A 57,671-nucleotide genomic window follows, 5' to 3' on the forward strand; every position below is an offset into this window, starting at 1 on the left:
AGCTTAGTTAAGTTAGATAGTCAGATTGAGGAAATAAAACAACAAAGACAACTAGTGCTTGAAGAGTTAGAAAAGTTAGCGATAGTAAACAAAGTATACTCATCAGATGCAAACTTTTTGCTAGTCAATTTTAACAAGGCAGTTTTTGATGATTTAATCACAAATAACATAGTTGTCCGTTCTATGGCGCACTTTTTTAATGATGAAAAGATGTTAAGAATAAGTATTGGAACATCAGTTGAAAATAAAAAACTAATCGAAGTATTACAAAAATTAAGTGGTGATTATGAAGCAAAATAAATATTTATTTATTGATAGAGATGGAACCTTAATAGTCGAGCCACCTATAGATAAGCAGGTTGATAGTATCGAAAAATTAGAGTTTTTTGAAGGTGTTTTTGAAGCTCTTAAAAAATTACAAAAAGCAGGTTTTAAACTTGTAATGGTATCAAATCAAGATGGCTTAGGCACTGAGTCTTTTCCTCAAGAAGATTTTGATGCGCCACATGACCTAATGATGAAAATATTCAAATCACAAGGTATTGAGTTTAAGAATGTTTTAATTTGTCCACATTTTGCTCATGAGAATTGTAATTGTCGTAAGCCTAAAGTTGGTTTGCTGATGGATTATTTAGTCGAGCAGAAGATCTCTCTAAAAGATAGTTATGTGATTGGTGATAGAGAGACAGATGTTCAGTTAGCTCACAATATAAAGGTTAATCCTATTCAATTTGGTTTCGGAGAATATCAAACTTGGGATAACATAACTACAGCGATATTAAATAAGCCTAGGGTCGCTGAAATCAAGCGTACAACTAATGAGACTGATATCGTTGTAAAAGTTAACTTAGATGCTCATGGAACTCGAGAAATAGAGACAGGTCTAGGCTTCTTTGATCATATGCTCGATCAAATTGTAAAACATGCTGGTATAAGTGCTGTAATTAAGGCAAAGGGTGACTTGCATATAGATGATCATCATTGCGTTGAAGATGTTGCAATAACTCTTTCACAAGCAGTTGCTCAGGCTTTAGGTGATAAATATGGTATTAATCGTTATGGGTTTTTACTACCAATGGATGAGGCTTTAGTTGAGATTGCTCTAGATTTAAGTGGTAGGAATTATTGCTCATTTGAGGCAGATTTTGATCGGGAAATGGTGGGTGATTTATCCGTAGAGTTAGTGAAGCATTTCTTTGTGTCTTTTGCTGAAGGTCTAAAGGCAACACTACATATCAAAGTTACTGGTGAAAATACGCATCATAAGATAGAAGCTTGCTTTAAGGGTTTAGGTAAAGTTCTTAAACAGGCAGTTGCTAAAGATGGTATAGGTGAGATTCCAAGCTCAAAAGGGGTATTATGATAGCAATAATAGATTGTTGTGGTAGTAATTTTGCCTCTGTAAAATATGCCTTTGAGAAACTAGGTCGACAAATAGTTTTAACTCATGATCCTGAAGTAATCCAAAAAGCAGCTTGCGTGATTTTGCCAGGTGTGGGACATGCTAAATCAGCTATGGATAGTTTAAGAAAAAACAATTTAGATAAGCTTATTCCAAAGCTGACACAACCAGTATTAGGAATCTGTTTAGGAATGCAAATTATGTATAGTTTTTCTGAAGAAGGAAATACAGATTGCTTGGGTATTTTTTCTGAAAAAGTAAAAGCTTTTAAGAAAACTCAAAGCTTTAGTATTCCACATATGGGTTGGAATAGTTTACAAAATATAAATAAGGATCATTTTTTATTTAAAGACATTGCAGAGGATGATTATGTATATTTTGTGCATAGTTTTTATGCTGAGCTTAATCAATTTAATATAGCTACGAATGACTATATAAATGATTTCACTGCGATGGTAAATAAAGATAACTTTTATGGTATACAGTTTCATCCTGAAAAATCTGGTAGGGTTGGGATGAAGATTTTAGAGAATTTTATACAAGGAGCTTTGTAGATGAATATATTTCCAGCGATAGATCTAATAAATGGCAAATGTGTTCGTTTAGAAAAAGGTGATTTTAATAAAGCTACGACTTATGAGCTTGAACCTAAAGGTGTTGCAAAAGCATATCAGCAAGCTGGAGCAGAGTTTATCCATGTTGTAGATCTTGATGGTGCTAAAAAAGGTCAAACTTGTCAGTTTGAAACTATCCAGCAGATTAGAAATAACTGTAATATGACTCTACAAGTTGGTGGTGGTGTCAAAGATTTTGAGACTATTGAAAAACTTCTAGAAATTGGAGTTGATAGAGTAGTTGTTGGTAGTTTAGCTGTTAAGGATACAGCATTAACGAAGAAGTTTTTTGAGAAATATGGCGCTGAAAAGATAGTTTTAGCTTTAGATGTTTTTATCAAAGAAGGTATTCCTTATATAGCAACGCATGGCTGGCAAGAGTCTAGTGCAACTACTTTAGATGAGATATTACAAACTTATCTTAGTGATGGGCTTGAATATGTTTTATGTACTGATATTTCTCGAGATGGTATGTTGCAAGGACCAAATTTTGAGCTGTATAGAATCTATTCATCTATTTATCCAGATATTAAGTTTATGGCTTCTGGTGGAGTTGGAGGCTTGCAGGATCTAGAAATATTAAAAGAACAAAAAGTCTATGGTGTAATTATTGGTAAAGCTTTATATGAAAATAAATTTACACTACAAGAGGCATTAGAATGTTAACTAAAAGAATAATCCCATGTCTTGATGTAAAAGATGGTGTCGTTGTTAAAGGTGTAAAGTTTAGAAATCATAGAGTTATTGGTGACATTATTGAGCTTGCACAGAAATACTCAGAAGCTGGTGCTGATGAGTTAGTTTTTTATGATATTGGTGCAAGTCCTGATAACAAACTGCTCTCTATAAAATGGATACAAGAGATAGCTAAAAAGATAAATATACCATTCTGTGTAGCTGGAGGTATCAAGTCTGTGGAGAATGCTCGCGCTATATTAAATGAAGGTGCAGATAAGATATCTGTTAATTCAGCAGCACTTGCTAGACCTGATTTGATAGATGAGTTAGTTTATGAGTTTGGCACTCAATGTGTGGTGGTTGGGTTAGATAGTAAATTTATCGATGGTGAATTTAAAGTTTGTCAATATACAGGAAGTGCAGATAAAACTGTTCAGACATTACTAGATCCCATTAGCTGGGCAAAAGAGGTTGAATCACGTGGAGCAGGCGAGATAGTTCTCAATTGCATGAATCATGATGGTGTCAAGGGTGGTTATGATCTAGAGCATCTTAGAGAAGTTCAATCAAATGTCTCAATACCTATTATTGCCTCTGGTGGAGCTGGTGAGATTCAACATTTTATTGATGTATTTAAATATACCAATATAGATGGTGCTTTGGCAGCTAGTGTATTTCATGATGACATTATTGCTATACCTGAGTTAAAACAAGAGCTTTTTAAAAATAATATACCGACAAGAATAGTAAAATAGGATATAAAATGGATAACAAAATTATAGAATCTATAGCTTGGCAAAAAATGGATAATTTAGTTCCAGCTATTATTCAATCAGCAATTGATAATAGTGTCTTAATGCTAGGTTATATGAGTAAAGAATCTTTAGAAAAAACTTTAGAAATAGGCAAAGTAACTTTCTATAGTCGTAGTAAAAAACGTTTATGGACTAAGGGCGAAGAAAGTGGTAATTTTCTTGAGTTAAAAGATATAGCTATCGATTGTGATAATGATTCTATACTTATCAAAGCTATACCTTATGGCCCAACTTGCCATACTGGAAGTAAATCATGTTTTACTAAAAATGAAGAGAATAGCTCTTTGTATATAATCGATAAATTAGAAAAACTAATAGCTGAAAGAAAAGATTACTTACCTGAGAATAGCTATTTAACTAGTTTATTCAAAGAAGGCTTACCACGAATCGCTCAAAAGGTTGGCGAAGAGGGTGTGGAAGTTGTGATTGCTGCAATGAAACAAGATTCTGATGATGAGTTAATTTCTGAGACAGCGGACTTATTATTTCACTTATTAGTTTTGCTTAGAGAGAAAAAAGTTTCTTTAGAGCAAGTTTGTCAAAAGTTAGTTTCTAGGAATAGTGCTGGTTAGCTTAAATAAGAGGTTGGTTTTACCTTAAATATCATCATACAGCCAAGTAGATAAATATCTCTCACCACATGATGCTAATATTACAACTATCATCTTGTCTTTATTTTCTTCACGAGCAGCTAGTTTAATAGCTGCACATAAAGCAGCACCTGATGAAATTCCTGCTAAAATTCCTTCTTCTTTTGCTAATAGATGTACATATTTTTTTGAATCATCGTCGGATACTTTGATTACTTCATCGATTACACCTATATCTAATGTTTTAGGAATAAATCCTGCTCCAATACCTTGGATTTTATGTGGACCTGACGGTTCTCCTGATAAAACTGCAGAACCTTCAGGTTCTACAGCAACTGCTTTTAGTGACGACTTAACTTTCTTTAGAGTACTAGCAATACCTGTGATAGTACCTCCAGTACCAACAGCAGAAACTAGTAAGTCTACTTGTCCATCTGTATCCTCCCATATTTCTATAGCAGTAGTTTTACGGTGAGCTTCTGGATTCGTTAGGTTATTAAATTGCTGAGGCATATAGTAGTTAGAGCTTGACTCTGTAATTTCAGTAGCTTTTGCAATAGCACCTTTCATGCCATCTGCTCCAGGAGTCAGTATGATTTTAGTTCCTAATGCTTTCATAATTTTTTGTCTTTCTATACTCATTGTATCAGGCATTGTAATAATTAATTCATAACCTTTACTAGCAGCCACAAAAGCTAAGGCTATTCCTGTATTACCACTTGTAGGCTCTATAATCGTCATACCTTTTTTAAGTACACCAGATATTTCAGCACTCTCAATCATCTCAGCACCGACTCTATCTTTAACACTTGACATAGGATTAAAGTACTCAAGTTTTGCGACGATATTTCCTGGTAAATTTTTACTGATTTGCTCTAATGAAACTAGAGGAGTATTTCCTATAAGTTCTATTATGTTTTTAGCAATTTTAGGCTTATGTTTTCTGTTCATGTTAGTTCCTGTGTTTTATATACCCAAACCATCTTCGAAAGTTGTTTGTTTATATTTTTGTTGGTAAACTCGGCTTTTTGGAGCAATATCTTTTGTTATAGATACATTTGCACCTATTATACTTTCTCTACCGATTGTTATATCACCTAAGATTGTAGTATTAGAATATATGGTTACATTATCTTCAATATTTGGATGACGCTTTATACCTCTAATCACTTCATTGTTCTCATCTTTTGGGAAACTTTTTGCACCTAATGTTACACCATGATATAAAGTGACAAAATTCCCAACGATACATGTTTCACCAATCACAACACCAGCTCCATGATCTATAAAAAAACTTTCGCCAATTTTTGCTTTTGGATGTATGTCTATACTTGTTTTTTCATGTGTTTTTTTTGATATCATTCTTGGTAATATTGGGATATTTAAATTATCTAATGCATGTGAGATGCGATGCATCATGATAGCGTCAATTCCTGGGAAGCATAATATGATCTCAACCTTATTGTATGCAGAAGGGTCTCTTTCGTAAGCTGATTGAATATCTTTCTCAATGAGTTGCTCAATAGTTGGCATTACTGTCATAAAATCGTCTGTAGTTTTCTGTATAGCACTAAGTTCTTGTTTCTCACGAATAAACAAGTAGAAGGACTCAAGTAAATTACATAACTGACATCTAAGATCTAGCTTTGATTTATCTAGAGTTATTAAGGGTATTTTAGAGACATTATGAGTAAGAATATTTTTAGCATTGTTTAAAAAAATATCTAAATTTAAATGCAATATATTTGTTTTATCTTTTGGATTGCATGTATCATGATTTTTTATCATATTAGTTACTTATTTGCTTTTCAAAACCTATTATCAAATGATAATGAAGTTTATGCTATATTCAACAGATAATAGTTACTCAGTTAACGTTTACATGGAGTAGCTCAAAAGTTAGTTTCTAGGAGTATTTCAAATTAATAATTGTTTATCAAAACTAATCATTTCCATTTAGCTATAGCAGTTGAATTAGTTTCCATATAATGTAAAACTAGTCTTTAATAATTTGGGATGAATAACGTTAAGTAAGCGTGATATTAAGAGATACATAATATATGGATATAAAAAAAATTCTAGAAGATAGCAATATTTCTAGTGCTTGTTTGAAGCAAGCTAATATTAGTGAAAAAGAATTATTAGAAATTATAAGCGATTATCTGAGTAGAATTGATGATTTTAAAAGTACCGCGAGCTATCTAGCAAACACTTTACAGCAATGTGATAATGTTCATTCTGTTAGGTGGCGTGTGAAAGATGTTACTCATCTTTTAAAAAAAATAGTAAGAAAGAAAAAAGATAGAAATAAGAAGTATATTAATATATCTGTAAATAATTATTTAGAAATAATTACAGATTTAATAGGGATAAGAGCACTACATTTATTTAAAAATGAGTGGGAGGATATATATCACTACATTAATCAAAAGTATGAAACTCATGAGAAGATAGTTTATGTTAGAAAGGGTGATAATGAAGTTTCTGAACATAAAGATTGTGAAGTAAAAGAACATCCAATTGGGTATCGCTCGACTCATTATGTTATTAAAGCCAAACCATTAAAAGAAGAAATATTTTGTGAAATACAGGTAAGAACAATATTTGAAGAGGGTTGGAGTGAGATTGACCATAGAGTAAGGTATCCTGATTTTTCAGACGATAAATCAATACTACATTTTTTAACTGTCTTTAATAGATTTGCCGGTAGTGCTGATGAAATGGCTAGTTTCCTTAATAATTTGGTAGTGACATTAAAAGAAGAAAGAGTTAAGCAAAAAGTTATAAACAATAGCAATGAAGCTAGAATAAGTAATTTAAATGATGAAGTCGAGCATTTAAAAATACAACTTAAAGACATGAGTTCTAACAAGGTAGTGTTATCTGATAAAAAGGCTGTTAATCAAGATTTTGACAATTTATTTTCCAGAATTGCAAATATTCAAAACTCAATAAAAACAATAAGTAATAATGATGCATCTAAAGCTGTTAATGATTTTGGTTTGCCAGTTATAAATGCTGATATTTTGGCAAGTGCTTTACAAGATACTGATGTTTTATTTAATGCTTCTAAAATTCTTGAAGAGTTGTGTCCTGATATAAATATAGATGAAGTAACAAAAAGTATTGAACTTACTGATACAGATGATAAAGATCAGGATAAAGAGTAATATCAGAATTAAAAATGAGTAAATGTTGGTAAATAAAATATTATAATAAATTTTTTTGAAATATTTAATTCTGTAAGGAGTTTAGTAAATCTTTATCCATTAAGTGACTTGGTAATACATTCGATAATGAATTTAAGATATTGCTAGGTACTTTTGGATTATCTAAAGCTAATTCTTTGATTAGGTTTTTAACTTTTTTTCTTTTTAGATTTTCTTGAGTTCCACATAAATTACATGGGATTATTGGGAATTGCTGTTCTTTAGCAAATTCTATCAAGTCTCTTTCTTGAACTAACGCCATTGGCCTAATTACAGTATTTTCACCATCTTGGGTAATAAATTTTGGTGGCATTGATTTTATTTGCCCTTGATAGAGTATCGACATTAGTAATGATTCAATCAAATCATCACGATGATGTCCTAGAATTATTTTATCCATTTTATGTTCTTTTGCATAACGGTAGATATTACCACGACGCATACGAGAGCATAATGAACAGTAAGTTTTACCTTCTGGAATCTTGTCGATAACTACACCATAAGTATTCTTAGTCTCAATCTCATAACTTACGCCTAAATCATCAAGATATGCACGAAGCTTGCTATCATCCCAACCTGGTTGAGATTGGTCTAGTGTATATACATGAAGGTCTATGTCATAGACTTTATCTTTGATTAGGTTTGTAAGTACTTTAAGTAGCCCAAAAGAGTCTTTACCACCAGATAGGCAAAGCATAATCTTATCGCCTTTATTAAAAAGCTTATAGTCAGCCACAGCTTTAGTTATATAGTGGCGAAGTTTTTTCTCAGTTTTTGAAATAGTATGCTTAGACATATTAGCGTTGAGCCTTTTTGAATAATCTATCTTTTTCTCTGGCCCAGTCTTTATCTTTTTGAGCATCGCGTTTATCGTGGAGTTTTTTACCTTGTGCAAGAGCTATTTCAATTTTTACATTAGAACCTTTCCAGTACATCGCAAGTGGTACACAAGTGAAACCTTTTTGTTCAATTTTGCCCATAATTTTATCTATCTCACGGCGGTTCAGTAGAAGTTTTCTTGATGCTGTTGTATTTGGTGTAACATGTGTAGAAGCTGATAGTAGTGGGGTGATTAGGCAGTTAAAAAGCCAAGCTTCACCTTTACGTACATGCACATGAGTATCTACCATTTGCACTTTACCTGCACGAATGCTTTTTACTTCCCAACCTTGTAAAACTATACCAGCCTCAAATTTCTCAAGGATAGTATAATCATGAAATGCTTTTTTATTCCTAGCTATAGTTGCAGGAGAAACCTTTTGTTTACTCATAACTTTATTATTTTTTGTAAAAGATATACAATGTAACGCTATATACTATCAGTAAAAGTGAAAAGAATAAATAAATGAATAAAGTTAATAAATCATCAGTTGTAAACTATACAGCTGAGCAGATGTATGATTTGGTAAACGATATTAGAAGTTATCCTGAGTTTTTACCGATGTGTGAAGATATTGAGATGATCGAAGAGGGCGCAACTGAAAAAAAAGCCTGTTTGAAAATTAAATCTGGATTTGTGAAGTTAGATTTTGCTACCCATAATACGATGATAAAAAACGAGCATATCCATCTTAATCTAGTAAAAGGACCATTTAAGACTCTTACAGGTGATTGGGCCTTTGAACCATTAACTGAGAATACTTCAAAAGTTTCTTTAAATATGGAGTTTACATTTGAAAACAAGTTTGTGGAAATGGCATTAGGACCTGTATTTAAAGGTTTAGCTGAGAAGATGCTAGATGCTTTTTGTAAGCGTGCAAAAGAGGTTCATGGCTAGTGAAAGTAGAAGTTGTATATGCACTTCCTGATGAGCAGGTTATATTTAAAATAGAATCTCAAAATACAACTATGACTGTTGAGGATGTTATCAAGGAATCTGGATTATTAGATAAATACTCTCAGATAGATTTAATGCATTCTAAGATTGGGGTATATGGTCAAATTGTAGAGTTGAATCATTCTGTTACTGATAAAGACAGAATCGAAATATATAGAGAATTAACTATAGATCCTAAACAAGCTAGAATGTTACGAGCTGAGCAAAAGCGTAAAAAAGAAGGTCTTAGAGGATTTGGAGCGTAAAAAAAAAGTAGCAGTTATTGGGGCAGGTTTAGCAGGATGCTCAGTAGCTTATGAGTTGAATAAGTTTGATGAGTTAGATATAACAATCTTTGATAAAAATGATGATGTCGCTCAAGATGCTTCGGGCAATTATGCAGGGATATTAGCTCCAAACCTAACAGCTGATAATAATTATTCAGATCAATTTCATACTTTAGGCTATCAGCTACTCGTTGATTTTATCAATCAATATAAGAGTAAGATTAATACTTGTAGTAAAGGAGTTATACAGCTTCTTACAGATGAAAAAGAGATTTTACGGTATAAAAAGATTTTTACAAAAAGAGATATTGCTGATGATTTAGCACGACTCTTAGACAATAAAGAAACGACAAATCTTCTACAACAAAAAACAACTTATCAATCAGTATATTATCCAAATGCACTATCTCTTGAACCTAGAAGTCTATGTCGACTATGGTTAGAGTTATCACAAGCAAAGCCACAACTTAATACAAGTCTTATAAGTATATGTAAGCTATATGATAAAGAATATAGCTGGAGACTAGATTTTGGTAATACTATACAAGATTTTGATATAGTAGTTTTTGCTGGAGGATGTAAACTTTTTGAAAATACTCCTTATTTAAAAGATATACCTACTTTTGAATCACACGGACAATTAACAGTAATAAATAGGGCTTATGATATATCTCATACAGTTATGGATAAAGGCTATATAATTCCAGGCTACAGAAATAATTTTCAAGTGATTGGTGCGACCTTTAGAGATAACAGTGATATGACTGGAGATATTCGTAAGGTAGATGATGAGTTTAATATAACTCAGATTTCATCAATGCTTGATAAAAGTTGTGATGTGTCTGTAGTTCAATCGCGAGTGGCAGGGCGTTGCGTGACTTCTGATCACCTTCCGATAATTGGTAAACTTGCTGATTATATTAAGTTTAAAGAAGATTTTTATAAACCACTATCAAAAGGCTACCCTAAATCAAAAATACCAAAAGTTGAGTATGAAGATGGCTTATATCTAGCTTCAGGATTTGGGTCTAAGGGGTTATGTTCATCATTATTATCAGCAAAAATAATCTCCGCTCAAATAACTAATACAAAAAATATAGTTTCAGATAAGCTTCTAAATGCTTTATCTCCACAACGATTTTGGCTTAGAAGTTTCAAAAAAGGTGTTAAACACTAGCTAATAGTTATACTTTTTTGGTATATTAGACAGATAAGTAATCTAGAAACACTATCATTTATGAAAAAAACATTTACAACTTTGTTGTGCTCAGCAATGCTTTTTCCGGGTTTATCAATAGCAGCGCCAGTACCAAGTGGTTATGACTTTATTCCAGTTCAAGAGGAAATGCAGATAGCTCAACCAGTTACAGAGAAGCATGGAATGGTTTCATCTCAAGAAGCTTTAGCTAGTAAAGTGGGAGTTAATATTTTAAAGCAAGGTGGTAATGCTGTTGATGCGGCAGCAGCTGTTGGTTTTGCTTTAGCTGTGACTTTACCTAGAGCGGGTAATCTTGGTGGTGGTGGATTCATGATTATTCACCTAAATAAAAATGATAAAAATATAGCAATTAACTACCGTGAGAAAGCTCCTTCAAAAGCATCTCATGATATGTACTTAAATGACAAGGGTGAAGTTGATTATAATAAAGTCTCTGGCTCATATAGTGCTACTGGTGTTCCGGGTACTGTGGCAGGTTTGATTGATGCTCAGCAAAAATACGGTAAATTAAAGCTTGCTCAAGTTATAGAACCAGCTATTAAGTTAGCAGAAGACGGTATTCCTGTAACTTATGATCTACATCAATCATTGGAGACTGCTAAACCTTGGCTAGCAAAATCACCAGAAGCAATGAAAACTTTTTATCATAAAGATGGTTCAGCATATAATGTCGGAGAGATTTTAAAACAGCCTGAACTTGCTCATAGTTTGAAGCTGATTGCTAAAGAAGGTAAGAAAGCTTTTTATGAAGGTGAAATTGCTCATAAGATTGCTGATGCTATGGCAAAACATGACGGTTTGATTACATTAGAAGATTTGAAAAACTATGATGTTCAAGAGATGAAGCCGATAAAAGGAGAGTATCGTGGTTATAGTATTTACTCAATGCCACCTCCAAGCTCTGGAGGTGTTATCTTAATTGAGCTCCTGAATATATTAGAGAATTTCCCATTAGCTGATTATGGTAATAATAGTGCTAAAACTATTAATCTTATGAGTAATGCAATGAGCTATGCTTATAATGACCGAAACTCAGATCTTGGAGATCCAGATTTTGTGAAAATGGATATTAATAAGTTCTTGTCTAAAAAGTATGCAAAACAAGTAGCAGAAAAAATAACGACAGATAAACATATACCGAGTAAGGATATCAGTACTGTTGATCCTGAAGATCGTGAGAAACTGCAAACTACGCAGTTTAGTGTGGTTGATAAGGATGGTAATATGGTATCAAATACCTATACGCTTAATTACTCTTATGGTAATGGCATTATTGCACCAGGTACTGGTATTTTCTTGAATAATGAAATGGATGATTTTGCTGCAAAAGTTGGTGTTGCTAATGTCTTTGGGTTGGTTCAAGGTGAAGCTAATACTGTGGCTCCAAATAAACGACCTCTAAGCTCTATGACTCCGACTATAGTTTTAGATAAAGATGGTAAACCATTCTTAGCTACAGGCTCTCCTGGAGGTAGTCGAATCATTACAACAACTCTGCAAGTTATTTTAAATATGATTGATTACAATATGAACTTACAATCAGCAGTAAATAACCCTCGTATACATAGCCAATTATGGCCAGAAGAGCTAGGTGTAGAGCAAGGTATATCTATAGATACTATTAATTTACTTAATAAGATGGGTAATAATGTCATACCTTATGCAGCTATGGGAGCAGCTGAATCTGTAAGCTCAGATGGCCAATATGTCTATGGTGCAGCTGACCCAAGAAGAGCAGGAGCTTTAGCAGTGGGTTATTAATAACTGCTTAATAAAATTTTGCCATATTTATTATTTTGTTCTATATTATCAACCTCATAAAATGCCTGATTGAAGTTATCTAAATTTATATTCTTATAAGCAGGTAAATATAGTTTATGACGAGTTATGTAGTTAATAAACTGATTCAGTTTAGCATTACGAAATATTGTCCCCACTCTTTTTTCCCATTCTTTCAAAAAAAATCTTTCAGGGGTAATTTTTTTATCATAAAAAAGATTAGATATCTTTTTTGGGTAATTAGTCATGGACAAACAACCATATATTATAAACCTACCATTGTTAGAAATTGTTTCTAGTAATCTAGCACCATCAAGACCCCCTACAGCATCTAATGCTATATTTGGCAAAGGGATATTATTTTTAATAATTTGTTCTTGTAGAGATAGTTCAGAGTTTATTACAAAGTCAGCACCATAGTCATATAGGCTATTTGAGGCTTTACTGCTTGTGACAACTATAATTTTATAATTCAAATACTTTGAAAGCTGAATAAAAAATTTAGCTATTGATGAATTACCAGCATTTATTATAACTATTGCATCTTTAGAAATATTTATTACTTCAGTCAAAATTACCCAAGCGGTTAAGCCATTTATATAGCACTGTACAGCAATATTATCAGGTATTTCCTTAGGTAATTTTATTAGTTGTTGAGGTGTGGTATCTATAAATGTTTGCCAAGTACCTGATGCCATAATTAGAACTCTATCACCAGCTTTATATTCTAGTTTTTTCGAACCCATAACAATACCAACTCCTTCAAAGCCTGGAACTCTAGGAGTAGGATGGTTATAACGGTATTGCCCCTCACCATATAAAGATAAAATATCAGAGGGATTGATTGTTCTAAGAACAACTTTAGTTAATACATTTGTATAATCAACTAATAAAGTTTCTTTTTGTTCTAGAGTATCGTTAGGATTACCGTAGCTTTTTTGTTCAATATATTTATTAAGAAGCATAATGATAGTATTAGCCTTTTACTCTTTTCTATTACTTGGTGCTGCAGAACTCCCTGCAAGTATTCCTCCATCAATATTTAACTCAATCCCTGTAACATATTTTGACTCATCAGATGCTAAATACAATATCGCATAGGCAACATCTAGAGCTTCCCCCATTATTTTTAAAGGAATATCTTGAGAAATCACCTTGATAGCATTTTGTTTTTCAGTCTTATCTTTCGGTAACATTTCATCCCACATTGGCGTTAATATAGCCCCAGGGTGAACAGAGTTACAACGAATATGATAATTCATATCTGCACAATATAAAGCAACTGATTTTGTATGATTACGAACCGAAGCTTTACTTGCTGCATAAGCTACAGCTTGAGGTATGCCGACAAGCCCAGAGCGAGAGGAGATATTAACGATACTACCACCTTTTTCTTTCATGAGCTTAATAGCATATTTGCAGCCAAGAGCGACTCCATTAGAGTTAACAGCATGGATTTTTTCCCAAGACTTCATGTTTAAATCTTCAGGATTGTGTGGGCCTGCACTTTCAATAAACCCAGTGATTCCAGCATTATTAATTAAAATATCAAGCCTACCAAATTCAGATTTAATATATTGTGTGACTTCTAACCAATTATTTTCATTGCTAACATCTAAATGTTTATATATAACATCGTTAGATTTAATATTTTGAACAGTGTCAGCACCTAAAGTATCATTTATATCAGATGCTATAACAATGGCACCTTCTTTAGCGAATAATTCAGCAGTTGCTTTACCGATACCTCTAGCTGCCCCAGTAATTAGAGCAATTTTATTATTTAGTCTTTTCATAGTAGGATAAATTAAGATTATAGAAAGTAAAGAGTGAAAAATTAAGAAAAGTTATTAACCACCACGACCAGCTTTTTTACGACCACTTTCTGTTAGATGTTTTTTACGCAATCTAATATTTTCAGGAGTGATTTCTACAAGCTCGTCATCTTCAATAAACTCTAAAGCATATTCAAGAGTAAGGTTGATAGGTGTAACTAAAGCTACAGCTTCATCTTTACCAGAAGCACGCATATTTGTAAGCTGTTTACCTTTTGTACAGTTTACAGTAAGGTCATTGTCACGATTATGTATACCAATAATCATACCCTCATAAACTTCTGTATTATGAGTTACAAACATCTTACCACGCTCTTGTAAGTTAAATATTGAGAACGCAACAGCTTTACCAGTATTTATAGAGATAAGAGTACCGTTTTGGCGAGTTTCTAATACTTGCTTTTTAACAGGGCCATAATGGTCAAATATCTTGTTCATAATACCAGAACCAGATGTGATAGTTAAAAACTCTGTGTAAAAACCAATCAAACCACGCGATGGAATTATAAACTCAAGTTTTACACGACCTTTACCATCAGGTTCCATATTTTTAAGCTCACCTTGACGCAGACCCATTCTCTCCATCACAACACCTTGGAAAGTGTCATCAACATCAATAATAGCTTGCTCAAATGGTTCGTGCATTACGCCATCAACTTCTTTGAAGATTACATGAGGGCGAGATACTGCGATTTCAAAACCTTCTCTACGCATGTTTTCTAATAAGATAGAAAGATGAAGCTCACCACGACCAGAAACTTTAAATTTATCAGCATCATCAAGTTGTTCAACGCGTAAAGCCACATTAGTAAGAAGCTCTTTATCAAGACGATCTTTAATTTGGCGAGAAGTTACAAATTTACCTTCTTTACCAGCAAATGGAGAATTATTTACTTGGAAAGTCATGCTGATAGTTGGTTCATCAACAGAAAGCTCAGGTAGAGCTTCTACTTTATCAGGGCTACATAGAGTATCTGATATGTTTAAACCTTCCATACCTGTTATACATACAATATCACCAGCTTGAGCTTCAGGTACTTCTACACGGTCTAAGCCCATATATCCAAGTACTTGTAATATTCTACCATTACGAGTCTTACCATCTTTATTTATAAGAGTAATAGGAGTGTTTGTTTTGATCTTACCGCGTTGGATACGACCGATACCGATAGTACCTAAGAAATTTGAATAATCTAAAGATGAAATTTGCATTTGGAAAGCACCATTTTCATCAACATCAGGTGCAGATACATTATCAACAATAGCATGAAATAAGTCATTCATGTCTTCTTTTTGTTCACCTAACTCATTCGTAGCCCAACCATTAATAGCTGAAGCGTAGATAATAGGGAAATCTAATTGTTCATCAGTTGCACCAAGTCTATCAAAAAGGTCAAATACTTGATCAACTACCCAGTCAGGTCTTGCACCATCACGGTCAATCTTGTTGATAACAACTATAGGCTTTAGACCTTGAGCAAAAGCTTTTTCTGTCACAAAACGAGTTTGTGGCATAGGACCATCAACTGCATCTACAAGTAGAAGTACTGAGTCAACCATTGAAAGAACTCGTTCAACTTCACCACCGAAATCAGCATGGCCTGGAGTATCTACGATGTTAATATGGTAGTCATTCCATTTTAAAGCAGTATTCTTAGAAAGAATAGTAATTCCTCTTTCTTTCTCGATGTCGTTAGAGTCCATAACTCTTTCAACTTCTGGGCCACGCGTATTAAGCGTACCAGACTGTTGTAATAATTTGTCTACAAGTGTAGTTTTACCATGGTCTACATGGGCAATAATTGCAATATTTCTTAGATTATCTATCATTTAGTTACCGTTATTTTGATTAAATTTGAATAAATCACAACAATTATAGACTAATAACGATCAAAAGTACCTAAAAACTTACAGACTTTAGTGTGACAATAGTTTTTTGTTTTTCTTGTAGCCGTATAAAAACACATAAAGTGTTAGTATATTAAAAAACATACTGATGAAACCATGTAAGGGGTATACATCAAATTTTAGCATTAGGAAGATATTTATGGTAACAAGTTGAATAGAGTATATAGCATTTATTAGTAAGCCAGAAACATAGCCAAATGCTAGTAGTGCTGCTCCTATATATACAGATATGCCAAAAATAAGTCCAATATAATTATAGATGTTATTATCGAAAAGAACGTCAGTAGGAATTGTTAGATAGTCAAAAGCTAGCATTAAAATTGTTGTGAGAATTATTAAACAACACACTAATAAAATGTTTTTTGTATTTATTTTTTTAGGTTTTACTTTTATATAGTTGTAAATAAGTATCGCAACTAAAGATAGTAGAAGATCATGAGAATACATCGGTAGACTGCTTAAGTATTCTGTGATTTGAAAGTTAGATAAATTTATAAACTGAAAAGATCCAGCTAAAGTAGCTAAAAAGTAGAAAATCCAAGCAGATCTTTTAAAGTTGATGATTTTAATAGCAAAAATTAAACCAAAAGTTAACGAAGCAAATTGTAAAAAATAGAAGCTAGAGTTCATTTTATATAGTAATTATTAAATTATATCTGGATTATATCTACTTAAAGTTAGATATTCTATAGTGTGGAGTAGTAATAAGAAGCTTAAATTCTTTAGTGAGATAAAAGTTTTTTATTTTTATTATAACCATAGATAAAAATAGTAAAGCATAAAATGTTAATAGCTACTGTAACATAAAGTGTTGAGCTATAGAAATTAAAGCTAATACTAAAATAAATATTCATACAAGCCATTTGGATCGATGAAATAGCATTTAATAGCAGCCCTGAAATATATCCAAATGCTAATAATACACTACCGACGTATACAAGTATGCCAAAAAAATCAGATATTAGCATTAGAATGTTGTATGTAGGTGCAATAGCTAGGTTTATATAAGTAAAAAATAACATGAGTATCACCGTAAGAATTATTATGATACTAGCTTGTAATATTGAATCAGATGTTATTTTTTTAGGTGAAATATTTGATTTATTAGCAATAATTATAGCTAATATGGGTAGAGCTAAATCAGGAAAGAAAATCATTAGGTTGTTAAAAATATTGCTAATACTAGGATTATTAAAAACAGAAAAGCTTATAAATCCAATAAAAGTAGCTAGGAAGTAGAAAACCCAAGCAGATCTTCTAAAATCAATAATTTTAATAGCAAAAGTTAAGCTAAAGATTAACCAAGCAAGTTGAAAAAAAGAAAGATAGATACTCACATCTATAGAAGAGTGCAATATAAATTAGTACCTATTATAAACATTCTATATTCATGAATCAATTTTATAGAAGTATTTTAAATATTTTACAAAGTGTATAAACATTACTTACCAATACAAAAACTTGAAAAGATTTCACCAAGTAAATCATCAGATGTAAACTCTCCGGTGATTGAGTTTAGATATTCTTGAACTATTAGAAGTTCTTCAGCAAGAAGCTCACCATTACCAAGGTTTAGCTGATCTTTTGCTAGGTTAATATGCTCATAAGCATTATTTATAGCATCAACATGGCGCTCTCTTGCTGTATAAATACTTTCATTTTGAGCAGTGTAACCAACTTTTTTAAGTATATGTTTCTTTAATTTATCTACACCAATATTGTGTTCAGCAGATATATATATATGATTGTCATCATTTCTAGGTGTTTGTTTCAGTAAATCAATTTTATTATGGACGAAAGTTATGTCTATATCTTTAGGTATTTGATTATAAAACTCAGGGATAATATCTTTGATATCACTGAACTTAACATTGCTATTAGTATAATCATCTGTCACAAACAAAACTTGGTCGGCTTCTTGGATTTTCTTAATAGCTCTTTTTATACCTTCACTTTCAATTAAGTCATCACTATTTCTAAGCCCAGCAGTATCTATAATGTGCATTGGCACACCATCTATTTGAATATGTTCTTTAACTATATCACGAGTAGTTCCTGCAATAGAGGTGACAATAGCAGTATCTTTACCTGCTAAAGCATTCAATAAGCTAGACTTACCAGCGTTTGGTTTACCAACTAATATAAGAGTTATTCCTTCTGTGAGAAGAGCTCCTTGCTTGGTACTATTTTTTACATCAAGTATTTTTGTGTAGATACTATTAAGGCTGTCATGTATTTTTTTATCTTGCAAAAAGTCAATTTCTTCTTCTGGAAAGTCTATAGATGCTTCAACATACATTCTCAAATAAATAAGTTTTTCTAATAAGGAATTTATTTCTTTTGAAAAATCACCCTGTAATGATTTTGCTGCAGACTTTGCAGCTATTTCAGATGAAGCGTTGATAATATCTGCAACTGCTTCAGCCTGAGTTAGGTCTAGTTTATTGTTTAAGAAAGCACGCTCGGTAAATTCACCAGCCTTTGCCATTCTAGCACCAAGTTCTACAGTTGCTTTTATAATTAGGTTAAGTATAAAAGAGTTACCATGTGCTTGGATTTCAACGACATCTTCACCAGTATAAGAAAATGGAGATTCAAAAAATATAGCAATACCATTGTCTATAATCTCATCACCATGAAAAAGATTACTAAAAGTTGCATATCTAGGACTAAGTTTTTTTTGAGTAAGATTGTTAGATATTTCTAAGGCTTTAGGCCCTGAAATTCTAATGATGCCAATTCCACCATTACCTTGAGGAGTTGCGATAGCAACTATAGTGTCTTTACTGTACATTGAGATTAGTGTAACTGTTGGTTGTTTTGATTATCTTGAGTGAATGAGTTTTCATCTTCTTGATCAATTACTCTACCTTTTTTACCTTTGGCATTTTTAAAGAAATCAGGGTTTTGTTTCATAATCTTCCTTTTAACAACAAGAGAGAAAATCATGAAAAATATTATTATAAATACAAAAAATGGTGCAAGTAGAATAAAAGCAAATATTCCTATGGCAATCATAAGAGCAGAGCTTAGAATTTGTTTTACATTTAGGTTCATGGCTTTTAATTGTAGCGTTTAGCTTGTATAATGATTTTACAAGTATATCACTTCGGTGAATATTTTAAATAGGTCGGTTACAAAACTTTAAGCTGACTAAATCTAAAAAAAACATGGAGATTTTATATGAATATACAAATTACTGGAAGACATGTAGAAGTTACAGAAGCGATTAAAAACTTTGTGGATGAGAAAATAGGAAAAGTTAGCCAATATTTTGATAACATAACATCTTCAAAAGTTATATTGTCTGTAGAAAAAGATACTCAAGTTGCAGAGGTTATTATTACAGTTCCAGGATCGGAGTTTGTTGCAAAAGCTGATGATAAGGATTTATATACTGCTATTGACTTAGTGGAAGATAAAATTGCTCGTCAATTAAGAAAGCACAAAAATAAGCTTAGAACAAACCACGGTGAATAGTATCATTCATAATTATTTATTTAATCTTACATTATTTTCAAATGAATCTTCGATCTCTTCTTAATAAAAAAAATATTAGTTTAAATCTTAATATAGAATCTAAGAAGAGGCTTGTAGAGCTTTTTGCTAATAGGTTAGCGACTAATTATGAAAATGTTGAAGAAGATAATGTTTTAAGTAATTTATATAAAAGAGAAAGGATTGGCTCAACATATATAGGCAAGAATATCTATATGCCTCATTGTAAGGTTGATGGATTAATTACTACGAAAATTGTGATTTTCACATTAAAAAATAGTTATTATGATGATTCTGTTGACGATCATATAAAAACGGCTGTAGGTGTGTTTTTCCCACATAAAACTTCGGAAATTCATACTGAGCTTTTAAAGCAATTAGCTCATTTTTTCAAAAAAACAGATATATTAGACAATCTTGAGCAGATAAAAGATATAGATACTCTATTTAAACTAATTATAAAAGATAGTGATAATGACTAATAACTCAAAAAATATACTAAATAATATCCGTATTGTTCTAGTTGAACCATCACATAACGGTAATGTTGGATCAACAGCTAGAGCAATGTTAAATATGGGACTTACTGATTTATACTTAGTAAATCCTCGTAAGCCTATTGATGATGAAGCTATTGCATTATCTTGTCATGCGACAGAGGTTATTAAAAATGCGACAGTTACACAATCATTAGAGCAAGCTTTGGAAGATGTTGATTTTGTTGTCGGAACTAGTGCTAGAGTTAGGAGAGTGTCTTTACCAATCGAGTCAATCTCAACTGTAGCATCTAGTGTTTTAGATAGAATTAATACATCAAATCATAAAATTGCAATTCTATTTGGACGTGAAAGAACAGGACTTTTAAATGAAGAGCTATTGATGAGTAACGTTCATGCTTATATTCCATCTAATGAAGGATATACATCTCTAAATCTCGCTCAAGCTGTGCAACTAGTAGCTTATGAGATTTTTAAGCAAAGTATACTTTGTACAGATTCAAAAGAAGTGCCTGAATATAATCATTTACATAAAACTGCAAGCGTTAATGAAAGACAAGGGCTTTATGATCACTTTGAGAATACAATGGTAGATTCGGGGTTTTTAGATAGTGATAATCCAGGTCATGTGATGGATAAGCTTAAAAGACTATTTCAGCGTACAGATTTAGAGTCGCAAGAAATAAATATTCTAAGAGGCTTTTTAAGCTCCCTAAATACTAAGGAAGACAAGTGATAATCCTAGGTATAGATGAAGCAGGCAGGGGACCTTTATCTGGCCCTGTAGTAGTTGCAGGTGTTATTTTGAACCCAGATGAACCAATAGATGGCCTTGGAGATTCTAAAAAACTAAGTGAAAAGAAACGTCATATTTTGTATCATGAAATAATAGCTAAAGCTAAAGCATATTCGATAGTGGAGATTTCACCAGCAGAAATAGATAAGTTAAACATTCTTCAAGCTACACTAACAGGCATGAAAAGAGTTGCTGATAATCTAAAGGGGCAGTTCGATAAAGTGCTAGTTGATGGTAATAAACTGCCAAAATGGGACTATACTTCTGAGGCTATAGTAAAGGGTGATTCAAAGGTTCAAGAAATATCTGCAGGATCAATATTGGCGAAAGTTTATCGAGATAACATCTGTTTGTTACATGATACAATATATCCTGAATATGGTTTTGCAAGACATAAAGGGTATCCAACTAAAGAGCATCTAGCTAATATTAAAAAATTTGGCATTATAGATATATATAGAAAAAGTTATAAACCCATATTTGAGCTACTAGAAAAAAATAAATTATAATTCTTTACAGGGTGAGTAAGTAATATGTTGTATAAATCTGAAAATATCCAAATAAGAAATGCAAATAGAGATGATATAAAATTCATTCTGGAGTTGGAAGGTGCTCCTAAAAATTCTTTATATATTGGTCAGTGGGACTATAAACAGCACATTCTAGCATTGGAAAGTGAAGATATTAAATATTTTATTATTCAAAATGATTTATCTCAAAAATGTGGTTATGCAATATTAACTGATTTGCAGAATAATAATAACTCTATTCATATTAAAAGAATTGCTATCGATCCTTTAAAGAGTAATAAGGGATATGGAAAAAAAGCTTTTAAACTAATATTAGATTGGATTTTTGAAAACACTCAAGCACACAGAGTATGGTTGGATGTTAAAGACTTTAATGCTAGGGCTATTCATATATATCAATCTAACGGGTTTGTAATAGAAGGTATTTTAAGAGATTGTGAGTTTAGCAATCTCAAAAAAGAATATGAATCATTTTATATAATGTCTATACTCCGAAGAGAATATGAAGAATTAAAATGTGAATGTGCAAAGTCAGTCAAAAAATAAATATAAAAGACAATAGGCTTTCATTATTATGTTAAGTTACTATAGTGGATTTAGTTTAAAACAATAAGTTAGGTTTTAGATGTCTGAAAAAAAATTTGAGCAATATTACACTGCAGGTAAAAATTTAGGCTTATTTACTTTAACAGCTACTCTTGTGATGACAGAGCTTAATACTTCGACCTTGATAGGCTTTTCTAGCTTAGGTTATATTTATGGTTTATCTGCTATTTCTTTGGGCTTAGTTTTTCTTTTTGGCTTGCTATTTTATGCTATTGTTGCTGCAAAGAAATGGAAAAATTTTAATGCAATAAGTGTTACAGAGTTTTTCTCAAAACGCTATAATGCTAAGTATGCTTTATTCGTAGCTGTATGTTTGTGGGTCGCGATGTTAGGCTTTGGAGCTAACTTTATTCACTCTATAACTATTTGTTTGAATGAAGTATTTCCAGAATACAATAAGTGGCTCTTAAGTGGTGTAGCCTGTTTAGTTATGGGATTATTTACTATCAAAGATGGATTAAAAGCTATCGTAAAGATAGATAGAATTAGTTTTGTTTTTTGCTTTTTGTTTTTTCTATATCTATTTTATAGTATGTACAATATGAGTTTTGAAACACTAACTACTCAAAATAATCCAAGTGTTGCTATACCAAAATCCTTTATACTTTCATTAACAATAATTACAGCTTTTACATATATATTGTCACCATGGTATGGGCAAAAAATATTTTCAGCTAAATCACCTAGGGTTGCATTTTATTCTGTTGTTTTAACATCTTTTATAGTTGGCGGTTTATACGCTATAGCAGTATTTGCAACTGCTCAGTACAGAGAAGTTACTTTAGGAATAAATCCAGATTCGGCACTAATAAGCTTGGTTACACAATTGTTTCCTTTTTATGTGCAGTTTATGTTTTATGTGCTTTTGTTTTTTATAGCTTTAACAACAATTGCTGCTTTATGGAATACTATGGCATCAGTATTTTTTGCTCATGTGTCAGGAGTTAGAAGTACAAAGAAAAGTATAATAGTTGTGATTACTATAGCTTTACTGAGCTATGTTATTGCAAATGGTTTTATAGACCAAGTTTTAGATAAAATGCTGCTTTTCAATATCCCAATAGCAGCATTAGCTTTTAGTTTACTGTATGGTTTTTATGGTAGCAAATCAAACTTAGTAGGAGCAATATTAAGTACCGTTGTAGGCATTATAAGCTCATTGATATGTTATTTACTTTTAGATCAAGAAACATTTGTGCTTTATTGGGCTGTATTATGTATACCACTTAGCTTTATATTTGGATATTTACCCACATTTTTTATAAATATAAATACTAAGTAAGTATGAAACTCTTGGATACTTTATTTACTAACTAAAATTATGTACCAGATTTATATTTAGTGCATAAAATGAGTTAGTAAGAAAAGAATAAAGTTATTTTAGAGTATGGATATCAATCAAAAGATAAGACATTAGCTTCTTCAGTTTCTCCTATTTTTTTAGGGTTAACTGATTCATCATCTTCACCTTCATTCACACTGATCCCATAGCCAAATTCACGAGCATATATGCCTTGCTCTGTTTCTCTTGAGAAAACTTCAAGAATAGCTTCTACTGGTATTACAAGAGACATCAGTTCACCATCGAATGTTGCATCAAAAGTGATTTGCGTATCGCTGATGTTTGTATTTAGAATAGCTTGAGGGGATAAATCAAGAAGAATTTTTTTATCCTCATCAATATAGTTTGCAGGGACTATTACACCTTCATATTCGGTATCAACTAAAACATATGGTGTAAAACCATGATCTACTAACCAATTATATGTAGCCTTAACTACATAAGATCTAAGCATAGCCATAATTAAGCTCCTTCTTTGATTGTCTTTATGAAGTTTGGTTCATTAAAAAGATCTTTTATCTCGGCAATGAGATTTTTATCTTTTGTTGGTATAGCTATTTTTAATTTAATAAAATAATAAAAAATAAAAGTTATTATCAGTGTTAAAACATTAACATTTTGAGCATCAGGATTGCTTTCTGCGTTAATTTCTCTTTCACTGACAACAGTCTTATAGGTACTTACAAGATCTTTTTGCATTACTTTTTTTATTTCATTAGCTTCTTCTTCACTTAAATTTTGTTCAGAGAGCTTAACTATATTTTGAAGATATTTTTTGTTCACATATTCAAGAAGTATACGCGCATTAGCTCGTTGTTTCGGAAATACTGGAAACATTGGAGGAAATGGGTATAAGTCTTCTACGGCCTCAATAAGTACTGCAAGTCTATATACTGCAAACTCATCAGTTGTTAGAGTAGGGATGTTGCAATTTGGAGTAATGATATTTAGTTCTTCAAGGTGCTTAGAGTTTTCTTCTTTAGAAACATCAATAAACTCAGCATTAGCTCCTTTGATAAGAAGAATCGTGCGCACTATATCGCTATAGATATCATCCTTTTTTGTGTATAAAACCAAAGGTTTATCCTCCTAGTAAATAATAAAAAGAATAGATATTGAAAAAATAATATAATAGATATATTAACGCTTAGAGAACTGTCTTCTTCTACGAGCTTTTCTAAGACCAGGTTTTTTACGCTCAACTTTACGAGAATCACGAGTTACAAAGCCAGCTTCACGAAGAGAAGGTTTAAGATCTTCATCAAACTCAATAAGAGCTCTAGTTACACCAAGGCGAATTGCACCAGCTTGACCAGTAGTACCACCACCTTTAACTGTTACTTTGAAGTCAAAGTTTTCAGCATTTTCAGTAAGAACTAGAGGTTGCTTAACAATCATGCAATCAGTTTCACGACATAAATACTGCTCTAATGGAAGACCATTAACGATAAATTGACCAGTACCTTTTTTCATAAATACACGAGCTACAGAACTTTTGCGACGACCTGTACCATAATTATAATCTGACATTTTTACCATCCTTTATTTAAATTGTGTGAGCTTTTGGTTGTTGAGCAGTATGTGGGTGATTTTCACCAGCATATACTTTTAACTTTTTGTACATAGCACGACCAAGAGGTGTTCTTGGCAACATACCTTTAACAGCTTTTTCAATAGCTCTTTCTGGATGGCTTGCGATTAGTTTATCAAATGATATAGATTTAATACCACCGATAAAACCAGTATGATGATAATAAGTTTTATCTTTTCTTTTGTTACCAGTTACAGCTACTTTTTCAGCATTTACGATAATAACATAATCACCTGTATCCATATGTGGAGTATATTCAGGTTTGTTTTTACCTCTTAAGACCATAGCAACTTCTGTAGCTAGACGACCTAAAGTTTTATCTGTAGCATCAATCAAAAGCCATTCTCTTTTGATGTCTGATGGTTTTGCAGTAAACGTTTTCATCTTTTTTCCTTTGATTTATTGTTGTCAATTACTCAGTTTTAGCAAAAAATTTATTACTTGCAAGTTTATAAGCTTGCGTCCATTGAATTTTTTAGCACACCATATATTACATTTTTTTAGTCTGACTATCAAGTAATTAGGTGTTTTTGTTGCAGATAAGTTTACTTGCTTGGTAGTTTGATCTTCTGATACAATTTTCAATAGCTAATCTATCAAAGAAATTCCCCGTTATAAAAAGATTTTTATGTTTTGTAAGAGCATCCTCTAAATCTTTTATGAAAATATCATGGTTTTTGTTATAACAAGGGAGTGAATTCTGTTTTGTATGAGAGTGAATTATGTCCTTTGTTGATATGCCCAATACACCTGCAGCTTTATTTCTAATATTTTTCATTTCTAGGTTAGGCTGTGATTTACAGTGAAATACAATAGCTCTTAGATTTGGATGCTTAATTACATCGCGAGATACAGCGGAGTAGAAAAATTGTTCTTTACCTATCAAGCCAGCAATGTTTTTTATGTGCTTCAACTTATCTTTTGATACTACTATGCCAATGCTTGTTAGATGAGACATTTTAGGGGAGTATTGGTGGCTTGCTATGCTTGGTAATATTTCAGAAATTAGATTTTTAGTTATATTCCATGGAGTTGCTAAACAAATATTTTTCGCGTTGTAGGTGGCGTTGTTTGTTGTTATTATCCATTGTTTGTCATCAGTTTGAGATATTTTAAAAACTTCTCCTTTAACTAAGTTGACATTAGAGTTTTTAAATAAGTTAGATAATCCATCTTTAAAGGTAAAGCTTCTTGGGAAAGATGTATCTCGATCATATTTTTTAAATAAATATTTCATAGGGAAATCATCGCTATCTTGTGATAGCACAGCACTAAAACAATATTTAAAAGTATTATCGTAGTTCTTTTTGCCAAAAACTTGGGAAGCATACTGTTTTACAGTTTTGTCATCTTTTGAGATTTTTCTATTAAATATATAGCTTGGAACCAGAGTTAAGTAGTTGAGGTTGCTGAAAATGCTCTGGATTTGGTTTGTGGGCATTACCATTAAAAATGGTAGTTTTTTACGAGTAGCAATATCTTGCTGTATTTTGTTTTTCTTAATAAACTCTATGGTGTCTGAATAGGAGTTATATATTGTGTGGGCACCCATTTCAAACCAAAGGTCGTTGTATTTAGCGCTATAAATACATCCACCTATTTGCTCTTTTTCAATTACTATATTTTCAATGTTTTTTTTGGTAAGTTTTTGAGAAAAGCTTACACCGGATATACCTCCGCCGAGAATAACAGTATTAATTTTTATCATCTTTGCCTATATTTTCTTTGTTTGGGAGTAGAATCCATAATTTGCCTTCATTATTCATATGACCAGCATTGTATTCGGCTTGTTTACCGTGTCCCCAAAAGACATCTCCTCGGACAGCACCTAAAATTGCTCCACCAGTATCTTGGGCTATCATAAGCCTATTTAACGGAGATGTTTCTTCATGATTATTTTTGTAATAGTTTGTTTCGAGCCACATTGGAACTCCATAAGAATGAAATTTATCATCTATGGCTAGTGAGTAACCAGGAGTAAGCTCAACACCTTGAGCGCCAATTGCATTTTTGGCATTTAGATATCTAAAGAATACAAATGAAGGATCATAATTTAAAACTTTGTCAATTTGTCCCTTATTGTTTGATAGCCACTCTTTAATAGATTGCATAGACATATCTTTTCTAGATATATAGTTCTTATCAAGGAGGTATCTACCAATAGGTTCATACTTATGACCATTTTGACTATCATAACCAACCAGTATATCTCCACTATCAGTCTCTATTCTTCCAGAGCCTTGTATTTGCAAGAATGTTCGATCAACTTTTGATTTAACCCAAACGAGTACATCTTTTTTGCTATAAAGGTTTCCCTTGGATATTTCTGCTCTAGTATAATATGGAATAAATTTATCTCCCTTATATCGGCCATATTTAAAATCATCACCATCAGGTATTTTCACTAAATCTTTTGGGGTTCTATATATTGGTACAGTATATTGGAGTGTCTTAACCAAGCTTCCTTTCATAGTTGGCTCATAGTAGCCTGTAAAAGTTCCTGTATCATCAGAATTGTAGATTATCTGAAAAGGGGTGAAGTTTTCTTCAAAAAAAAGTTTTGCTTCTCCTTTGCTCTTTAGCTTTGTTACTATAGCCTTGTTGCAAACACTAATCCAACTTTTATATTTTGGCTTATTTTCTTCTAGTATTTTTTTACATGACTTCTTAAATGCATTAAATGATTTAAGCTGATTAGCATTATCCCAGTTTTTAAAGTCAGCAAATGATTCTGGCTTATACGTTATTTTATGCGAATTTTTTTTAGTAGGTGTCTGTTCAGGTGGTTTTTTTTGTGAGAAAGTAGAGCAACTAGTAAGGCAGCTAGAAACAGTAATCGCAGTAGATACAAGTATACTTATCTTTTTAATAAGTTTCATTAGAACATTACCTTATAAATTTTCAATTTATTACTTGAAAAAACAGATGTTAAACACAATCTAGTAAATTGTAGTATTAACAGAACTAAAATAAAAGGCTAGTTTTATGAGCAATGAAAAAAAAGATAACTTAGAAGAAAAAATTCTTGAAACAGAACAAAAAGTAGAAGAGGTTAATGATGCAGGTTCTGATGTTTTAGTACAAGAACAGCTTGAAAAGGCAAATGAAAAAATTGAAAGTATGCAGGATGAATATATTTCAATGAAAGAAGAGGTTTTAAGAGCTGCTGCTGAAGTTGAGAATATTCGCAAAAGAGCTGAAAGAGATGTTGCTAATGCACGTAAGTTTGGTATTGAAAAGTTTGCAAAAGAGTTGATGCCTGTTACAGATAGTATTGATCAAGCCTTAAAGCATGAAGTAAAGCTTGAAGAAGCTGTTGCTATGAAAGAAGGTGTTGAAATGACGGCTAAGATGTTGATAGATGTTTTAAAGAAAAATGGCTTAGAAGAATTAAATCCTATGGGCGAAAAATTTGACCCAAATTTCCATGAAGCAATGGCAATGGTACCAAATCCAGAGTTTGAAGATAATACTGTTTTTGATGTTTTTCAGAAGGGGTATCTGCTAAATGGTCGTGTGGTTAGGGCAGCAAAAGTAATAGTTGTAAAAAATTAAAAATATTTCTTGAAATATGTCATAACATAGCCATATATATAATAAAGAATTTGAATAAGTAATAAAAAATAAAATAACATAGGAGAATAATAAAATGGGAAAAATAATCGGAATAGATTTAGGAACTACTAACTCTTGCCTTGCAATTATGGATGGTAAGAATGCTAAAGTTATCGAGAATGCAGAAGGTCATAGAACTACTCCTTCAGTAGTAGCATACACTGATGGTGGTGAAATCTTAGTGGGTCAATCAGCTAAAAGACAAGCTGTAACAAATCCTGATGATACTTTCTTTGCTATCAAGAGACTTATTGGTCGTAAATATGATGATAAAGCAGTTCAAGATGATATTAAAAAGAAAGTACCTTATGCGGTAGTAAAAGCAGACAATGGAGATGCTTGGGTTTCTACTAAAGAAGGTAAGAAAATGGCGCCACCTCAAGTTTCAGCTGAAATCTTAAGAAAAATGAAGAAAACAGCAGAAGATTTCTTAGGTGAAACAGTTACAGAAGCTGTAGTTACAGTTCCAGCTTACTTTAATGATAGCCAAAGACAGGCTACTAAAGATGCTGGTAAAATTGCAGGACTTGATATTAAGAGAATTATCAATGAGCCAACAGCAGCAGCATTAGCTTATGGTGTAGACTCTAAAAAAGCAGAGCAAACTGTAGCAGTATATGATTTAGGTGGTGGTACATTTGATATCTCTATTATCGAAATTGCTGATGTAGATGGCGATAACCAAATCGAAGTATTATCTACTAATGGTGATACATTCCTTGGTGGTGAAGATTTTGACTTAGTTCTTATGGATTACTTAATTGATGAGTTCAAAAAAGAGCAAGGTATAGATCTTCATAATGATAAGCTAGCTCTACAAAGAGTAAGAGAAGCAGCTGAAAAAGCTAAAGTAGAATTGTCTTCTGCTCAGCAAACAGATGTAAACTTACCTTATGTAACAGCTGATGCTACAGGACCTAAACATTTAAATGTAAAAATCACTAGAGCTAAATTTGAATCTTTAGTTGGTGATCTTGTTACTAGATCTTTAGAGCCATGTAAAAAAGCTTTAGAAGATGCTGGTCTAAGCAAATCTGATATTACAGAAGTGCTTTTAGTAGGTGGACAAACTCGTATGCCTCTAGTACAAGAAAAAGTAAAAGAGTTCTTTGGTAAAGAGCCGCGTAAAGATGTAAACCCTGATGAAGCTGTGGCAGTTGGTGCAGCTATTCAAGGTGGTGTATTAGCAGGAGATGTTAAAGATGTATTGCTTCTTGATGTAACTCCTCTATCTGTAGGTATTGAGACTATGGGTGGTGTGATGACTAAGCTTATCGAGAGAAATACGACTATACCTACTAAGAAATCACAAGTATTCTCTACAGCTGAAGATAATCAGCCTGCAGTTACAATACATGTAATGCAAGGTGAGCGTGAAATGGCGTCAGCAAATAAATCTTTAGGTAGATTTGACTTAGCTGATATTCCACCAGCACCTCGTGGTATGCCACAAATTGAAGTAACTTTTGATGTTGATGCTAATGGTATTATGAATGTATCAGCTAAAGATAAAGCTACAGGCAAAGAGCAAAATATTGTGATCAAGTCTTGTGGTGGTATATCTGAAGAAGAAATCGAAAAAATGGTACAAGATGCTGAAGCTAATGCTGATTCAGACAAAAAGTTCCAAGAGCTTGTAGCTGTAAGAAATACTGCTGATAATTTAGTTCATAGCTCAAGAAAGGCTGTGAGTGAATTAGGTGAAAAAGTTACAGAAGAAGAAAAAGAAAAGATAGAAGTAGCTTGTAAAGAACTTGAAGAAGTTTTGAAAAGTGATGATAAAGAAGCTATTGAAGCAAAAACTAAAGCATTAGAAGAAGTTTTTACTCCTGTAGCTCAAAAAGCTTATGCTGAACAAGCGCAAGCTGCTGGTGCAGAAGGTGCTCAACCTCAAGAAGAAGCTAAGCAAGATGAAGATGTTGTTGACGCTGATTTTGAAGATGTTGATGATGCTAAAAAATAATCTAGCTAATAGTTAATTAAATAAAAAGGCACGGTTTATCCGTGCTTTTTTATTTGCTATAATGATGTGTCTTAAATTTTTAGGTTAAATACAATGCAACAGAAATGTTATTATGAAACTCTTAGCGTCTCAAAGACAGCTAGTGGTGTAGAAATAAAGCGAGCATATAGAAAGCTTGCTATGAAATATCATCCAGATAGAAACCCTGATGATAAAGAAGCTGAAATTAAGTTTAAAGAAATTTCAGAAGCTTATGAAATACTTAGTGATGATCAAAAAAGATCTCGTTACGACCAGTTTGGTCATGCTGGTGTTAATCAGCAAGCTGGTGGAGGCGGACAAGGTTTTGGTGGTTTTGAGGATATTTTTGATACATTCTTTGGCGGAGGTAATCAAAGAGGTGGCTCATCACGATCTAGACAGTCAAGAGGTAGTGATCTTGAATACACGCTTGAAATTTCTCTTGAAGAAGCATTCAATGGTGTAGAGAAAGAAATTAACATACCTAAAATGGCTAGTTGTGATACTTGTGATGGTACGGGATCAAAATCGAAATCAAAAGCTACTTGTCATGCTTGTCATGGTCAAGGAACTATACGCCGTCAGCAAGGTTTTTTTGCATTTGAGCAAACTTGCCCTGTATGTAACGGTAGCGGTTCAAGTGTAGCTGATCCATGTGATGATTGTCATGGTAATGGTAAGGTTAAGAAGCAAAAAACTCTCAAAGTAAAAATACCTGCTGGTGTTGATAATGGTGATAGAGTTCGCCTTCAAGGTGAAGGTGATGTCGGATCAAACGGAACGATGAATGGTGACCTGTATGTACAAGTTATGGTTAAAAAGCACAGCATTTTCGAAAGAAAAGATATAAATTTATATTGTGAAATGCCTATTTGTTTTACAACAGCATGTCTTGGAGGAACAATTAAAGTGCCTACGCTAGATGGAGAGGTTGAATTAAAAGTAGTTCCAGAAACTCAAACTGATAAAGTATTTCGTTTGAGGGAAAAAGGGATGAAACCTCTTCGAGGACAAAGACGTGGTGATTTGTTGTGTAAAGTGGTTGTCGAAACACCTATAAATTTAAACTCAGATCAAAAAGAACTTTTACAAAAGTTTGCCGAGAGTTTAGGTGAAGCATATGAAAGTAAACATTCTCCAAAAAGTAAAACATGGTTTGATAATGTTAAAGACTATGCTAAAAAGTTTTTTGATTAAATTGGTATTGCTCAGACTATAATTATAGCTTTAGCAACTAGTTATACTAATTCTAAAACAAGCTAAAATTTTCTAATCTTGTAAATGCTAGCTTTAACTCTTTAATTTTATTTCTTAAGTTTTAGTGTCTTTACACTATGCTTTAATTTTACTCTTTAAAATTTCATAGTAAAAATAAACATCTATGCTATAATACTTTTGTAATTAAATTCAACTTCTCGAATATAATTACGGAGATTAAAAATGTTAAGAATTACACAAGAAGCTATCACATTCGATGATGTGCTTTTAAGTCCTAGATACTCAAATGTATTGCCTCATGAAGTTTGTTTGAAAACAAATATTACTAAAGATATTGAGTTAAATATCCCTTTAGTTTCAGCTGCTATGGATACTGTTACAGAATCAAGACTTGCTATTGCTATTGCTCAAGAAGGCGGTTTAGGTATTATTCATAAAAATATGTCTATCGAAGCTCAGGCTCAAGAAGTGAAAAAAGTTAAAAGATTTGAAAATGGTATGGTTATAGATCCTGTAACTATTAAATCTCATAGCTCGATAAGAGAAATTATGCAGCTAGCTAAAGAGCATAATTTTTCAGGTTTTCCTGTCGTTGATGATAATAATCAAACAGTTGGTATAGTTACTAAAAGGGATTTTAGATTTGCTAAAGACTTGGAAGAGCCTGTTAGCTCAATTATGACACCTAAAGATAAGTTGGTAACTGTGCCAGAAAATGCTTCTCAAGGCTCAATCAAGAAAAAATTGCATGAGTATAAAATTGAGAAAGTTCTAGTTGTTGATGATAACGATCAGTTAGTAGGACTTATTACAACAAAAGATATTGAAAAATCTCAAAACAAACCTAATGCTTGTAAAGATTCTCTTGGTCGCTTGAGAGTCGGTGCTGCTGTTGGTACTGCTGCAAATACTAAAGAAAGAGTTACAGCTCTTGCAAGAGAAGGTGTTGATGTGGTTGTAGTTGATACTGCTCATGGTCATTCTCAAGGTGTGCTAGATATGGTTGAATGGGTGAAAGAGAACTTCCCTCATATACAAGTTATCGGCGGTAATATTGCAACAGCTGAAGCTGCTAAAGATCTAATTAAAGCTGGAGCTGATGCTGTTAAAGTTGGTATTGGTCCCGGTTCAATATGTACTACGCGTATAGTTGCAGGTGTTGGAGTGCCACAAATTAGTGCTATTTCAAATGTAGCATCTGCATTAGAGGGTACCGGTGTCCCAGTAATAGCTGATGGTGGTATTAGATTTTCAGGGGATATTGCAAAAGCGATAGTTGCAGGTGCTTCAGTTGTTATGGTCGGTGGGGTTTTTGCAGGAACTGAAGAGTCTCCTGGCGAAGTTGAGCTTTTCCAAGGTCGTTCATATAAATCATATCGTGGTATGGGTTCACTTGGTGCGATGGAGAAAGGTTCATCTGATAGATATTTCCAAGCAGATACAGATTCTAAAAAATTTGTACCAGAAGGTGTGGAAGGAAGAGTACCATATAAAGGTTTACTTGCTGCAGTTATTCATCAACTAATCGGTGGTGTAAGATCAAGTATGGGTTACACTGGTTCAAAAGATATTCAAACTATGCGTACAGAACCTACCTTTGTACAAATTACTGGTGCTGGTTTTAATGAATCTCATGTACATAATGTTACAATTACTAAAGAGCCACCTAATTATCAGTCTTAATACATTCTAATTATCTCTATAAAACTGTATAATCATAAGACATATATTTTTATTCTAAATTAGATGCATCCTGAACTTAAAAATACAGCGATACTTTTTTTAAATGGAAAAGTGGATGTTTCTTTTTGTGAAAGTTATATCTCTGAAAATTTCCCTATGCAATCTGTATATTGTGCTGATGGGGCATATAATAAAGTAAAAGCTTCAGAATTTATAAGTCCTAAAATAAAAAGAGTGATTGGAGATTTTGATTCATATAAAGCTGAGGATAATGATTTGTTTTTAGTTGATCACGATCAATATTCAACAGACTTTGAAAAATCATTAGAATATTTGTTGAAGCTTAGATTTTCTAAAGTAGTAGTATTTGGAGCTTCAGAAGGTGAGATGGATCACTTTCTAGCAAATATGTCTATAGCAAAATTATATGCACAGAAAATAGCTATAGAATTCGTTGATGGATATTCTCGATATTTTTTTATCCCTAAAAAATTCATGATTAAAGATGTTGAAGGAAAAATGTTTTCAATAATGCCTTTTGGCTGTGTTAAGAATATATATTATAATGGTTTGAAGTATCCATTGAATGGAGAAGATTTAGAATTTGGTGTGGCAACAGGTATTAGAAACTATGCTATAGAAAATGATGTGAGCATATCTTACTCAAATGGAAAAATTTTATTATTTATATCGCATAAAAAATATAAGGATCGCTTAAATGCAGTTTTGTAAAAAATTAAAAGAAAAGAGTTTAAACAATGTTAACCTGAAACAAGAGTTTGCTGATGACAGTAATCGTTTAGAAAAATTTTCTATAACTCATGAAGAAATTTTTTATGATTTTTCAAAAAACCTTATAGATGATGACGCTTTTAATGAGCTTATAAATCTAGCTAAAAATTCAGGGTTAAAAGCCAAAATTCAAGCAATGTTTAGTGGTGAGAAGATTAATCTTACTGAGGATAGAGCTGTTTTACATACAGCTTTGCGTAGCTCATCTAATATAGGCATATGTGTTGACGGTGAGGATGTTGCTAAAGAAGTACAGAAAGAAAAAGCTCGAGTAAAAGAATTGGTTAGAAAAGTAACCACTGGTGAATGGTTAGGATTTTCAGGTAAAAAAATAACAGATGTTGTTAATATAGGTATCGGAGGTTCTGATTTAGGTCCTAAGATGGTTGCAAGAGCACTAAAACCATATCACACAGATTTAAATATTCACTTTGTTTCAAATGTTGATGCAGATTCTCTTTTGCAAGCACTTCATGTAGTGCATCCTGAGACTACACTCTTCATTGTGGCATCTAAATCTTTTTCTACAGAAGAAACTCTTTTAAATTCTATGTCTGCGAGAGAGTGGTTACTTGATCATTATGAAAATGACAAATCTGTAGCTAATCATTTTGTCGCAATCTCTAGTAAGCTTGATAAGGTTGAAGAGTTTGGTATAGATCTGGAACATTGCTATAAAATGTGGGACTGGGTTGGTGGTAGATACTCTCTATGGTCATCTATTGGTATGTCGATAGCTTTTGCGGTAGGTTATGATAATTTTGAGAAACTTTTAGCTGGTGCTGAATCTATAGATAAGCATTTTCAAGAAGCTAGTTTTGAGAAAAATATTCCAGTGATTATGGCTCTTTTAACAAATTTTTATGGTTGTGAATATAATGCTCAGTCTCAAGCATTGCTGCCGTATGATGAAAGATTATGTTACTTTATGGACTATCTACAACAAGCAGATATGGAGAGTAATGGTAAGTCAGTAAATCTTGATGGTGAAACTGTTGACTATCAAACAGCAACAGTTCTTTGGGGTGGAGTTGGTACAAATGGTCAGCATGCTTTTCATCAGTTATTACATCAAGGTAATGTTTTCATACCAGTAGATTTTATTGCTGTGGCAAATAGTTACCATAAATACGATAATCATCAAGAAGCCTTGTTAGCAAACTGCTTTGCTCAGTCTCAGGCGCTAATGTTTGGACAATCATATCAAATGGTATATAATGAGCTGTTAAAATCTGGTATGACAGATGTAGAAGCTAAAAAAATAGCCCCTCATAAAGTCATACCTGGCAATAGACCTAGTAGTACGATTCTTCTAGAGGAATTAAATCCTTATAACTTGGGTGCATTGATTGCTTTATATGAGCATAAGATATTTGTCCAAGGTGTATTGTGGGACATAAATAGTTACGATCAATGGGGTGTTGAGCTTGGTAAAAAGCTTGGTAAAAATATTTTGAAAGCTATGGAAGATATGGACTCGAATGAATTTAAAGAGTTAGACCAATCAACTAAAAATTTAATAGCTAAGGTAAACAGGTAGGATGATTAATAGTAAAAGAAAAGGTTTTTCATTAGTAGAGTTGATGGTAGTAATAGCTATTATGACTATATTAATGATGGCTGCAATAAGCTCTTTTACTTTCTACTATAAAACGTTTGCTCAAACACGATTAACGAATTTACAAAAGCTTATTGAATATTCTGTTATTAGAGCAAGAACAGATGGTACTACAGTTATTATATGTGCTGCAGCATCTAATAGTTTTGATGGTAATGGTAAGCTTGCAACTGGTTCAGAATGTAATGGAGATACATGTTTTAATTGCTCTGATAGTTCTTCGTGGGGAGATAGTGCAATAGTGGCCTTTGAGAGTACAGATGGATCAGAAAACTATAATAATAATGAAGATACTGTTATCGCAAACTTAGCTGAAGGTCATGGTGAACATATTTATTTAAATTTTAATACAGGTAATGAAATAGAGATAAAGCCAAATGGTTTTATGGTTAATGGTAATGGTAATGTTGTTTATTGTGATAGGGATAATAAATATCAGGCGGCACTGATTACAAATATAGTCGGTAGAACAATATATACAGATGAAGCAACTAGAAACGGAACAACTTTTACTTGTAGTAGTTAGTTTTTTATTTTTATAAAGGAGAAAATAATGTCAAACGATAGAATACCAATGACTCCAGCGGGAGAAAATGCTTTAAGAGAAGAGTTGAATCAACTTAAAAAAGTTGAAAGACCAACAATAATAACTGCAATAGCAGATGCTCGAGATCATGGTGATTTGAAAGAAAATGCTGAGTATCATGCAGCTCGTGAAAGACAGGGTATTATCGAAGGACGTATTAAAGATATTGAAGCTAAGCTTTCAAATGCTCAGGTAATAGATGTTACTAAGTTAAATGTGAATGGTATGGTTGTCTTTGGAGCTACAGTTACAGTGATAAATATAAAAACTGAAGAAGAGACAACTTATCAGATCGTAGGTGAAGATGAAGCAGATATTGAGCACAATAAAATATCAGTAATAGCACCTTTAGCAAGATCTCTAATAAAGAAAGAGGAAGGAGATGAGTTTGTTCTTGACACTCCTAAAGGTAAAGTTACTTACGAAGTCGTTGAAGTGCAGTATATCTAAATCTATCTTTTCTCAAAACCTATTTTAAGTCTATCTATGAAAAAAATTATCATTAATGGTGCTAAAACACATAATCTTAAAAATATTGATGTTGAAATACCTAGAGATAAACTTACTGTAATCACAGGTTTAAGTGGTTCAGGTAAGTCATCATTAGCATTCGATACTCTTTATGCTGAAGGGCAAAGAAGGTATGTGGAGTCACTATCATCTTATGCTAGGCAATTTTTGTCAATGATGGATAAGCCAGAGGTTGAGCATATAGAAGGGCTTTCACCAGCAATATCTATTGATCAAAAAACCACTTCTCATAACCCGCGTTCTACAGTTGGAACTGTAACTGAAATTTATGACTATCTAAGAGTGTTTTTTGCTAGAGCGGGAAGTCCAAAGTGTCCTACTCATCATATAGAGCTAAAAGCACAAACTGTTAGCCAAATGGTTGATAAAGTTTTAGAGTTTGATGATAGTACGAGGCTTATGATATTGGCACCAGTTGTATCTGAGAAAAAGGGAACGCATAATACCCTAATGGAAAAAATTCTTTCTCAAGGATATATAAGAGTACGCATAAATGGCGAGTTTTATAACCTTGATGAAGAGCACCCAGAATTAGATCGCTATAAGAAACATAATATAGATGTAGTTGTCGATCGCTTTAAACCTAAAAAAGATAATGACCAGCGTATAGCTGAATCTATAGAAACGGCTTTAGACTTGGGTAATGGTATTATTAAAGTTGCAAATATGAATGAAGAAAATTTTCAAGATGTATTATTTTCTTCAAAGCATGCTTGCCCACTATGTAATTTTGCATTAAAAGAGTTAACACCGAGAATATTCTCATTCAATAGTCCTTTAGGAGCTTGTACAAGTTGTGATGGACTAGGTGTTAAAGAATTTTTTGATGAACAAAAAGTTATTGTTGATAAATCATTATCGTTGAAAGTTGGAGCAATAGTTAAGTGGAGCAAGGGTAATCAATACTATTATTCTCAACTAGAATCTTTAGCAAAACATTATAAGTTCTCTTTAGAAACTCCTTTTGAAAAGCTTTCGACAGAATTACAAAACATCATACTTTATGGTTCTGGTAATGAAATTATAGAAATGACTATCGACTCAATTCGTGGTGGCAGACAAACTAGGTCAAAAACTTTTGAGGGAGTTATTCCTCATTTTGAGCGTCGTTATTATGAATCAGATTCAGATATGGTCAAAAAAGACCTTTATGAATATATGAGTAACCTTAAATGTAAAACTTGTGGTGGAGCTAGAGTTGGCGAATATGCTCGTAATATTTTTATAGCTGAAAAAAATATTGCAGATATTTGTGCATTATCTATTGAAGATTTATTAAGTTGGCTTGATGGATTAAAGTTTGTTGGACAACAGCAAAAAATAGCAGAAAACCTTCTTAAAGAGATAAAACTTCGTGTTACATTTTTACAAAATGTTGGGCTTGAATACTTATCACTTTCGCGCCAAGCAGATACACTGTCTGGTGGTGAGGCTCAGAGAATTAGGTTAGCGAGTCAAATTGGTGCAGGTTTAGTTGGGGTGATGTATATCCTTGATGAACCATCTATAGGACTTCATCAGCGAGATAATCAACGCCTGTTAGATGCACTGCATAATCTTAAAGATTTAGGCAACACTGTAATTGTTGTTGAGCATGATGAGGATGCGATTAAGCAAGCTGATTTTGTTATTGATATGGGACCTATGGCGGGTGTTCATGGTGGTGAAGTCGTTGCTGCAGGGACATATGATACTATCATTAAAAATAAGAAATCACTTACAGCAGATTATTTAAGTGGTCGTAAAAAAATTGAAGTTCCTAAGAAAAGATTAAAAGCTAAAAGTAATAATTATCTTGAAATTAAAGGAGCTACAGGTAATAACCTTCATGGCGATGATTTAAAAATACCTATGGGAGTACTTACTTGTGTAACAGGTGTGTCAGGCTCTGGTAAATCTACGCTAATAAATAAAACCCTATATCCATTAGCATCAAGGCTTTTAAATAGAAGTAGCTTAGTACCTATGGAATATAAGTCTCATAAAGGTTTTAATCACTTAGATAAAGTTATAGATATTGACCAGTCACCAATTGGAAGAACTCCAAGATCAAACCCTGCAACTTATACAGGTGTATTTACACCAATTAGAGAAATGTTTGCTGCAACAGCTGAATCTCGAGCAAGAGGCTATAGCCCTGGTAGATTCAGTTTTAATGTGAGAGGTGGTAGGTGTGAAGCTTGCCAAGGTGATGGTGTCATAAAAGTAGAGCTGCATTTCTTGGCAGATGTATATGTAGCTTGTGATGTATGTAATGGTAAACGATATAATCGTGAAACTTTATCTGTACATTATAAAGGTAAAAATATTTACGAAGTACTTGATATGACAGTTGAGGAAGGTTTGAAATTTTATGATGCTGTACCAAGCATTAAAAGCAAGCTCGAAGCATTGATGAGTGTAGGACTTTCTTATATAAAATTAGGTCAAAGTGCTACTACACTTTCTGGTGGTGAAGCTCAACGAGTGAAATTAGCAAAAGAGCTAGCAAAACGCTCGACAGGCAAGACTTTATATATAATGGATGAGCCTACAACAGGACTTCATTTTTATGATATTCATCAGTTGCTTAAAGTTATTACAAGCTTGCGTGATAAAGGTAATACTGTGATTATCATTGAGCATAATCTTGATGTGATAAAAATGGCAGATTGGCTAATAGATCTTGGACCAGAGGGCGGTAATAAGGGTGGACAAATAATATTTGAAGGAGTACCTGAAGATATTATAAAATGTAAAGAATCTTATACTGGGAAATATCTTCAAGATATGTTGTAATTAATTTTATAACTAAATAAATTAAAAATGCTTAATTTTTATCGTATAGATATAAAACGACTAGCTAAAAAGCATTTTTTTTAATATAGTATACTAGTCAAAAATCAATTTAATTTCTAAAATTAAAAGGGCATAAATAAACAATATGGCAGATAAAAACGACAATAAGAACAATATGATGAAAAATATTGTTTTTTGGATCTTAATTATTGGTGGTATGTTACTACTATTTAATGGTGTAAATGAATCGACTAATTCGTCAAAGAGCATTAATTACTCAACATTTGTATCAAAGTTAAAAGATAATGGCATTACTTCTGTAGATGTTGATGGGAGAACAATAACCGGAAAGACAAGCTCTGGTGAAGATTTTGTAACATACGCACCTTTACTAGATAGTAGTCTTGTAAATAAGCTTGAAGATAGCAAAACAGCAATTAAGGCTAAAGCACCACAAAAACCTAATTTATTTGTGGCGTTTTTACTTAACTGGTTACCTATGCTACTTATATTTGGTTTCTTCATCTTTATGATGATGAAAGCTGGCGGAGGCGGAAAGGGAGGTCCTTTCTCTGTAGGTAAAAGTAAAGCTAAGCTGCTAGGTGAAGATCAAATTAAAGTAACTCTTGATGATGTGGCTGGTGTAGAAGAAGCAAAAGAAGAAGTCGGCGAGATAGTTGACTTTTTACGTGAGCCTAAAAAGTATGAAAAAATTGGTGGTAAAATACCAAAAGGTGTACTTATGGTTGGACCTCCTGGTACTGGTAAAACATTGCTTGCAAGAGCAATTGCAGGTGAAGCTAAAGTACCATTTTTCTCAATCTCAGGCTCAGATTTTGTTGAGATGTTTGTTGGTGTTGGTGCTTCAAGAGTACGAGACATGTTTGAACAAGCAAAGAAAAAAGCTCCATGCTTGGTATTTATTGATGAGATAGATGCAGTTGGTCGTCATCGTGGCTCAGGTATGGGTGGTGGTAATGATGAGCGTGAGCAAACTCTTAACCAACTACTTGTAGAAATGGATGGTTTTGCAGATAATGAAGGTGTAATTGTAATTGCTGCTACTAATAGACCAGATGTGCTAGATAATGCACTTTTAAGACCTGGTCGTTTTGATAGACAAGTAAATGTAGGCTTACCGACAGTTAAAGGTCGTGAAGCTATACTTAAAGTTCACATGAAGAAAATCACTACAGGTGATGATATTAGAGCAGATTGGATTGCTCGTGGAACACCTGGCTTTTCTGGTGCTGAACTTGCAAACCTTGTAAATGAAGCTGCTTTATTTGCTGCGCGTGAATCAAAAGAAGTTGTAACAATGGCGGAATTTGAGCAGGCAAAAGATAAGATATTGATGGGATCTGAAAGAAGATCTATGGCAATGACTGAGAAAGAGAAAAAGCTTACGGCTTATCATGAAGCAGGTCATGCTATTATTGGTAGATTGATGCCGGAACATGATCCTGTATATAAAGTTAGTATTATCCCACGAGGTCGTGCTTTAGGTGTTACTATGTATATGCCGGATGGTGATACTGTGAGTCAAAGTAGACTTATTCTTCAAGGTAGATTATGTAGTATTTTTGGAGGTAGATTAGCTGAGGAACTTATATTTGGTTATGATCATGTAACTACTGGTGCATCTAATGATATACAAGTGGCTACAGATATAGCTAGAAATTATGTGGCCAAATGGGGTTTATCTGATGCTATGGGTACTATTTTGTACGACGTGGAAGATGATGGGCCATTTGGTGGAAGTGGCGGTAAGTCTGCTAAACTTTCTGATAATACCCTTCAAGAAGTTGATAAAGAGGTTCGCAAGCTTATAGATTCTAGCTATGCTAGAGCTAAAAAAGTACTTGAAGAAAATGTTGATATACTTCACTCTATGTCTGAAGCACTGATGAAATATGAAACTATAGATGCTATGCAAGTTGATGACTTGATGGAGCGTCGTGAAGTTAGAGAACCTGGTGATTATGGGGATAGTTATAAGCCTAAAGAAGAGGGTGTTGTAGTAGCTCCAGAAATTGAAGAAATAAAAAATGATGAAAACAATCAAGATTAATTAGTTTAAAATAGAGTAGCGAGGAATAAGTCATGTCATTACCAACCCCACATATAGAAGTTACAAATAAAGATCAATTTGCTAAAACAGTAATTATGCCAGGAGATCCACTAAGAGCTAGGTTTATAGCAGAGAACTACCTTGAAAATGTAGAAAAGATTAATAATGTAAGGAATATGTTTGCATATACTGGAACATTTAAAGGTCATAAAGTAAGTGTAATGGGCTCAGGAATGGGTATGCCAAGTATGGGTATCTATGCAAATGAGTTATTTAAGGACTATGATGTTGATAGTATTATTCGTATAGGATCATGTGGTTCATATGATGCTGACTATAAAGTTTATGATGTGGTGCTTATTGAAGAGGCTTATGGTGAATCTGACTTTATTGAGATTGTAACAGGTGAGAAGGTTAAAGATATCAAACCTAGTAACCTGCTAAACAAAGCTCTTGAAACATCAGCTAAACAACAAAATACAGAATTAAAAAAAGTTAAAGCACACTGTACAGATGTGTTTTATAGAAAAAACTTTAATGATTTTGTATCTATCAATAAAGAACATAATTGCCAAGTAGTTGAGATGGAAACAGCAGCTTTATTTTCAGTTGCTAAAGCGTTAGGTAAGAAAGCATCTGCTATAATGACTATATCAGATTGTTTGGTCACAGGTCAGACAACAACATCAGAAGAAAGACAAGATACTTTTACTAAAATGATGGAAGTTGCCTTAGGAACTCTAGAATTATAATTATAATTTTTTTTAATCAAAATTTACCTTTCTTTCTGTAGTCGTTTTATCGTTATTTCTAATAGTTGATACTATCTAAAGAGCTTACTTATCTTTGAGCAAATTTCTATTAATTATTAGGTTTAATATTTTACTATTAAATAACTATGTTTTAAATTTTATATTTGGTATTATCAAACAACATACTATATTAACTTAATTATTACACTTATGGTTTTTATAAGAAATACAAAATTCAGGTTGATTTTAGCATTATTTTTGCTTATACCTTCGGTATTACTTGCTTCACAAAAGGAATATCATATCCAAACTTTTGATTCTGGGTTTGGAGGTTTCTTTACAGCTAAAGCCATAGAAGAAAAAGCAAAAGAGGTTGTTAAAGATTATGATGTATCATTTAAAATTTCACATTTAGGTGATACAAAAAATGCTCCCTATGGAGAAAAAGAGCCAGAAGCTATTGGTTTCTTTACAGCATTTAATCTTAGTGATATTTTTCAAGCTGGGACTCCAGATATGACTTTTGTTGCATGTAATACAGCATCAACAAGAAGAAATCAGGCAAATAGCATTATTGATTCTATGTATGGCGACTCTAAAAGTAAGAGTATATCTTATGTTATTTCAGCATCGACTAATCGTGTCAAAAACTTGCTAAAACCTGTATTATCCAAGCAAAATGTAGCAAATATATCTATAATATCGACTCCAGCAACATTGAAATCAAAAGCTTATCCAGAAGCTTTAGCAAAACTTTATGGTGGAAAATTAACATCACAGAAGATTACAAAAATAGTCCAAGATAGATGGTATAAGAAAAATATAAAAGAAGATATAACATCTCTAACTAGAGTAAGCACCATTGAATTTGGCAATAAAAAGATATTTATCTATCAGCTTGCTCCTGCAAACTGGGTTGATCTTATTGAGCATGGAGCATCAAAGAAAGTAAAAGAAGAAATAGTTTTTCGTGATTTGAAGTTATTAAAAACTATAATTCCAGCAGGTACAAAAATTGATGTATTTGGTGAGTTTTGTACGCACTATCCTGTAGTTGATAGCATTATAAAAAATGATACTAAAGGAATAAAGACAAATAAAACTCAATATATATTACAAGGACCTTTAATGGCTAACCTCTTTTTAGAAAGACTTAAACCAGAGATACAGCAGTATAAAAGACAAACACCTCTAACAGATGGTGATGAACTACAAAAACTATATAAAGAACTAAAACCATCAATTGTAGTTACTGGTGATAATGTAAAAGAAACAAGAGAGTTAGTAAACACTATATTCCATGATAATAACCAAACAAAGATAGTGTCTAGTAATCCATAATTATCATCTAACCTCAGACGTTTTGTACATATCAATAAAGAGTATAACTGCCAAGTAGTTACGATGGAAGCATCTGCTATAATGACTATATCAGATTGTTTAGTAACAGCTCAGACAACAACATCAGAAGAAAGACAAGATACTTTTACTAAAATGATGGAAGTCGCCTTAGGAACTTTAGAATTATAATTTTTTTAATCAAACTTTAGATTTCTCTTTTCTGTAGAAGCACTTTATAACAAATAGTTATTCCTAACCATACAATTATTATTACAAGAAGAGCAATTGCTATACTACCAAACAATCTGAAAAACAATTTTGCTTGAGTAGTTAAATCATGTGCTTTTGATATATCTTGTTCTGCTGAAAATTGAGCTAATTTAGCTGAGCTAAGTTCAGCAATACTACTTGTATAGAGTGTATATAATGCGGCCATAAAACCTGCATATTTTGCTCCACCTGCTTTTGTGATGTTTGATAGTGCTATAGGATTTATAAATAGCTCTGCTGCACCAAGTAAAGAAATAGATATAGCTACCCATATAATTGAACTTTTTCCTGTGGCTGTTGCTAAGTATGCTGAAAAAGCTAGTAGTGAAAATGAAAGAAACTGTAATATAAAACCAAAAGAAAAGCGCATCATCTGTTTGTAGTTTTGAGCAGGTTTGTTTTTCTGCCATGCAATTGAGATGATGACTCCAAGAATAATTATAGTTAAAGGGTTGATACATATCAGTACAGAGGCCGGTATTGTAAACCCAGCTATTTGAGAGGAGATGTTTCTATCTATGAATACTTCAAATGAAGTGAATATCATATCATCAAAAACCCAAAATAATAGAGCAAAAATAATGAATGGAATTGCAAATAAAAGTTTTGAGCTATGCTGCTTATTTTTTAGTATTAAAGCTATAAATGCGATTGTAGCTATTATGGATACGCTACTAACAAGATATGTTTCATATTCATTTTGAATAACTAATACTGCAACAGCAATAATACAAAAACTAATCAAGGCTATAAATAGACCTTTCAGTAATCTTTTTATATGATTCTCACTATAGTTTGGTATAACATTTGGTATATGTTTTGAGCCTGCTATAAAGATTAGTATACCAATCAACATACCTACACCAGCTATACTAAAACCATACTCATAGCCAAACATATATGCTACATATCCACAAATTATTGGAGCAAGAGTACCTCCAGCATTACCACCTAGGTATAGTAATATAAATCCGCTATCTCGCTTGGGATGATTTTCAGGGTAAAGTTGATTTACTAAGCATGCAATATTACTTTCAAAGTATCCAAAGCCACAAATTATAAACGCAAGAGCTACAAAAAATAAATCGTTAGGATCTAATCCTAGAATGAAATGCCCACATGTCATAAGTAGACCCCCTAAGATAAGAGCATTTCTAAAACCAAGTATTTTATCTGCAATTACACCACCTAATAATGGGGCTAAGTATGCTAATGCTGTAAAAGCCCCATATATTGCATAAGAATAGTGATCAGTAAATTTAAGTTGGTTTATTAAATATAGTACAAATATAGCTCTCATGCCGTAAAAACTAAAATATTCAAACATGTAGAGTATGCTTACGAACCATATTCCTTTAGGATGTTTATTGCTATGAACTTCCATTATTTTTCCTTACGATAAACTCTCTTTTAATTTACTTATTTGTTTTTTAGCTTGAGTATTATCTTGTTTAATAATTTTCTTGGTATTTTGATCATATTCAATTTGAATTTCAATTTTCTGTAATTTTGAAAACATCGTATGTTTTTGTAATATATCAATAAATTGTTGGTGTAATTCTTTTATTTTAGCTTTTAGTATTTCTTTATTGCTTCTAACTATTATTTTGGTAGCAGAGTAATAGATAATGTCGGTATCTTGTAAATAGGGTATGTTTAATTTATGAAGCTGTTTATTTGCTACCTCATTTGAAGAAGCTAAGTGATTTGCTCGAGATATCAGTTCTTTGTTAGCATAGGTGGTGTTTTTAATCTTATGTCTAGTTTTATGATTTTGTATTTTGTCTAGCTTCTCTGGTACTATTTTGATGCTCATATACCTAATTACTCATGGTTTTTGTTTAATTGAAAATAAAATTCATCACATGCGTTGGTTATTGCGTTATCCCGACCTTTTTTTGAACATGTTTTTATTTTATATGATTCTGTATTTAACTGTTTAGATAAGCTGTCTTGTATCTGTAGTTCTAGCTTAGTATTTATGCAGTATTTATAATCTTTATTTGATGTATCGTAATCAGTTAACTTAAGAGTTAAACTTAGATTAGATAACTGCTTTTTAGTGATATTAAACCCATTAGCAAAAATATGTTTTTTTAAAGTATCATAGAAATAACCACTATTATTACGATCTATATAAATATTTATATTTCTTTTAATATTTAGATTCTGATTATCTATGTTATTCAAACTATACATATATGTAGCAATATCTGTATCTGGATTAAGTATAAGTAGGGTTCTCAAGCTACTTTTGATTTTGGTTATATTTTTATCAATTTTTTTTGTTAAATTAAATCTTGTAAGGGAATTTTTATTTTCAATTGAGCTTAAAAGAAGTTTTGACTCTTCAAGATTAGCTTTAATGATTTTATGCAAGGTTGTTATAGTTTCTTTAATGTTAACCTGCAACTCAACATAGGTGGTGCCATTAGAGTTTGTTTGGTTAATTATACTATAGTTTGGCACGCTAATTTGAGCTGTAGTAGTTGATACTTGTTGTATTAGTCTTTGAGAAATATTTTTATTTTCAGAAATTGTCTGTAATGATGTGTTTGCAGATACTGAAACTTGAAGCCTTTGAGCCATATCGGCTAAAGCATTATTTATGGATTTACTAAAAGTTTCTCCGGCACCTACACCATAAATAAAAAGATCATCATTATTTGGGGTATTATCGATCCAAGTTGGAGGTATGGGCTTTTTAAAGGGGTTATTATAGCTCTCAGATGTTTTAGGAGCTTTATGTTTCTTTTCTTTAGAAAAAGGTGAAAATTGTTCTTTTGTATTTGTAGATGAACAACCAAATATCGTAAAACCAGTAATTAAAACTACTATTATTTTTAATCGGGAGGTGTTCATCTGTTTTATATTTGCAAAATTAGCTCTTAATACGAGTATGTTAATTTAAATTTCTTACAAACTCTATATAATGTAGTGTTAGATTCTAATATTTCTATAAATTTTAATAAAAAGTTGGTTTAAAATGCTAGGTTTAGTTCAAAAAGTAATTGGTAGTCGTAACGATAGATTCATCAAGAAAATATCTAAAACAGTTGAAAAAGTAAATTCTTATGAGAGTGAATATGAAAAGCTTTCAGATGATCAGTTAAAAGCAAAGACACTTGAATTTAGAGAAAGACTATCTAAAGGACAGTCTTTAGATAGTTTATTGCCAGAGGCATTTGCAGTAGTAAGGGAAGCCTCAAAGCGTACAAAAAACATGCGCCATTATGATGTGCAGATTATTGGTGGAGTTGTGCTTCATCAAGGTAAGGTTGCGGAGATGCGTACAGGTGAAGGTAAAACTTTAGTTGCTACACTTCCTGCTTACTTAAATGCAATATCTGGTGAAGGTGTACATGTAATTACAGTAAATGATTATCTTGCAAAACGCGATGCTGAGCTTATGAGTGAGATTTATCACTTCCTAGGTCTTTCCGTAGGTGTGATTGTTGCTGATTTAAATCCAGAGCAGAGAAAAGAAGCTTATGCTTGCGATATTACTTATGGTACAAATAATGAGTTTGGTTTTGACTATCTTCGCGATAATATGGCTTATGAAAAAGAAAACCAAGTACAAAGAAGTCGTAATTTTGTAATAATAGATGAGGTTGACTCAATCTTAATTGATGAAGCTAGAACACCACTTATCATTTCAGGAGCATCTGATGATAGTTCGGAAATGTATAATCTTTTTAATAGATTAGTTCCATATCTTGAAAAACAAGAAAAAGAAGAGTTAGAAGAAGGTGAAGAGGGTAAAGATTATTATCTTGATGAGAAGTCTAAAAATGCTTTCTTAACAGAAAATGGTTATGCAAAGATTGAGGGAATGCTTAAGAAAGAAGGAATTCTTGAAGAAGGTGATAATTTATATAGTCCCCACAATATCACAAAAATGCATTACTTAAATGCTTGTTTGAGAGCTTATTCACTTTATCAATTAAATGTTGATTATATTGTGCGTGATCAAGAGGTTGTGATTATTGATGAAAGTACCGGTCGTGCTATGCCAGGGCGTAGATGGTCTGATGGTTTACATCAGGCTATAGAGGCTAAAGAAGGTGTTAAAATAAACGCTGAAAACCAGACTATGGCATCTATAACATTCCAAAACTTCTTCAAATTATACAATAAGCTTGCTGGTATGACTGGTACTGCTGATACAGAAGCATTTGAATTACATTCTATATATAACCTAGAAGTTATAATTATCCCAACTAACAAACCACTTATCAGAAAAGATCATCATGATGAAATTTATGGTAGTGTGCGTGAGAAATTTGATGCAGTTGTAACTGAGATTAAAAATCGTATTGAGACAGGTCAGCCTATATTAGTCGGTACAGCATCTATTGAAGCATCAGAGATTTTATCTACCTTGATGAAAAAGAAAAAAATCAAGCATAGCGTTCTAAATGCAAAACAGCATGAGAAAGAAGCAGGTATTATTGCGATGGCAGGTTATCCTGGTAATGTAACTATTGCCACAAACATGGCAGGTCGTGGTACAGATATTATATTAGGTGGTAACTGGGAAGTAGAAGTTGCTGAACTAGAAGAGCCGACTCAAGAGCAAATTGATGAAATAAAAGCTAAATGGCAAGAACGAAATGATCTTGTTAAGAAAGCAGGTGGTTTGTGCATAATTGGTTCTGAAAGGCATGATTCGCGTCGTATTGATAACCAGTTGCGTGGCCGTGCTGCTCGTCAGGGTGATCCAGGTGAAAGTAAGTTTTACTTATCTATGGATGATAATCTCCTTAGAATATTTGCATCACAAGGTATGGCTGAAAGAGTTAAAAAAGGCTTGAAAGGTGGAGAATCTCTAGCTTTTGGATTTATGTCAAAAGTTATATCTAAAGCTCAAGGAAAGGTCGAAAGTTATCACTTTGATATTCGTAAAAACTTGCTTGAATATGATAATGTTGTAAACACTCAACGAAAAGTGATTTATGAGCAAAGACAATCGTTCTTAGAAGCTGAAGATGTTAAAGAAACATTAAATGATATTAGAATAGATGTTGCTGAGACAGTATTTCATAATTATGTGCCTGCAGGTTCAATGCCTGAGCTTTGGGATCTTGCGGGTCTTGAAGGTGCGTTAAAATCTGACTTTATGATAGAAGTAGATTTACAAACATTGTTTGAAGAAAATGATAACTTAACAGAAGAAGATTTGAAAAATGCTGTGGTTGAGGCTATCAAATTTGAGTTTGAAAACAAGATTAAAAACCTTGATCCTCAAGTTGTCAAAAACTTTGAGAAATTCTCATTACTGCAATCTATGGATACTCATTGGCGTGATCATTTAGGAGCTATTGATCATCTTAGAAATAGTATTAATTTGCGTGGATATGCTCAAAAAGATCCTAAAAATGAGTATAAGAAAGAGGCATTTGAGCTTTTCTCTAGTATGTTAGATAACTTTAAGTATGAGGTTATTTCTTCATTAGCTAAAATACGCATAGTATCAGAAGAAGAAACAGAAAGAGCACAGGAAGAGTGGAAAGAGTCTATGAGTGATATTAATGCTGAGCATGAGAGTGTTTTAGACAATAATGAAGCTCAAGAAGGTCAGCAGGAACAGCAAGAAGAAGCTCCAAAAGTTCAGCAAGTTAAACGCGAAGGACCTAAAGTAAAAAGGAATGATCCTTGTCCTTGTGGCTCTGGTAAAAAGTTTAAACAGTGTCATGGTAAAGTAGCTGAGTAAAATGCAAAAACAAGAAATAATATCTGTTTTATAAAATAGATATTATGATTTTGCAATGGAAAATACTTATGACAGAAAACTTTGATTGCTAAATCTTAGTGATATGCTTTGTAGCTGCTAAAAATTTCGCTATGTTAGTTGCAGTTTGTTCTATATTATGAGCAGCTGAGGATAGTATAGTATCTAAGTCACTATAGTGATTAATACATGAAAATACAGCATCTATATTACTATTGTCTAAATCATTATCAGAAAAATCGTAGCTTCCTACTATAGCAATAACTGTAGAGTTGTGTTTTTTTGCTTTTTGAGCAATTATGGTAGGGACTTTACCATTGAAACTTTGTTGATCCATTTTACCTTCACCTGTTATAACTATATCAGCTGCTTTTAATGAATTTTCAAAACCTATAATATCTAATATTAGCTCTGCGCCTGAGACTATTTCAGCATTAAGAAAAGTTGCTAACGCATACCCTACACCACCAGCAGCTCCAGTTCCTTTAGTGGAGTGATGATTTTTATTAGTTATATGACTACATACTTTAGAGAAAGACTTTATGTTTTCATCTATTGTAGATAGCTGATAACTTTTAAGACCTTTCTGTTGACCATAAACGAATGTTGCACCATTTTGACCATATAGCACATTATCAACATCACTAGCAACCTTAAAGTCTGTTGTTGAAATTCTTGAGTCAATATTACTTATGTCAATACTAGCAATGTTATCTATATCTTTAAGTTTGCAGTTTTGAATAGTATTTTTATTAACATCTAAAAATTTTATTCCTAATGCTTGTAATAAACCTATTCCCACATCATTAGTACAGCTTCCGCCTAAAGTTAAGATGATTTTATTAAAGCCATTATCTAAAGCATGCTTTATTAGTTGACCAAAACCAAATGTACTAGCTTCAAGAGGTTTCATCTGCTTTGTATCTGTTAGGTTCAAACCACAGCATTTAGCAAGCTCAATAATAGCTGTATTATTTACAGTTAAATACTCAGCATCTATAGTTTTTCCAGAGGCTGAAAGGACTTTTGTTTTAATATATTTAGCATTAGATAAATTATTTGCTATAGCATCTATTGAGCCTTCACCACCATCCGCAACTGGTATTTTTGTATATTCAGCAAATTTAAAAACTTTTTTAAAGCCTTTTTCAATTGCCAGGCATACTTGGCTAGCATCAAGAGAGTTTTTGAATGTGTCAGGAGCAATTACAAATTTCATATTTTGAAGTATATATTTTATATAATGCTATTTTATTTAACTTTAGTTAGATATTCCATATAATTGAATGATTAGTATGATTTCAAAATTTAGATGTTAGATAAAATATATAAAAAAGTTAGCTGGAAAATAATTCCTTTTCTGCTTATTTGCTATACGGTAGCATACCTTGATAGGGTGAATGTTTCTTTTGCAAAAATTCAGATGATGTCTGATTTGAGTTTGTCAGAGACAGTTTATGGGTTTGGTGCAGGTATCTTTTTTGTTGGTTATTTTTTATTTGAGGTTCCAAGTAACTACGTCTTAGTTAAAATAGGGCCTAGTAGATGGTTAGGTTTTTTGATGGTAGTTTGGGGGGCTTTATCATCTTGTACAATGTTTGTTGAGACTGCTAATCAATATTATGTCCTTAGATTTATTTTAGGAGCTGCAGAGGCAGGATTTTTTCCAGGGGTGATATATTATTTATCACAGTGGTACCCATCATATCGAAGGGCAAAAGTAACGGCTATATTTTTTAGTGCTACAGCTTTTTCTGGGATATTTGGAGGACCTATTTCAGGGTTTATAATGGATATTTTTAATCAATATAATTATGATGGTTGGAGGATGCTATTTTTAATGGAGGGTATTCCATCTATTTTACTTGGTTTAATAACGCCTATATTTTTACCAACTATTAGTAAGGCAAAATGGCTAAATCAAGATGAGAAAGTTTCATTACAATATCAACTTGATGAAGAAAAAAATACTGAGTCTAACTCTAGTAAATTATCAGTTTTTCTTGATCCTAGGGTGTGGTGGCTATCATTAATTTATTTTTGTGGTATTTCTGGATTATATGCAATTAGCTTTTATTTACCAACATTAATACAAGCCTCAGGTGTTACAAATATATTTACAATTGGTGTAATTTCATCAATACCCTATTTATTTGCGGTAATCGTGATGATTGGTATAGGTGCTAGTTCGGATCATTTTAAAGAGAGAAAATATCACCTAATAGGCATAAGTATACTTGCAGTAGTCGGCTTTATAGGGACTGGAATATTTGATGGTAATACATATCTTACAATTATAACTATGTCACTTGCTACAGCTGGAATTTTAGCTTTAATACCTCTTTTTTGGAGTCTTCCTGCTGCATTAATGAGTGGTATGGCAGCTGCTATAGCTATTGCAATTATTAATTCCGTTGGAAATTTATCTGGTTTTATAACGCCGTATTTAGTTGGATACATTATAGACTCAACAAGCTCAATCTCTTTAGCTTTATATATCGTTGCTTTAATCGTATTTATTGGAGCTATTTTGATACACATATTTTTTAAACATTTTGTAAGAACACAAGCAAATCATGATTGATACTAAAATAAGATGCTTTGGCTCAAACTCACAGATATATGCTGATTATCATGATAATGAATGGGGTAAGCCTGTTTATGATGATAGAGTGTTATTTGAGTTTTTAATTCTTGAAGGAGCACAAGCTGGTTTAAGTTGGGAAACTATTTTAAAAAAGCGAAAAGGGTATCGAAATGTGTTTCATGATTTTGATCCACAAAAAGTTGCAAATATGAGTGATGATGAGCTTGAAGCTCTACGATTAGATAGTAGTATTATCCGTAATAAACTTAAAATTTATTCAGCTCGTAAAAATGCTTTGAGCTTTTTAGATGTTCAAAAAGAGTATGGAAGCTTTGCGAAATTTATCTGGCAATTTGTCGATAATAAACCGATAGTGAATAGATGGGATAATAAAAGTGATATACCTGTTACTACAGCTATGAGTGATAAAATATCAAAAGAGTTAAAGTTAAGAGGTATGAGTTTTGTAGGAAGTACGATTATATATTCCTATATGCAAGCAGTAGGGCTAGTCAATGATCATTTAAATGGTTGTTGGGTTGTGAACAACTTGAGCATATGATTACATAGCGTGCAAAATTAACAAATTTTTAATGCTTAAAATAGTGAGATTATATAAAAAGAAATTTTAGAAAGAATTTTGTAAGATTAGTCTTCTACTGATACGAATTTACGGTTAAGAGCGCCGCCAGTATGGAATTTAACAACACCATCTTTTAAAGCAAATAACGTGTGATCTTTACCACAACCAACGTTTACACCTGGGTGAGTTTTTGTACCGCGTTGACGAATAATGATAGAACCAGCTTTAACAACTTCTCCACCGTATCTTTTTACACCTAAGTATTTAGGGTTTGAATCTCTTCCGTTTCTAGTACTACCACCAGCTTTTTTGTGAGCCATTTGTATACTCCTTTTGTATTAAAAAAATTATAAACTAATTGATGAAACTTTTACCGCAGTAAAATACTGACGATGACCTTGTTGCTTCATACTGTGCTTACGACGACGGAACTTCATGATCTTAACTTTAGCGTTACGACCTTGCTCTACAACTTCTGCTACAACTTTAGCACCTTCAACAGTTGGAGCACCAACTTTAACTTCGCCTTCTGCAGTTTCAGCCATTAAAACTGTATCAAATTCTACTTTTTCGCCAATACCTAGCTCAATCTTTTCAAGTTTTACTACTTGACCTTCTGCTACTTTGTATTGCTTACCGCCACTTTTAATTATCGCGTACATTTATATACTCCGTTATTAGATTTATTTTATCTCAGAACTATCTAAACTTAATTAGACTTCTGACTTTTTGTTATAGTTACATTTATCTAGCTTATAAAAGCAGACAGTGAATTATAACAAAAATCACATTTAAATCAAGTTTTGATGAGTGATTTAGCAAAGAATAAAGATGGTGAGGTTAATAGTTGGGAAGATTATTTTAGTGTATTTGTAATATCATTATTAGGATATTTTAAATCATCCATATTTATAGAAAATGCTTTACTATGAGACTGATCTAGACTATTCAAGTCAATTATCACTGGAGAGTTTATATTGTTGTATGTTCTAAGAAATAATTTGTTATCTGTTTGATCTTTTACAACAGTATATGCTGTATGATCATACATTTTTTCATCGCCTATTTTTTCAACAACGGCACCTTTAGGTATATCAACACTATTTAATACATGAGTCACTTTGTCTACAGCGGATTCATCTTCTGGACCTTTAAGGTCAGAGTAATAACCTAACGCAGCTATTTTAATGAATCTTGAAGGAGGAGAGTAGTCACCAGGCATTCCTAATAACCCATTGCCTTGCCCTAAAGCATTAATATCTTCAGGATTTTCATTTTTAGGGTTTTCAGTTTCTTTGTTACCAAGTTTGATTCTTGCAATAGTATGGTTGCTTAAGTTTAAGTAGTTTCTAAGGTTAGTTAAATGCCAGTCAATAGTTGGAGCATTTGTCATAACTTTAACTTTAGTGTCCATAGTTGTAATTTTAATTTTACCATCAACATATTCTACAATTATACCTTTACCAGCTTTATCTGTGATAAGGAAATGTAGTTGTGGAGATACACCGTCTACCATTGTAGATTTATCTGACCATACTTTTGTTTTAGCTAGTATTTTTTTAGCATCATCAACTGTTGCAGCTTCGCTTAATATATATGTCGTTATTTCTAATATAGAAGCATAGCTTTTATCTTTTGAATCAACCTTCTGGTATTCTGTAAATCCTGGTAAATAGTTTGCGCTTAAACTAAGTCCTTCACTATTTTGCCCATCTAAGAAAAGATCTTTACTATTTCTAACTAGTCCTGTTCCTAAAATCGAGTATTTAGAAGAGTAGTTAATTTGAGGAAGGTTAGAGTCACTTGGTGCTGTAAGACTATAAGTAGTGCCTTGAGGTGCATACATTACGCTCCAATCCCAATTAAAACCCCATTCCATAGTTCTACCTGAAGCTACATGATCATCTGGAGTGACCATGCTTATAGCAGTACAAGCTACCCCTTGTGAAAATGGTATAGATAATGCGAGTACTGTGCCTAAGAGTTTTCTTTTTAATTTCACTGATATTCCTCGAAAGTTGACTTATAAGAAAATAATATCATAAATTCTGCATAAGTAAGCTAGTTATGTTTTAACAATGCTAGTTATATTTTGATAACTTATATAAAATATTATAATTAAATATAAATTTTTATAGAGGAATCATGTCAGAAACTTTTTCAAATAAACATCCTAAAGGGTTGTGGTACATTATAGCTATCTATATGTGGGAGTACTTTAGTTTCTATGGAATGAGAGCCTTATTGATCCTATATCTTATTCAGCATTTAAAGCTAGGTGATACGCTATCTTATGCTATATCTGGAGCTTATATAACATTAGTATATTTATCGCCAATTATTGGTGGTTCTGTTGCAGATAAAGTTTTAGGCTATAAAAGAGCTGTAATATGTGGAGCTTTATTAATGTCTATAGGGCATATTATTCTTGGCTTAGGTGGAGATGATTCTCTATATGTGGGAATGGCATTTATAGTTTCTGGGTATGGCTTCTTTAAAAGTAATATTTCTTGTTTGATGGGGCAACTTTATAGCCCTAATGACATTAAGAAAGATTCAGCCTTTACACTTATGTATTTAGGCGGAAATTTAGGAGGCATATTTGCACCTGCTTTATGTGGGTTTGTTGCTTATTATTATGGTTGGCACTATGGGTTTGGACTAGCCGGTATTGGGATGATATTCGGCTTGTTAGTGTTTCTGTCTGGATCAAAGCATATTCCAAATATTCTACCAGAAAAGTCTCCTTCAAGGTCATTAGGGCAAATTATTACAGCTCTATCTATACTCACTATTGTTATAACGAGTTATTTAGCTTTAGAGTACCAGTTTGATGGTTATTTATTAGCAGTTGTCGCTGTTGCAACAGTTGTTTATTTTGTTAAGATTTTAATAGAAACAGATAAGATTTCTAGGAAATCAATATTTTTTTTATTACCATTCTTTGTTTTTGGCATTGTGTTTTGGGTTTTTGATGAGCAGCTATACACATCTGTAGAAATATTTATTCATAGAAATGTTGATACTTACTTTTTAGGTTTTGATATTCCAGCTAGTGTTTTTACATCTGTAAATTCAGCATCGATTTTATTTGGTGGCTTAGTAGTTGCTTGGGCTTGGAAAAAGCTTAAATCACTTGAAGGTGATTTTGGTAGAATGATAAAGTTTGGTTGTGGATTTTTATTTCAGTTAATCTGTTTTGTATTATTCTTTATTGCAGCTAAGCAAGCAAGTATAAATGGGACAAGCTCTGCTATATTAGTTATAGCAGCTTTAATTTTCTTAGGTGTTTCAGAGTTATTTATTGACCCAATAGCTCTTTCAGAAATTACCTCAATTAAAGATAAAAAACACATTGGTTTCTTAGCAGCTGCTTATATGTTGTTTACAGGAAGTGTCGCAGGATTTATAGGAGCAAAAGTTGCTGATATGGCAGCATTTAATACTATATCTGAAAGTATGAATCTAATTGAGCAAGCAAAACTTTTCAGTGGTTTATTTGGCAATATTACTATTATATTGTTAGCTACTTCTTTGCTGTGGTTCTTCGTGGCGATTGTTCTTAAAAAACTTAAATAATATCTTCTATTTATCACATATAAAAAAAGGATACACAGCTATTATTTTATTTTCTAGCTCGATTACTTTCACACTATCTCTTTGACTAGTTGGTATTTTAAGCTCTTGAAAAAGGATTTTTAGCTTATTAGGCTTATTTCTACCTATATAGCGGCATTTATCACTAGATTTTCTATCTCTAATAATAATGCTAGCTAACTGTGATCTGTTAAGAAGAAGACTTTTACTCAACCACTGTTCAATAGTTATTTTATCAAACTCTAAAGAATTTTTGTGAATATGTTTAACTTTCAATAAATCATATTCAATATGAATAACTAGACATTCATTAACATTAATGGACCAGCCTGTATGAGCAGAATCAGATATGGCTTTGGTAATAGATATAACTTGTGAGTGCTTTAAGCTTAAATTAGTGTTTTTCTTAAACCATAGATGTAGTAATGATTGTTGAATATCATTATCAAGTTTAGCTAAAAGTTTGACTTCTACCTCATTGTCTTTATTGCAAATGGTATCAAGTTCTTTGGCTAATAGTTTATTCAAAACACTGTTGGAATTTGCACAAATGCTAGCACTTCTTGCTAAAGTTTTATTTACCGTAGGATTCACTTGTTTAAGTATTGGAATAATCTCATTGCGGACTAGATTCCTTTTGTATTTAGAATCTTCATTACTGTCATCATAAATATGCTTTATTTGTTTAGCTTTTACATAGTTTTCAATATCTGATTTTGAGTATTCTAATAGTGGGCGTAAAACGAATCCATGCTTTAATTTTTTGCTATAAGGTATTCCAGCGAGCCCTGCTAAACCTGAGCCTCGTATTGCTTGAAGTAAGAAGGTTTCAGCTTGGTCATCTTGGTGATGTCCTAACAGTAAAATAGGAGCAGGGTAGTTAGCCATTTGTTGTTCAAAAAAAGCTATTCGTTGCTTG

At 32.5% G+C, this 57,671-nt stretch carries 59 protein-coding genes (2 of these 59 cut by a window edge); 35 read left to right on the forward strand and 24 right to left on the reverse strand.

What is annotated here, in order from left to right:
• The 6 genes in view from hisC to hisIE are tightly spaced (at most 8 nt apart) and all read left to right on the forward strand, a layout consistent with a single transcriptional unit that may run on beyond the window.
• Positions 1–300: the end of a histidinol-phosphate transaminase gene (hisC, locus tag CDH04_RS03925; RefSeq protein ID WP_112869779.1), read on the forward strand. It extends 768 nt beyond the left edge of the window; 300 of the gene's 1,068 nt are visible here — the last part of the coding sequence; its start codon lies off the left edge, out of view; its stop codon occupies positions 298–300.
• Positions 287–1,363: a bifunctional histidinol-phosphatase/imidazoleglycerol-phosphate dehydratase HisB gene (gene hisB, locus CDH04_RS03930; RefSeq protein ID WP_112869780.1), complete on the forward strand. Its 1,077-nt coding sequence runs from the start codon at positions 287–289 to the stop codon at positions 1,361–1,363. Before hisC ends, hisB begins: the two co-directional genes overlap by 14 nt.
• Positions 1,360–1,956, forward strand: coding sequence for an imidazole glycerol phosphate synthase subunit HisH (hisH, locus tag CDH04_RS03935; protein ID WP_112869781.1), 597 nt, complete (start codon positions 1,360–1,362; stop codon positions 1,954–1,956). The genes hisB and hisH overlap by 4 nt, the downstream gene beginning before the upstream one ends.
• A complete protein-coding gene (gene hisA, locus CDH04_RS03940) occupies positions 1,957–2,682 on the forward strand; it encodes a 1-(5-phosphoribosyl)-5-[(5-phosphoribosylamino)methylideneamino]imidazole-4-carboxamide isomerase (RefSeq protein ID WP_112869782.1) in 726 nt (241 codons plus the stop codon). It begins immediately after the preceding gene.
• Positions 2,676–3,449 carry an imidazole glycerol phosphate synthase subunit HisF gene (gene hisF / locus CDH04_RS03945; protein WP_112869783.1) on the forward strand — a complete coding sequence of 258 codons (774 nt, stop codon included), beginning with the start codon at positions 2,676–2,678 and terminating at the stop codon, positions 3,447–3,449. The genes hisA and hisF overlap by 7 nt, the downstream gene beginning before the upstream one ends.
• A gap of 8 nt (positions 3,450–3,457) precedes the next feature.
• Positions 3,458–4,081 (forward strand): bifunctional phosphoribosyl-AMP cyclohydrolase/phosphoribosyl-ATP diphosphatase HisIE, encoded by a 624-nt coding sequence (gene hisIE, locus CDH04_RS03950; protein ID WP_112869784.1) that lies wholly within the window; start codon positions 3,458–3,460, stop codon positions 4,079–4,081.
• A 24-nt stretch (positions 4,082–4,105) separates the two neighbouring features.
• On the opposite strand, the gene cysK is transcribed toward hisIE, so the two are convergent.
• Entirely contained in the window at positions 4,106–5,050 is a 945-nt protein-coding gene (cysK, locus tag CDH04_RS03955) for a cysteine synthase A (protein ID WP_112869785.1), read from the reverse strand.
• 15 nt (positions 5,051–5,065) lie between these two features.
• Positions 5,066–5,887 (reverse strand): serine O-acetyltransferase EpsC, encoded by an 822-nt coding sequence (epsC, locus tag CDH04_RS03960; RefSeq protein WP_112869786.1) that lies wholly within the window; start codon positions 5,885–5,887, stop codon positions 5,066–5,068.
• A 272-nt stretch (positions 5,888–6,159) separates the two neighbouring features.
• On the opposite strand from epsC, the gene CDH04_RS03965 reads away from it, so the two are divergent.
• Positions 6,160–7,269 carry a RelA/SpoT domain-containing protein gene (locus CDH04_RS03965; RefSeq protein WP_112869787.1) on the forward strand — a complete coding sequence of 370 codons (1,110 nt, stop codon included), beginning with the start codon at positions 6,160–6,162 and terminating at the stop codon, positions 7,267–7,269.
• Between the two features lie 64 nt (positions 7,270–7,333).
• Here the strand turns inward: CDH04_RS03965 and ttcA are convergent, their stop codons facing one another.
• Both ttcA and smpB read right to left on the reverse strand, forming a co-directional pair.
• Positions 7,334–8,104 carry a tRNA 2-thiocytidine(32) synthetase TtcA gene (gene ttcA, locus CDH04_RS03970; RefSeq protein WP_112869788.1) on the reverse strand — a complete coding sequence of 257 codons (771 nt, stop codon included), beginning with the start codon at positions 8,102–8,104 and terminating at the stop codon, positions 7,334–7,336.
• A 1-nt stretch (position 8,105) separates the two neighbouring features.
• Positions 8,106–8,579, reverse strand: a complete 474-nt coding sequence (gene smpB / locus CDH04_RS03975; RefSeq protein ID WP_112869789.1) for an SsrA-binding protein SmpB — start codon at positions 8,577–8,579, stop codon at positions 8,106–8,108.
• Positions 8,580–8,653: 74 nt separating this feature from the next.
• On the opposite strand from smpB, the gene CDH04_RS03980 reads away from it, so the two are divergent.
• From CDH04_RS03980 to ggt, 4 genes are read left to right on the forward strand one after another with little or no spacing between them, the layout of a single operon-like run.
• Entirely contained in the window at positions 8,654–9,085 is a 432-nt protein-coding gene (locus CDH04_RS03980; RefSeq protein ID WP_112869790.1) for a type II toxin-antitoxin system RatA family toxin, read from the forward strand.
• The gene (locus tag CDH04_RS03985) at positions 9,085–9,390 is read left to right on the forward strand and encodes an RnfH family protein (RefSeq protein ID WP_112869791.1); all 306 of its coding nucleotides are present in this window, start codon (positions 9,085–9,087) and stop codon (positions 9,388–9,390) included. Before CDH04_RS03980 ends, CDH04_RS03985 begins: the two co-directional genes overlap by 1 nt.
• Complete coding sequence (mnmC1, locus tag CDH04_RS03990) at positions 9,380–10,588, forward strand: FAD-dependent 5-carboxymethylaminomethyl-2-thiouridine(34) oxidoreductase MnmC1 (protein WP_112869792.1); 1,209 nt, start codon at positions 9,380–9,382, stop codon at positions 10,586–10,588. Before CDH04_RS03985 ends, mnmC1 begins: the two co-directional genes overlap by 11 nt.
• Positions 10,589–10,648: 60 nt before the next feature.
• Positions 10,649–12,391: a gamma-glutamyltransferase gene (ggt, locus tag CDH04_RS03995; RefSeq protein WP_112869793.1), complete on the forward strand. Its 1,743-nt coding sequence runs from the start codon at positions 10,649–10,651 to the stop codon at positions 12,389–12,391.
• Here ggt and CDH04_RS04000 read toward each other — a convergent pair.
• The 6 genes from CDH04_RS04000 to mnmE all read right to left on the reverse strand — a co-directional run bounded on the left by CDH04_RS04000 (position 12,388) and on the right by mnmE (position 18,946).
• Positions 12,388–13,374: a zinc-dependent alcohol dehydrogenase family protein gene (locus CDH04_RS04000; protein ID WP_112869794.1), complete on the reverse strand. Its 987-nt coding sequence runs from the start codon at positions 13,372–13,374 to the stop codon at positions 12,388–12,390. The two genes, ggt and CDH04_RS04000, sit on opposite strands and share 4 nt — an antisense overlap.
• Before the next feature lie 18 nt (positions 13,375–13,392).
• Positions 13,393–14,205 carry an SDR family oxidoreductase gene (locus CDH04_RS04005; protein WP_112869795.1) on the reverse strand — a complete coding sequence of 271 codons (813 nt, stop codon included), beginning with the start codon at positions 14,203–14,205 and terminating at the stop codon, positions 13,393–13,395.
• 54 nt (positions 14,206–14,259) lie between these two features.
• A complete protein-coding gene (typA, locus tag CDH04_RS04010) occupies positions 14,260–16,074 on the reverse strand; it encodes a translational GTPase TypA (RefSeq protein WP_112869796.1) in 1,815 nt (604 codons plus the stop codon).
• Positions 16,075–16,161: 87 nt separating this feature from the next.
• The gene (locus CDH04_RS04015; RefSeq protein ID WP_112869797.1) at positions 16,162–16,782 is read right to left on the reverse strand and encodes a hypothetical protein; all 621 of its coding nucleotides are present in this window, start codon (positions 16,780–16,782) and stop codon (positions 16,162–16,164) included.
• A gap of 92 nt (positions 16,783–16,874) precedes the next feature.
• Positions 16,875–17,507, reverse strand: coding sequence for a hypothetical protein (locus CDH04_RS04020; protein WP_112869798.1), 633 nt, complete (start codon positions 17,505–17,507; stop codon positions 16,875–16,877).
• Positions 17,508–17,593: 86 nt separating this feature from the next.
• Positions 17,594–18,946, reverse strand: coding sequence for a tRNA uridine-5-carboxymethylaminomethyl(34) synthesis GTPase MnmE (gene mnmE / locus CDH04_RS04025; protein WP_112869799.1), 1,353 nt, complete (start codon positions 18,944–18,946; stop codon positions 17,594–17,596).
• A gap of 153 nt (positions 18,947–19,099) precedes the next feature.
• Between mnmE and CDH04_RS10030 the strand changes: the two genes are divergently transcribed.
• The 7 genes from CDH04_RS10030 to CDH04_RS04060 all read left to right on the forward strand — a co-directional run bounded on the left by CDH04_RS10030 (position 19,100) and on the right by CDH04_RS04060 (position 23,361).
• Complete coding sequence (locus tag CDH04_RS10030; protein WP_265575281.1) at positions 19,100–19,231, forward strand: hypothetical protein; 132 nt, start codon at positions 19,100–19,102, stop codon at positions 19,229–19,231.
• A 104-nt stretch (positions 19,232–19,335) separates the two neighbouring features.
• The gene (gene hpf, locus CDH04_RS04035) at positions 19,336–19,632 is read left to right on the forward strand and encodes a ribosome hibernation-promoting factor, HPF/YfiA family (protein WP_112869801.1); all 297 of its coding nucleotides are present in this window, start codon (positions 19,336–19,338) and stop codon (positions 19,630–19,632) included.
• A 41-nt stretch (positions 19,633–19,673) separates the two neighbouring features.
• A complete protein-coding gene (locus tag CDH04_RS04040; RefSeq protein ID WP_112869802.1) occupies positions 19,674–20,132 on the forward strand; it encodes a PTS sugar transporter subunit IIA in 459 nt (152 codons plus the stop codon).
• Positions 20,125–20,883, forward strand: coding sequence for an RNA methyltransferase (locus CDH04_RS04045; protein ID WP_112869803.1), 759 nt, complete (start codon positions 20,125–20,127; stop codon positions 20,881–20,883). Before CDH04_RS04040 ends, CDH04_RS04045 begins: the two co-directional genes overlap by 8 nt.
• Positions 20,880–21,452 carry a ribonuclease HII gene (gene rnhB / locus CDH04_RS04050; protein ID WP_112869804.1) on the forward strand — a complete coding sequence of 191 codons (573 nt, stop codon included), beginning with the start codon at positions 20,880–20,882 and terminating at the stop codon, positions 21,450–21,452. The genes CDH04_RS04045 and rnhB overlap by 4 nt, the downstream gene beginning before the upstream one ends.
• Positions 21,453–21,476: 24 nt before the next feature.
• A complete protein-coding gene (locus tag CDH04_RS04055; RefSeq protein ID WP_112869805.1) occupies positions 21,477–22,019 on the forward strand; it encodes a GNAT family N-acetyltransferase in 543 nt (180 codons plus the stop codon).
• Between the two features lie 79 nt (positions 22,020–22,098).
• Positions 22,099–23,361: a sodium:solute symporter family transporter gene (locus tag CDH04_RS04060; RefSeq protein ID WP_112869806.1), complete on the forward strand. Its 1,263-nt coding sequence runs from the start codon at positions 22,099–22,101 to the stop codon at positions 23,359–23,361.
• 112 nt (positions 23,362–23,473) lie between these two features.
• Here the strand turns inward: CDH04_RS04060 and mglB are convergent, their stop codons facing one another.
• The 6 genes from mglB to mltA form a co-directional block, all read right to left on the reverse strand.
• The gene (gene mglB, locus CDH04_RS04065) at positions 23,474–23,881 is read right to left on the reverse strand and encodes a transcriptional regulator MglB (protein ID WP_112869807.1); all 408 of its coding nucleotides are present in this window, start codon (positions 23,879–23,881) and stop codon (positions 23,474–23,476) included.
• 2 nt (positions 23,882–23,883) lie between these two features.
• Positions 23,884–24,498, reverse strand: coding sequence for a transcriptional regulator MglA (gene mglA / locus CDH04_RS04070; RefSeq protein WP_112869808.1), 615 nt, complete (start codon positions 24,496–24,498; stop codon positions 23,884–23,886).
• Positions 24,499–24,561: 63 nt separating this feature from the next.
• Positions 24,562–24,951 (reverse strand): 30S ribosomal protein S9, encoded by a 390-nt coding sequence (gene rpsI, locus CDH04_RS04075; protein WP_112869809.1) that lies wholly within the window; start codon positions 24,949–24,951, stop codon positions 24,562–24,564.
• Positions 24,952–24,967: 16 nt separating this feature from the next.
• Entirely contained in the window at positions 24,968–25,396 is a 429-nt protein-coding gene (gene rplM, locus CDH04_RS04080; protein WP_112869810.1) for a 50S ribosomal protein L13, read from the reverse strand.
• A gap of 136 nt (positions 25,397–25,532) precedes the next feature.
• Positions 25,533–26,720, reverse strand: coding sequence for an NAD(P)-binding protein (locus CDH04_RS04085; protein ID WP_112869811.1), 1,188 nt, complete (start codon positions 26,718–26,720; stop codon positions 25,533–25,535).
• Complete coding sequence (mltA, locus tag CDH04_RS04090) at positions 26,707–27,891, reverse strand: murein transglycosylase A (RefSeq protein ID WP_112869812.1); 1,185 nt, start codon at positions 27,889–27,891, stop codon at positions 26,707–26,709. Before mltA ends, CDH04_RS04085 begins: the two co-directional genes overlap by 14 nt.
• A 106-nt stretch (positions 27,892–27,997) precedes the next feature.
• Between mltA and grpE the strand changes: the two genes are divergently transcribed.
• The 13 genes from grpE (at position 27,998) to CDH04_RS10035 (ending at position 44,170) form a co-directional block, all read left to right on the forward strand.
• Complete coding sequence (grpE, locus tag CDH04_RS04095; RefSeq protein WP_112869813.1) at positions 27,998–28,567, forward strand: nucleotide exchange factor GrpE; 570 nt, start codon at positions 27,998–28,000, stop codon at positions 28,565–28,567.
• 94 nt (positions 28,568–28,661) lie between these two features.
• Positions 28,662–30,590, forward strand: a complete 1,929-nt coding sequence (gene dnaK, locus CDH04_RS04100; RefSeq protein ID WP_112869814.1) for a molecular chaperone DnaK — start codon at positions 28,662–28,664, stop codon at positions 30,588–30,590.
• Positions 30,591–30,683: 93 nt separating this feature from the next.
• On the forward strand, positions 30,684–31,808 hold the full coding sequence (dnaJ, locus tag CDH04_RS04105) for a molecular chaperone DnaJ (protein WP_112869815.1): 1,125 nt from the start codon (positions 30,684–30,686) through the stop codon (positions 31,806–31,808).
• Positions 31,809–32,051: 243 nt separating this feature from the next.
• Complete coding sequence (gene guaB / locus CDH04_RS04110) at positions 32,052–33,512, forward strand: IMP dehydrogenase (protein WP_112869816.1); 1,461 nt, start codon at positions 32,052–32,054, stop codon at positions 33,510–33,512.
• Between the two features lie 63 nt (positions 33,513–33,575).
• On the forward strand, positions 33,576–34,244 hold the full coding sequence (locus CDH04_RS04115) for a thiamine diphosphokinase (protein WP_112869817.1): 669 nt from the start codon (positions 33,576–33,578) through the stop codon (positions 34,242–34,244).
• The gene (gene pgi, locus CDH04_RS04120) at positions 34,231–35,844 is read left to right on the forward strand and encodes a glucose-6-phosphate isomerase (RefSeq protein WP_112869818.1); all 1,614 of its coding nucleotides are present in this window, start codon (positions 34,231–34,233) and stop codon (positions 35,842–35,844) included. The genes CDH04_RS04115 and pgi overlap by 14 nt, the downstream gene beginning before the upstream one ends.
• A gap of 1 nt (position 35,845) precedes the next feature.
• Positions 35,846–36,448 (forward strand): pilus assembly FimT family protein, encoded by a 603-nt coding sequence (locus CDH04_RS04125; RefSeq protein WP_112869819.1) that lies wholly within the window; start codon positions 35,846–35,848, stop codon positions 36,446–36,448.
• Between the two features lie 27 nt (positions 36,449–36,475).
• Positions 36,476–36,958, forward strand: a complete 483-nt coding sequence (greA, locus tag CDH04_RS04130; RefSeq protein ID WP_112869820.1) for a transcription elongation factor GreA — start codon at positions 36,476–36,478, stop codon at positions 36,956–36,958.
• Between the two features lie 36 nt (positions 36,959–36,994).
• The gene (uvrA, locus tag CDH04_RS04135) at positions 36,995–39,817 is read left to right on the forward strand and encodes an excinuclease ABC subunit UvrA (RefSeq protein WP_112869821.1); all 2,823 of its coding nucleotides are present in this window, start codon (positions 36,995–36,997) and stop codon (positions 39,815–39,817) included.
• A gap of 145 nt (positions 39,818–39,962) precedes the next feature.
• Positions 39,963–41,888: an ATP-dependent zinc metalloprotease FtsH gene (gene ftsH, locus CDH04_RS04140; protein WP_162699195.1), complete on the forward strand. Its 1,926-nt coding sequence runs from the start codon at positions 39,963–39,965 to the stop codon at positions 41,886–41,888.
• Positions 41,889–41,920: 32 nt separating this feature from the next.
• Complete coding sequence (gene deoD, locus CDH04_RS04145; protein ID WP_112869822.1) at positions 41,921–42,640, forward strand: purine-nucleoside phosphorylase; 720 nt, start codon at positions 41,921–41,923, stop codon at positions 42,638–42,640.
• Positions 42,641–42,850: 210 nt separating this feature from the next.
• The gene (locus tag CDH04_RS04150) at positions 42,851–43,981 is read left to right on the forward strand and encodes a hypothetical protein (protein WP_112869823.1); all 1,131 of its coding nucleotides are present in this window, start codon (positions 42,851–42,853) and stop codon (positions 43,979–43,981) included.
• A 63-nt stretch (positions 43,982–44,044) separates the two neighbouring features.
• Positions 44,045–44,170 carry a hypothetical protein gene (locus tag CDH04_RS10035; RefSeq protein ID WP_265575282.1) on the forward strand — a complete coding sequence of 42 codons (126 nt, stop codon included), beginning with the start codon at positions 44,045–44,047 and terminating at the stop codon, positions 44,168–44,170.
• A gap of 16 nt (positions 44,171–44,186) precedes the next feature.
• Here the strand turns inward: CDH04_RS10035 and CDH04_RS04160 are convergent, their stop codons facing one another.
• Genes CDH04_RS04160 through CDH04_RS04170 form a run of 3 tightly spaced genes read right to left on the reverse strand, consistent with a single transcriptional unit; the run spans position 44,187 to position 47,113 of the window.
• Complete coding sequence (locus CDH04_RS04160) at positions 44,187–45,635, reverse strand: peptide MFS transporter (protein ID WP_112869824.1); 1,449 nt, start codon at positions 45,633–45,635, stop codon at positions 44,187–44,189.
• A 9-nt stretch (positions 45,636–45,644) separates the two neighbouring features.
• Positions 45,645–46,067 (reverse strand): hypothetical protein, encoded by a 423-nt coding sequence (locus tag CDH04_RS04165; RefSeq protein ID WP_112869825.1) that lies wholly within the window; start codon positions 46,065–46,067, stop codon positions 45,645–45,647.
• A gap of 8 nt (positions 46,068–46,075) precedes the next feature.
• Positions 46,076–47,113: an LPP20 family lipoprotein gene (locus CDH04_RS04170; protein ID WP_112869826.1), complete on the reverse strand. Its 1,038-nt coding sequence runs from the start codon at positions 47,111–47,113 to the stop codon at positions 46,076–46,078.
• Between the two features lie 124 nt (positions 47,114–47,237).
• Here CDH04_RS04170 and secA point away from each other — a divergent pair, with 124 nt between their 5' ends.
• Positions 47,238–49,967, forward strand: a complete 2,730-nt coding sequence (secA, locus tag CDH04_RS04175) for a preprotein translocase subunit SecA (protein WP_112869827.1) — start codon at positions 47,238–47,240, stop codon at positions 49,965–49,967.
• An 88-nt stretch (positions 49,968–50,055) separates the two neighbouring features.
• Here secA and CDH04_RS04180 read toward each other — a convergent pair whose 3' ends face one another.
• The gene (locus CDH04_RS04180; RefSeq protein WP_112869828.1) at positions 50,056–51,204 is read right to left on the reverse strand and encodes a glycerate kinase; all 1,149 of its coding nucleotides are present in this window, start codon (positions 51,202–51,204) and stop codon (positions 50,056–50,058) included.
• 93 nt (positions 51,205–51,297) lie between these two features.
• Between CDH04_RS04180 and CDH04_RS04185 the strand changes: the two genes are divergently transcribed.
• Positions 51,298–52,569: an MFS transporter gene (locus tag CDH04_RS04185; protein ID WP_112869829.1), complete on the forward strand. Its 1,272-nt coding sequence runs from the start codon at positions 51,298–51,300 to the stop codon at positions 52,567–52,569.
• Positions 52,565–53,134, forward strand: a complete 570-nt coding sequence (locus CDH04_RS04190; protein ID WP_112870895.1) for a DNA-3-methyladenine glycosylase I — start codon at positions 52,565–52,567, stop codon at positions 53,132–53,134. The genes CDH04_RS04185 and CDH04_RS04190 overlap by 5 nt, the downstream gene beginning before the upstream one ends.
• 86 nt (positions 53,135–53,220) lie before the next feature.
• Here the strand turns inward: CDH04_RS04190 and rpmA are convergent, their stop codons facing one another.
• The 3 genes from rpmA to CDH04_RS04205 form a co-directional block, all read right to left on the reverse strand.
• Complete coding sequence (gene rpmA / locus CDH04_RS04195; RefSeq protein ID WP_112869830.1) at positions 53,221–53,475, reverse strand: 50S ribosomal protein L27; 255 nt, start codon at positions 53,473–53,475, stop codon at positions 53,221–53,223.
• 27 nt (positions 53,476–53,502) lie between these two features.
• Positions 53,503–53,817, reverse strand: a complete 315-nt coding sequence (rplU, locus tag CDH04_RS04200) for a 50S ribosomal protein L21 (protein ID WP_112869831.1) — start codon at positions 53,815–53,817, stop codon at positions 53,503–53,505.
• A 194-nt stretch (positions 53,818–54,011) separates the two neighbouring features.
• Positions 54,012–55,157, reverse strand: coding sequence for a choloylglycine hydrolase family protein (locus CDH04_RS04205; protein ID WP_265575283.1), 1,146 nt, complete (start codon positions 55,155–55,157; stop codon positions 54,012–54,014).
• Positions 55,158–55,300: 143 nt separating this feature from the next.
• On the opposite strand from CDH04_RS04205, the gene CDH04_RS04210 reads away from it, so the two are divergent.
• Positions 55,301–56,734, forward strand: coding sequence for a peptide MFS transporter (locus tag CDH04_RS04210; protein WP_112869833.1), 1,434 nt, complete (start codon positions 55,301–55,303; stop codon positions 56,732–56,734).
• A gap of 6 nt (positions 56,735–56,740) precedes the next feature.
• On the opposite strand, the gene tilS is transcribed toward CDH04_RS04210, so the two are convergent.
• A protein-coding gene (gene tilS / locus CDH04_RS04215; RefSeq protein WP_112869834.1) for a tRNA lysidine(34) synthetase TilS crosses the window boundary here: on the reverse strand, positions 56,741–57,671 show its 3' portion. It continues 281 nt past the right edge of the window; the window shows 931 of its 1,212 coding nt (coding positions 282–1,212); its start codon lies off the right edge, out of view; its stop codon occupies positions 56,741–56,743.

Origin of the sequence: Francisella adeliensis (assembly GCF_003290445.1) — a bacterium.
Classification (GTDB): Bacteria; Pseudomonadota; Gammaproteobacteria; order Francisellales; family Francisellaceae; genus Francisella; species Francisella adeliensis.

Bases quoted from the DNA above. Each gene is read 5' to 3' on its own strand.
- hisB (WP_112869780.1), top strand. From the start codon at position 287: ATGAAGCAAAATAAATATTTATTTATTGATAGAGATGGAACCTTAATA.
- hisH (WP_112869781.1), top strand. From the start codon at position 1,360: ATGATAGCAATAATAGATTGTTGTGGTAGTAATTTTGCCTCTGTAAAA.
- hisA (WP_112869782.1), top strand. From the start codon at position 1,957: ATGAATATATTTCCAGCGATAGATCTAATAAATGGCAAATGTGTTCGT.
- hisF (WP_112869783.1), top strand. From the start codon at position 2,676: ATGTTAACTAAAAGAATAATCCCATGTCTTGATGTAAAAGATGGTGTC.
- hisIE (WP_112869784.1), top strand. From the start codon at position 3,458: ATGGATAACAAAATTATAGAATCTATAGCTTGGCAAAAAATGGATAAT.
- cysK (WP_112869785.1), bottom strand. From the start codon at position 5,050: ATGAACAGAAAACATAAGCCTAAAATTGCTAAAAACATAATAGAACTT.
- epsC (WP_112869786.1), bottom strand. From the start codon at position 5,887: ATGATAAAAAATCATGATACATGCAATCCAAAAGATAAAACAAATATA.
- CDH04_RS03965 (WP_112869787.1), top strand. From the start codon at position 6,160: ATGGATATAAAAAAAATTCTAGAAGATAGCAATATTTCTAGTGCTTGT.
- ttcA (WP_112869788.1), bottom strand. From the start codon at position 8,104: ATGTCTAAGCATACTATTTCAAAAACTGAGAAAAAACTTCGCCACTAT.
- smpB (WP_112869789.1), bottom strand. From the start codon at position 8,579: ATGAGTAAACAAAAGGTTTCTCCTGCAACTATAGCTAGGAATAAAAAA.
- CDH04_RS03980 (WP_112869790.1), top strand. From the start codon at position 8,654: ATGAATAAAGTTAATAAATCATCAGTTGTAAACTATACAGCTGAGCAG.
- ggt (WP_112869793.1), top strand. From the start codon at position 10,649: ATGAAAAAAACATTTACAACTTTGTTGTGCTCAGCAATGCTTTTTCCG.
- CDH04_RS04000 (WP_112869794.1), bottom strand. From the start codon at position 13,374: ATGCTTCTTAATAAATATATTGAACAAAAAAGCTACGGTAATCCTAAC.
- CDH04_RS04005 (WP_112869795.1), bottom strand. From the start codon at position 14,205: ATGAAAAGACTAAATAATAAAATTGCTCTAATTACTGGGGCAGCTAGA.
- typA (WP_112869796.1), bottom strand. From the start codon at position 16,074: ATGATAGATAATCTAAGAAATATTGCAATTATTGCCCATGTAGACCAT.
- CDH04_RS04015 (WP_112869797.1), bottom strand. From the start codon at position 16,782: ATGAACTCTAGCTTCTATTTTTTACAATTTGCTTCGTTAACTTTTGGT.
- mnmE (WP_112869799.1), bottom strand. From the start codon at position 18,946: ATGTACAGTAAAGACACTATAGTTGCTATCGCAACTCCTCAAGGTAAT.
- CDH04_RS10030 (WP_265575281.1), top strand. From the start codon at position 19,100: ATGAAAAATATTATTATAAATACAAAAAATGGTGCAAGTAGAATAAAA.
- hpf (WP_112869801.1), top strand. From the start codon at position 19,336: ATGAATATACAAATTACTGGAAGACATGTAGAAGTTACAGAAGCGATT.
- CDH04_RS04040 (WP_112869802.1), top strand. From the start codon at position 19,674: ATGAATCTTCGATCTCTTCTTAATAAAAAAAATATTAGTTTAAATCTT.
- CDH04_RS04045 (WP_112869803.1), top strand. From the start codon at position 20,125: ATGACTAATAACTCAAAAAATATACTAAATAATATCCGTATTGTTCTA.
- CDH04_RS04055 (WP_112869805.1), top strand. From the start codon at position 21,477: ATGTTGTATAAATCTGAAAATATCCAAATAAGAAATGCAAATAGAGAT.
- CDH04_RS04060 (WP_112869806.1), top strand. From the start codon at position 22,099: ATGTCTGAAAAAAAATTTGAGCAATATTACACTGCAGGTAAAAATTTA.
- mglB (WP_112869807.1), bottom strand. From the start codon at position 23,881: ATGGCTATGCTTAGATCTTATGTAGTTAAGGCTACATATAATTGGTTA.
- rpsI (WP_112869809.1), bottom strand. From the start codon at position 24,951: ATGTCAGATTATAATTATGGTACAGGTCGTCGCAAAAGTTCTGTAGCT.
- rplM (WP_112869810.1), bottom strand. From the start codon at position 25,396: ATGAAAACGTTTACTGCAAAACCATCAGACATCAAAAGAGAATGGCTT.
- CDH04_RS04085 (WP_112869811.1), bottom strand. From the start codon at position 26,720: ATGATAAAAATTAATACTGTTATTCTCGGCGGAGGTATATCCGGTGTA.
- mltA (WP_112869812.1), bottom strand. From the start codon at position 27,891: ATGAAACTTATTAAAAAGATAAGTATACTTGTATCTACTGCGATTACT.
- grpE (WP_112869813.1), top strand. From the start codon at position 27,998: ATGAGCAATGAAAAAAAAGATAACTTAGAAGAAAAAATTCTTGAAACA.
- dnaK (WP_112869814.1), top strand. From the start codon at position 28,662: ATGGGAAAAATAATCGGAATAGATTTAGGAACTACTAACTCTTGCCTT.
- dnaJ (WP_112869815.1), top strand. From the start codon at position 30,684: ATGCAACAGAAATGTTATTATGAAACTCTTAGCGTCTCAAAGACAGCT.
- guaB (WP_112869816.1), top strand. From the start codon at position 32,052: ATGTTAAGAATTACACAAGAAGCTATCACATTCGATGATGTGCTTTTA.
- CDH04_RS04115 (WP_112869817.1), top strand. From the start codon at position 33,576: ATGCATCCTGAACTTAAAAATACAGCGATACTTTTTTTAAATGGAAAA.
- pgi (WP_112869818.1), top strand. From the start codon at position 34,231: ATGCAGTTTTGTAAAAAATTAAAAGAAAAGAGTTTAAACAATGTTAAC.
- CDH04_RS04125 (WP_112869819.1), top strand. From the start codon at position 35,846: ATGATTAATAGTAAAAGAAAAGGTTTTTCATTAGTAGAGTTGATGGTA.
- greA (WP_112869820.1), top strand. From the start codon at position 36,476: ATGTCAAACGATAGAATACCAATGACTCCAGCGGGAGAAAATGCTTTA.
- uvrA (WP_112869821.1), top strand. From the start codon at position 36,995: ATGAAAAAAATTATCATTAATGGTGCTAAAACACATAATCTTAAAAAT.
- ftsH (WP_162699195.1), top strand. From the start codon at position 39,963: ATGGCAGATAAAAACGACAATAAGAACAATATGATGAAAAATATTGTT.
- deoD (WP_112869822.1), top strand. From the start codon at position 41,921: ATGTCATTACCAACCCCACATATAGAAGTTACAAATAAAGATCAATTT.
- CDH04_RS04150 (WP_112869823.1), top strand. From the start codon at position 42,851: ATGGTTTTTATAAGAAATACAAAATTCAGGTTGATTTTAGCATTATTT.
- CDH04_RS10035 (WP_265575282.1), top strand. From the start codon at position 44,045: ATGGAAGCATCTGCTATAATGACTATATCAGATTGTTTAGTAACAGCT.
- CDH04_RS04160 (WP_112869824.1), bottom strand. From the start codon at position 45,635: ATGGAAGTTCATAGCAATAAACATCCTAAAGGAATATGGTTCGTAAGC.
- CDH04_RS04165 (WP_112869825.1), bottom strand. From the start codon at position 46,067: ATGAGCATCAAAATAGTACCAGAGAAGCTAGACAAAATACAAAATCAT.
- CDH04_RS04170 (WP_112869826.1), bottom strand. From the start codon at position 47,113: ATGAACACCTCCCGATTAAAAATAATAGTAGTTTTAATTACTGGTTTT.
- secA (WP_112869827.1), top strand. From the start codon at position 47,238: ATGCTAGGTTTAGTTCAAAAAGTAATTGGTAGTCGTAACGATAGATTC.
- CDH04_RS04180 (WP_112869828.1), bottom strand. From the start codon at position 51,204: ATGAAATTTGTAATTGCTCCTGACACATTCAAAAACTCTCTTGATGCT.
- CDH04_RS04185 (WP_112869829.1), top strand. From the start codon at position 51,298: ATGTTAGATAAAATATATAAAAAAGTTAGCTGGAAAATAATTCCTTTT.
- rpmA (WP_112869830.1), bottom strand. From the start codon at position 53,475: ATGGCTCACAAAAAAGCTGGTGGTAGTACTAGAAACGGAAGAGATTCA.
- rplU (WP_112869831.1), bottom strand. From the start codon at position 53,817: ATGTACGCGATAATTAAAAGTGGCGGTAAGCAATACAAAGTAGCAGAA.
- CDH04_RS04210 (WP_112869833.1), top strand. From the start codon at position 55,301: ATGTCAGAAACTTTTTCAAATAAACATCCTAAAGGGTTGTGGTACATT.